Source organism: Tenebrionibacter intestinalis, from assembly GCF_016632365.1.
Classification (GTDB): domain Bacteria; phylum Pseudomonadota; class Gammaproteobacteria; order Enterobacterales; family Enterobacteriaceae; genus Tenebrionibacter; species Tenebrionibacter intestinalis.
Genome location: NZ_JAEPBH010000004.1, coordinates 1 through 56,631, shown reverse-complemented (window position 1 = coordinate 56,631; position 56,631 = coordinate 1). Strand labels below are relative to the sequence as shown.

The following is a 56,631-nucleotide window of genomic DNA, read 5'->3' as shown; positions in this document are numbered from 1 at the left end:
CAACAGGGAGAATATACAGCGGGAATATTTGTAAAAAAATCGAGTGACGCGGCACCACCACGCGCGTTTCCAGCGCCGCGCGTGACAAACCTTCTTCGCCCTTCGCCTTCTCCAGAATCAGTTGATCTTCTACGCCTTCGCGCAGAAACCTTGCCTGGCGCGCCATACGCGCGCCGCTGGCCTGAAGCGCCAGCCCCACGAAAATCAAAATGTAAATCACCCAGAAACCGACATTCAGGCTGCTGTGGAAATTCGGCTGCGGCGAGTTTTGCCAGAATACATTGAGAAAAGGTGTATTAAAGCGCACCATCTCTATCATTACGTGAACAAAATCCATCATCACCGCGTCAATACCCGGCTGCTTTTCACTGCGCTCATACATAAATTTCAGCAATGAAATAATGGTGGAAATCACCGCCGGAAGAAAAATTATCCATCCGGCAATACGTTTAAGCAGCGCAATGCGTCCAGCCTGTTGATATGTCATTCTTTCCTCTTATTCGACAAACGCCCTCTCGAACGGATAAGTTTACCTTCTCCGCCGCCTTTTCGCCTGATTTTTACCGCGACAACCGGCGTTTACGTTGGTCAGCGGCGCGGATTTACGTTATTGATATATTCTTTTAACTCATTTATTGAACAGGAGCCGTCACTGATGTCGGAGCAGCGCCAGATACTTGCCGCAATATTTGATATGGATGGATTACTCATTGATTCCGAACCGCTCTGGGACCGGGCGGAACTGGAAGTTCTGGCTTCTGTCGGCGTGGATATTACGCGCCGCAATGAACTGCCGGACCCGCTGGGCCTGCGCATCGATCTGGTCGTGGATATGTGGTTTGCCCGCCAGCCCTGGAACGGCCCGTCGAAAGATGAGGTTACCCAACGCATTATCACCCGCGCGATAACGCTGGTGGAAGAAGAACGCCCGCTGCTGCCGGGTGTAAAGGACGCCGTCGCATTATGCAAATCACGCGGCCTGAAAATTGGGCTGGCCTCGGCCTCGCCGCTGCGCATGCTCGAACGTGTGCTGACCCTGTTTGAATTGCGCGATCATTTCGACACGCTCGCTTCAGCGGAAAACCTGCCCTACAGCAAACCCCATCCGCAGGTTTACCTCAACGCCGCCGCTCAGCTTGGCGTCGATCCGCTGTGCTGCGTGGCGTTTGAAGACTCGGTTAACGGAATGATTGCCGTCAAAGCGGCGCGAATGCGCGCTGTCGTGGTTCCGGCTATCGAAAACCGCAGCGACCCCCGCTGGGCGCTGGCAGATGAAAAGCTGGCAAGTCTTAGCGAACTCACCCCGCGCCACCTGGGGCTGTAATCTCTCTTAATCGTCGGGCGCAAAAAATGCGACCCGACGAATAATTTTCTAAAACAGCATTTCATTTTAATTGTAATTTGTTTTCCTGCCGCCTATTCTGGCCATAAAAGTATACGGCGCGGTATTTTCCGCACAAAGAACAGGTGCAATTATGATACTGGATAAATTCTCACTTCACGGCAAAGTTGCCATCGTTACGGGTTGTGACACGGGTCTGGGCCAGGGTATGGCGCTGGGGCTGGCGCAGGCAGGGTGCGATATTGTTGGCGTAAGCCGCAAAACGCCGCACGAAACGGCAGAAAAAGTCACCGCGCTTGGCCGACGCATGACGGCTGTTCAGGCCGATCTCAGCAGCCAACAGGCTATACCGCGCATTGTTTCTCATGCCATAGAAACGCTGGGGCGCATTGATATTCTGGTCAACAATGCCGGTACTATTCGCCGCGCCGATGCGCTGGATTTCACCGAACAGGACTGGGATGACGTACTTAATCTCAACCTGAAAACCCTCTTTTTCCTTTCTCAGGCAGTCGCAAAGCAGTTCATCCGTCAGTACAGCGGCGGTAAAATCATCAATATTGCCTCCATGCTTTCTTTCCAGGGCGGCATTCGGGTGCCGTCATATACGGCTGCCAAAAGCGGCGTCATGGGGTTAACGCGCCTTTTGGCCAACGAATGGGCGCAGCATGGCATCAACGTTAACGCTATCGCGCCTGGCTATATGGCAACCAACAACACGCAGGCGCTGCGCGATAACGAAAGCCGCAACAGTGAAATTTTGGGCCGCATTCCCGCCGGACGCTGGGGCGAACCGGACGATCTCAGCGGGCCGGTCGTTTTTCTCGCTTCGGATGCATCAGCCTATGTTAACGGTTACACGCTCGCCGTAGACGGCGGCTGGCTGGCGCGCTAACGCGGTTGGGTGGCGTTAAAAAGAGTTACAACGTCACCCTTTCTTCCCCTGTATAAAAACCCTATACTGGATGCATTGACAGTTATCTCGGGTTGCATCATGACGGCGGAAGGCCACCTGCTCTTTTCCATCGCCTGTGCGGTATTTGCTAAAAACGCTGAACTGACGCCTGTGCTGGTTCAGGGCGACTGGTGGCGCATCGTTGCCGGCGCCGTGCTAACCTGCCTTTTACCAGACATCGATCATCCTAAATCTTTTCTCGGGCAGCGCATCCCCTGGGTTTCTCGCCCGGTGGCGCGCATGTTCGGCCACCGTGGCTTCACTCACAGTCTGCTGGCCGTATTCGCGGCCCTGGCGCTCTTTTATTTAAAAATACCCGATAGCTCGCTGGTGCCGGCAGATGCCGTACAGGGCATGGTTTTGGGTTATCTGAGCCATATTCTTGCCGATATGCTAACGCCTGCGGGCGTACCGTTACTGTGGCCCTGCCGCTGGCGCTTTCGTCTGCCGGTTGTGACAACGCAAAAAGGCAATCCGCTGGAGCGCATTTTGTGCGTGGCGTTGTTTATTTTTGCGCTGTGGATGCCGCAAAATGTGCAGAAAAATGAAGCGGTACGCTGGACCAGCGAGATAATTACAGCGGTACAACAGCGGTTTAATCACTTTATTAATAACCAGCACTAGCAACCGACCATTTTTTATATCAAAAATGGCATAAGCAATTCCTTTTGAATATAAACCTCCGCTTTCCAGTTCTGATAACCTTGCGCACCTTAAACGGCTGCTGAAACGTGCAGGCCAGAAAAAACTCAGGAGAAACGGGGATGAATTTTCCACTTATTGCGAACATCATTGTGTTCGCCATTCTGCTGTCAGGCCTGGCGCAAATGCGTCGCCGGCAGTGGAGTCTGGCCAGAAAAGTGCTGGTCGGCCTTGGCGTCGGCGTCGTCTTTGGCCTTGCGCTACAGCTAATTTATGGCGCGAACAGCCCGACTCTGAAAGAATCTATCACGTGGTTTAACATTGTGGGCAACGGCTATGTACAGCTATTGCAGATGATTGTTATGCCGCTGGTATTCGCCTGCATCCTTAACGCCGTAGCGCGCCTGCATAATGCTTCTTCGCTCGGTAAAATCAGCGTGCTGACCATTGGTACTTTGCTGTTTACGACGCTAATCGCTGCGCTGGTTGGCATATTGGTAACCAATTTGTTTGGTCTGACGGCCGAAGGTCTGGTACAGGGCAGTGCGGAAACCGCGCGACTTAACGCTATTGAGTCCAGCTACGCGGGTAAAGTGGCCGACCTGACGGCGCCGCAGTTGATTTTGTCTTTTGTACCGAAAAACCCGTTTGCCGACCTGACCGGCGCTAATCCAACGTCCATCATCAGCGTCGTTATCTTCGCCGCGTTCCTTGGCGTGGCTGCGCTGAAGCTGCTTAAAGAAGACGCGCCGAAAGGCGAACGCGTGCTGATTGCCATTGACACCCTGCAAAGCTGGGTGATGAAGCTGGTACGCCTGGTTATGCTGCTTACCCCCTACGGCGTACTGGCGCTGATGACCAAAGTCGTTGCCAGTTCGAACCTGCACGAAATTATTAAACTCGGCAGCTTCGTGGTGGCGTCTTATCTGGGGCTGGCCATTATGTTTGCGGTACACGCGCTGCTGCTGACGCTGTCCGGCGTCAGCCCGATGAAATATTTCCGTAAAGTCTGGCCGGTACTGACCTTTGCTTTTACCAGCCGTTCCAGCGCAGCCAGCATTCCGCTGAACGTTGAAGCTCAGACTCGCCGGCTTGGCATACCGGAATCTATCGCCAGTTTTTCCGCCTCTTTTGGCGCGACTATCGGCCAGAACGGCTGCGCTGGCCTGTATCCGGCCATGCTGGCGGTAATGGTCGCGCCGACTGTGGGCATTAATCCGCTCGATCCGGTCTGGATCGCAACGCTTGTCGGTATTGTTACTATTAGTTCCGCAGGCGTCGCAGGCGTTGGCGGCGGCGCCACTTTCGCCGCGCTGATCGTGCTGCCTGCTATGGGGCTGCCGGTTACGCTTGTAGCGCTGCTTATTTCCGTCGAACCGCTTATCGATATGGGACGTACGGCGCTTAACGTCAGCGGCTCCATGACCGCCGGGACAATCACAAGCCAGCTTTTGCGCCAGACCGACAAACAAATAATGAACAGCGAAGACGAGGCCGAGCTGGCCCATCGCTAAGCCATACGGTAATACTATCGCCGCAGCCGCGCAGGCGCTTTATTCCGTAAACCAAAAAGCCGCATACGTAATGTTGATTAGCGTGTGCAGGCTTACCGCGGTTCGCTGATTTCAGCGAACCGCAGGCGAAAACAAGCTAAGGCCGACGGTGAGCGCGCCGCGAAGCGGTAATATCTTTGCTGTGTCGCAGGCGTTTACAAAGCGGGCCGCTTTGCCCGTTCGCCTGAAGTCCGGCCTCCGGTGAACGCCCCCACTTAACCTTCTCTGACCAGCTTTACGCCGCAGGGTACTCTGTAGCGTTTTTTGCCCCCCTCGCCAGCGGATTTATACCTCGTCATCCTGGCGCATCTGGTCGGCCCAGCGCTGCGCGGCCTGCGGCATCTCAAAGGCTGGAGAGCGGCAAAATGTATCGCCTGCCAGCACAAACGCCACGAATTTACCGCGCAATAACCAGACATCCCGATAGTCGTCAAGCCGCTGCGCGTGGGTCGGCGGCGCAGGCTCCACGCGGGGGGTATAGCTGATTATCTCTCGATTCGGTTGGCGTAATTGTTTCATAAGCGGCGGATATCGTTTCACTTCTGACAAACAAAGATAAATGATAACGGATTTGCACCTCCCCCGTCGCGCGTCACGTGCGCTGTCAACACGGTTTCCGGTTGGTAAAAACCATTTTTCCTCACGTGTTCTATAGTTAGAGAGATTTTTTATCACACAGTTGAGATAAAAAATCCCGATTTCAGTACTGAAAAGGAGACGTGTACAATGTCGAAACAGAATAAACCACCGCAAACCGCCCCAATTCATGATGACCGGGAATCAAAACCTGGCCTCGACTCGCTGGCGCCGGAGGATGACTCTCATCGCCCGCAACCGGCGCCCAGCGCCCCCGGTGAGCAGCCCACCGCGCCCGGCAGCCTGAAAGCGCCGCAAACCACCTCCGAAAAGCTGCAAGCGCTGGAGCCCTTTCGCAAAGGCAGCGAAGATTTCCCGCTGACGACCAACCAGGGCGTGCGTATTGCCGACGATCAAAACTCCCTGCGTGCGGGTACACGCGGCCCTACGCTGCTGGAAGATTTTATCCTGCGGGAAAAAATCACCCATTTTGACCACGAACGCATTCCCGAACGCATCGTTCACGCTCGCGGTTCAGCGGCGCACGGCGTTTTTCGCGCCTATAAAAGCCTTGCCGATATAACTAAGGCCTCCTTCCTGGCCGAGGCAGATAAAGAGACGCCGGTGTTCGTTCGTTTTTCGACCGTCCAGGGCGGCGCAGGCTCTGCCGATACGGTGCGTGACATCCGCGGTTTCGCCACTAAATTTTATACCGATGAAGGTATCTTCGACCTGGTAGGCAATAACACGCCCATCTTCTTTTTACAGGATGCGATGAAGTTCCCCGATTTCGTCCACGCGGTAAAGCCAGAGCCGCACTGGGCTATTCCGCAGGGCGCCAGCGCACACGACACCTTCTGGGATTACGTCTCGCTTCAGCCTGAAACGCTGCATAACGTGATATGGGCCATGTCCGATCGCGGTCTGCCGCGCAGCTACCGCACAATGGAAGGCTTCGGTATTCACACGTTTCGCCTGATTAACGCCGAAGGCAAAGCCACTTTTGTGCGTTTTCACTGGAAACCGCTTGCAGGTAAAGCCTCGCTATTATGGGATGAGTCCCAGAAACTCATCGGTCGCGACCCCGATTTTCATCGCCGCGATCTCTGGGAAGCCATTGAAGCGGGCGACTACCCGGAATATGAGCTGGGATTACAGCTTATCCCGCAAGAGGATGAATTCAAATTTGACTTTGACCTGCTCGACCCAACCAAGCTCATCCCTGAGGCGCTGGTGCCGGTACATCGGGTAGGTAAAATGACTCTCAATCGCAACCCGGACAATTTCTTTGCAGAAAACGAACAGGCGGCGTTTCACCCGGGCCACATCGTACCAGGAGTGGATTTTAGCAACGATCCGCTGTTACAGGGTCGGCTCTTCTCCTACACCGATACCCAGATAAGCCGTCTTGGCGGTCCCAACTTCCATGAAATTCCGATTAATCGCCCGGTCTGCCCGTATCACAATTTCCAGCGCGATGGCATGCACCGCATGGATATCGACACTAACCCAGCCAACTATGAACCCAACTCAATTAACGACAACTGGCCGCGCGAAACGCCGCCGGGGCCGCACCGCGGCGGGTTTGAATCTTATCAGGAACGCGTTGACGGCACTAAAATTCGCGAGCGTAGCCCGTCATTTTCCGAATATTACGCCCACCCGCGTCTGTTCTGGCTTAGCCAGACGCCGGCAGAGCAACAGCATATTATTGATGCCTTCAGCTTTGAACTGAGCAAAGTAGGACGCGCCTATATTCGCGAGCGTGTGGTTGACCATCTCGCGCATATCGACAGCCAACTGGCTCAGGCTGTAGCGCAAAATCTCGGTATTGAACTCACCGGCGAGCAGTTAAATCTCACGCCGCCAAAAGACGTCAACGGCGTGAAAAAAGATCCAACCCTGAGTCTGTACGCCGTACCGGACGGCACTGTGAAAGGCCGTGTGGTGGCGGTGCTGTTGAACGATAAAGTCCGTTCAGCCGATCTGCTGGCCGTGCTGAAGGGGCTTAAAGCCGCAGGCGTACACGCGAAGCTGCTTTACAGCCGTATGGGAGAAGCCCTGGCCGACGACGGATCGCAGATCCCCGTGGCGGGTACGTTCACCAATACGCCATCGGTGACCGTTGATGCGGTGATTGTTCCCTGCGGAGATATCGACGCCATAAGGGATAACGGCGATGCGATATACTATCTGCTCGAAGCCTGGAAACATCTGAAAGTCGTCGGCCTGCTGGGCGATGCCCGCCAGTTGCGCAAAAAGCTGGCGGTGGACAGCGCCGCAGAAGATGGGCTGGTGGAAGCCGATGACGCCAGCGGCAGCTTTATTGACGATTTTCTGCAGCAGTTGGCCGCGCATCGCGTCTGGTCACGCGAGAGCAAAATCGCCAGCGTACCGGCCTGACAAACGCAAGCCTCTTTTAAACCGGGCCGGACAGTGTCGGCCCGATATCGCTGGAAGTTAACCCCGGAAAAGCATCCTGTATTCTGGATGCTTGGCGCAACGCGGGCAAAAAACCGTTTTTTATCCCCGGTGTTATCTAACCAGCGCTGGCCTGCCCGGCCGGTTTTTTCCTTAAACGGCGCAGGTCTGAGCAGGGCTGCATCGTGATAATCCCCACGTATGGGCCTGCCTTGCAAATTGCTAATTCACCGGCGCTTAGCGTGAAGGCATTTCGGACAGGAAGGACGGCTTCTACGCATAAGCGCCCGCCCGTCAGGGCCGGCGCGGCAAATATGCGCGGGCCGCAATACGGCAGTAAGAATATCTGTTATGGATAATGCGAAGGAGAGCGTGAAGGAGCAGGCAGTATTTTGTAATAGTTTTATGAAATAAAATACCCTGCCAGCGTACCGCTCGCAGGGCAGGAGAAGCCACTGTCATTAAGCTGCCGGTTATTTAACCTGCCTTCCGGCCTGTCAGCGGAACGCTTTCTTCTGCGGCGACTGCGGATCGGTATCGTAATCAGCGCAGCTCTGATAGCCTGAATTCATCACGCGACCGGTCTCATCCAGCGCAACAAAATAGGTTTCAAGATGATTACCACGCTGGCCCAGTATGTAAGTCTGGCACGTACCGCGCGCGTGTACCATTGAGACTTCTGAAGAAGGCTGTCCGGCAATCTGGCGTACCTGCTCCCGGGTCATCCCTTTTTTGACGTCTTTAACAACCGGCTGCGTAAACTGATCTTTAGTGCGATCGTAGGCCGTACACCCCGCCAGTAACGCGAAAACTGCCGCTGCGCTCAGAACTCCTGCAAATTTGTTCATTTTTCTTCCTCTTTTGTTTCAGCATGTCCGGTAAGCCTGGAATATAAATCAATTTTTTTCAACTTGTTAACGATCTGACGCACAGATAATGAACAGGGGGCCGCCCTTTCGTCCGCCCGGGGCTAATCATCGCCCCTGCGGCAGGGGAAAACCTGGCGCCGACTTGTCGTTTTCACTGCGGCAGGTTAGTTTAAAATAACGTTTCGCCCCCTGTGGGCGCGTTATTTTACGGAGGGATTATGGGCCTACAGCAAGAGATTATCCGGGCGCTGGGCGTCCAGCCAACGATAGACGCCGAATATGAAGTGCGCCGCAGTATCGACTTCCTCAAGCACTACCTGATGCGCTATCCGTTTCTCAAAACGCTGGTGCTTGGCATCAGCGGCGGCCAGGACTCCACACTTGCCGGTAAACTAAGTCAGTTAGCCATCCGCGAATTGCGTGACGAAACCGGCAACAGCGAGTATCAGTTTATTGCCGTGCGCCTGCCCTACGGCGTCCAGGCCGACGAGAAGGACTGCCAGGATGCGCTGGCCTTCATTGAGCCGGACAGGGTACTGACTGTGAATATCAAAAGCGCCGTGCTCGCCAGCGAGCAGGCGTTGCTTGATGCCGGTATCACGCTGAGCGATTTTGTGCGCGGCAATGAAAAAGCGCGCGAGCGCATGAAAGCACAGTACAGCATTGCGGGCATGACAGGCGGCGTGGTCGTGGGTACCGATCACGCCGCCGAAGCACTGACCGGTTTTTACACCAAATACGGCGACGGCGGCACAGATATTAACCCGCTGTTTCGCCTTAATAAGCGCCAGGGCAAACAGTTGCTTAAACATCTCGGCTGCCCACCGCACCTCTACAATAAAACGCCAACGGCGGATTTGGAAGACGAACGCCCCGCTCTGGCGGACGAAGCGGCCCTGGGCGTGACCTACGAGGATATTGATAACTATCTGGAAGGTAAAACACTGGATGCCCGAGTTACCGCCCTTATCGAAGGTTGGTATCTGAAAACCGAGCACAAGCGTCATCTGCCGATTACGGTCTTCGACGACTTCTGGAAATAACGCTTTTCACAGCAACCACATCTGCCAGGCTGCGACAGCTTTGCGCTACCGCAGGCGTTGGCAAAGCGGGCCGCTGCGGCCCGCTTTGCCCGTTCGCCTGACGTTCCCTTTTCCATCGAACTTCAGGTGAACAAAACGCGCCCTTAACCTTTTAAGCGGCCAGTATGACCATTCACGGTATTACGCGAGCAGCCTGGATTATTCTGCGGGCCTGTGACTGGCGGAAAATTATTCGTCGGCAGCCGGTTTTTTCATATGCGGGCCGCGCGGCTCTTTAGGCATTTTATCGAAATTGGCGACAAACTGCTTTTTCTGCTCCGGCGTCAAAATATTATAAATTTTATTCTGCGTTTCGAGCATAGAGAGCATACGTTCTTTGTGCCCGGCGGTACGGCTGTCAATAAGCGCTTGCGCTTTCGACCGATCGAAGCTGTCGCTGGCGACCACATCACGCATCGCTTTACGGTCATTTTGAACATGGCGCGTCATTTTCTCACGCTCGGCTTTCATAATTTCGCGTACCTGCTGCTTTTGCGCATCGCTCAGATTCAGGCCGTTGAACATCATCATATGCGGACCGCGCGGCCCTTTATGCGCCTGCATTTTTGCAGCGTCTTCTTTCACAACCGTGCTGCTGTCGGCCGCGTGCGCCAGGTTAGCTGCGCCCAGGGCCAGAGCAGAGGTTACAATAATCGCCGTTAATTTACGCATAGTATCTTTATCCTTTTTCAGTTAATCCGCGACAGGTTCATCGCGTTGACGAAAATAAGTTTACGATGCCTCAGGTCAAGTAATCACAGGCGGCGTAAAACAGTGAAAGTATAGAAAACAAAAAAACGTCAATTATGATGAAAATAAGGAGAGTTAAAGAATATTTGCAAAATATAATATCAACAGATTGATTTTAAAAAGTTTATTCAAAAACTCTATCGTATTACAGAAATAAAATAAAGTTGCATAACTGGATTAATCTGAATATTTCCCGCTTACATTAGTGTGGTATTTTCGCGGTGATACAGCGGAAATTTACAACCTCGCCCGCGTTAATCCTGCCTGCAGCCCTGAGGCTGGCGCCGGGTCAGGTAACACCCCAGACTCCCGCTCATGCTCATCGGCTTCCCGCTAACCCGCTGCGTCACGGGCATTTCCCCTCAGGAATCAGGCGCACCAGCCGCAGCGGCTCACCCACACGCCAGTTCAGCGCATCCGCCGCCGCCGCGCTGAGGGTGAGCGTTGCCGCGCACGGATCGCCTGCCAGTAAAATAGCGCGGAAGTCAGTGTAATGTTCATTTGCGACCAGACACAGGGGCCACTCGCCAGGGGGCGGCTCGCCGACGCGGGCGGCAATCCGTCTACTTTCGCAGACCGCACGCACCCGGTCCGTCTCACCTTCCAGCGTCGGGCCGCCGTCAACTATATCAATGTAATGACGATAGCGCAGCCCTTCCGCTTCCAGCACCGCCCGCGCAGGCGCCGTCTGCGGATGTACTACACCTATCGCGGCCTGCGCCTGCGGGGTAAGGAAGGCGATATAAACAGGGTGCCCTGGCATCAGCCCGGCAATAAAGGCTTTTTTACCGGTTGCGCACAGACGATCGGCGCGGCTGAAGTCCATAGAAAAAAAATGGTAGCCCAGACTGTCCCAGAACGGCGAATGTCCCTGAGGATCGCTCACGCCACGCATCTGCGCTACCAGCCTGTCGCTAAAGCGCTCGCGAAACGCCGCGATGAACAAAAAACGCGATTTAGATAGCAGGTAGCCGTTGCCCTCCTTGCGCCAGGCGGGGTCGAGAAACAGCGTGCATAGCTCGCTACAGCCGACGTGGTCGTTGCTGAGCGACAACGCCGGCAGCGCGTTATACACACCCAGCGCTTTCGACGCATGCACCAGCGAGCCAACTCGATAGGTATACCAAGGCTCAGCCAGCCCTACCGCAACATCAATAGCGCAAACCCCAACCACGCGCCCGACTGCCGCGTCCTCCATCACAAAGGTATATCCCCGCTCGCCCGGGGGCAATTCACCATTCCAGGTACGCAGCGAACGTTCAATACGTGCCGCAAGCGCCGCCTCATCGGCGGGCAGCGACGTCAGGCCGCCGCCGGTTTTGGCCGCCAGCGCCATCAGCGCGCGGAGATCGGCGCGGGCCACAGGGCGAATAAATGTCATACGGACCTCTCCAGTACGAAGCGCGCCATACCTTTATCAGGATCCCGTTCAACGATAATCAACGACGGCGTAAACCGCACCACCTCAGCGCCTGCAATAAGCGCCACTTCCCCTTCATCTGCCGCCGTGCAACAGCGTTTTCGCTTTTCCCGCATACCCCGGCGCCAGCAGGCGGTCAAAACCTTTACGGATAACGGAGGGTGACATTACCGTCTCATGCAGTTAACCCGCAGTAATAAAAAAATTACCTTTCGGATTAACTTCAATTCTGACTGTAGATCGCGCGCTTCACGCCGGCCAGCCGGGAAAACGCATATATCAACGTCATTAACGCAATATCAACAGGTTAAATGCAGCGGATACGCATAAAATCTGCATATAAAAATGTATAACTGTCCACAACCGGCCTGCGCGGTACAAAAATAAGAAAAATTATGCAAGGGCGAAGAACTTTCCAGAAATGTGATCGCGGCAAAAATTTCTGCGTTTTTTCACACCGTTACGTACAGCCAGCTCCCCACAGCGGCGCGGGCTGTACGCCGCCATCACGACAAAAGCGCAGCACACTATTTTCTGATACCATCGCTGCCACTATTCAACCTGCACATTGGCGTGACTATGAAATTCGTCTCATTTAATATCAACGGCCTGCGTGCCCGCCCCCATCAACTGGCAGCCATCATCGCACAGCATCAGCCCGACGTTATCGGCTTACAGGAAACCAAAGTTCACGATGATATGTTCCCACTCGAAGACGTCGCAAAGCTTGGCTATAACGTGTTCTATCACGGTCAGAAAGGCCATTACGGCGTGGCGCTGTTGACTAAAGCCACACCGGTTTCAGTACGACGCGGCTTTCCCGGGGACGGCGAAGACGCCCAGCGCCGTATCATCATGGCTGAGATCCCATCGCCGTTGGGCAACATAACGGTCATCAACGGCTACTTTCCCCAGGGCGAAAGCCGCGACCATCCCCTGAAATTTCCGGCGAAAGCGATGTTTTACCAGAACCTTCAGTCCTATCTGGAAACCGAATTAAAGCGCGACCAGCCTGTGTTGATTATGGGTGATATGAATATCAGTCCGACCGATCGGGATATCGGCATCGGCGATGAGAACCGTAAACGCTGGCTGCGCACCGGTAAATGTTCGTTCCTGCCGGAAGAGCGTGAATGGATGGGGCGCCTGCTTGACTGGGGACTGGTTGATACCTTCCGTACTGCAAACCCGCAAACGCAGGATCGCTTCTCATGGTTTGACTATCGTTCGAAAGGTTTTGACGACAACCGCGGCCTGCGTATCGATCTACTGTTGGCAAGCCAGCCGCTGGCGGAGCGCTGCGTTGAAACGGGAATCGATTACGCTATCCGCAGCATGGAAAAACCGTCCGATCATGCGCCGGTCTGGGCAACCTTCAGGCTGTAACGTCACGTGAAAATCCCTAAAATTATGCTACTGTGCGCTCTGCCGGGCGCATTTTTCATTATCGTTGTTTTACTTCCTTCCGGCTGGCTGACAATGCAGACGCTCAGCGCGCAGCAGCAGGCGCTGGCGGCGCACGTCAGCCAGATGCCGACCCGAAGCGCCGCGCTTTATTTCATGCTTTACGCGGCGATCGCAATGCTGTCAATTCCGGGCGCGGCAATCCTGACTCTTCTTGGCGGCGCGCTGTTCGGCTTCTGGCAGGGGCTGTTGCTGGTTTCATTTGCATCAACGCTCGGCGCGACGCTGGCGATGCTTGCCAGTCGCTATCTGCTGCGCGACTGGGTCGCGCGCCGCTTCGCAAAACAAATGACCTACTTTAATCGCGGCCTCGCCCGCGACGGCGCCTTCTATCTTTTCGCTCTGCGGCTAATGCCGTTTTTTCCCTTTTTTCTGGTCAACCTTCTGGCAGGCCTGACCTCGCTTGATATACGTCGCTACTGGTGGGTTAGCCAGGCAGCGATGCTGCCCATGACGGCTCTGGTACTTAACGCCGGGCGCGAACTCGGGCGGTTGACCTCCCTGCGCGATATCCTGTCGCCGGGTATACTGTTTGCGTTTACGCTACTGGGGTTATTGCCGCTGATAACCCGCTGGCTGCTGACTCGCTATTTTCGTTCATCACACTAACAGGTAAACATTATGCGCCGTGCGCGTTTATGTCTATTTCTTTCCGGCCTGCTGCTGTCTGGCCCGCTGCTTGCTAACCCGGACTGGCAGGCCGTGCAGCAGGAGGCAAAAGGTCAAACCGTCTGGTTCAACGCCTGGGGCGGCGATGAGGCGGTAAATCGTTATCTGGACTGGGTTAGCGGCGAGGTAAAAACCTATTACGCCATCAACCTTAAAATCGTCCATCTGGCGGACGCCGCCGATGCCGTTAAGCGCATCCAGACCGAGGCCGCCGCCGGGCGCCGCACAAACGGCTCGGTCGACCTGTTGTGGATAAACGGTGAAAATTTCCACACGTTAAAACAGGCGAATCTGCTGCAAACCGGCTGGGCGCAAACCCTGCCAAACTGGCGCTACGTTGATACAACAAAGCCCGTGACAAAAGATTTCGCCCTCCCCACCGACGGCGCAGAGTCGCCCTGGGGCAGCGCGCAGTTAACCTTTATTGGCCGTAAACAGAGCATGCCGGTCGCACCGCGCAGCCCCAACGCGCTGCTTGAATACGCACGCCAGCATCCGGGGAAAGTCACTTACCCGCGTCCACCCGATTTTACCGGCACTGCCTTTCTGGAACAGCTTCTACTGGCGCTGAGCGCAACTCCCGAAGCGCTAAACGCACCGCCGCAAAGTGCTACTTTCGCGGCGGTCACCGCCCCGCTGTGGCGCTACCTCGACGCGCTGCATCCTTACTTATGGCGTGAGGGAAAAGATTTCCCCCCTTCACCTGCGCGTATGGATACACTGCTCGCCGCGGGCCGTTTGAACCTGTCGATAACCTTTAATCCAGCCCACGCGCAACAAAAGGCGGCCTGCGGTGAACTGCCCGCAGACAGTTTCAGCTTTGGCTTCAACGCAATGATCGGCAACGTGCACTTTGTGGCAATACCGGCCAACAGCGCCGCCAGCGCAGGGGCAAAGATTGTCGCTAATTTCCTCCTTTCCCCGCAGGCGCAGATACGTAAGGCCAACCCCAACGTCTGGGGCGATCCAGGCGTGCTGGACGGGCAAAAACTGACTGGCGACCAGGCCCGGGCGCTTCGCCAGTTTACCCCCCCGGATTTGCCGGACGTGCTGGCGGAACCTCACGCCGCATGGATTAACGCACTGGAGCAGGAATGGCTTCGACGCTACGCCACCCGCAAGGCTGGCTAATCCGAATAGCGATGGCGGTTATCTATTTGCCGCTCATCCCGGCTGGCGCAATACTTATCGCGCCGGCGCTTTCCAAAACCGCATGGCGGGAAATGGTACGCGATCCGCAGCTCCTACCGGCGCTGGCCGCCACACTAGTTTCAACGCTGATAGCCACCCTCGGCGCGCTGGCTATCGCGCTTTGCATTGTCGCTGCGCTGTGGCCCGGCGCACGCTGGCGGCGGCTGAGCACGCGCCTGCCCTGGCTGCTGGCTATTCCCCACGTCGCCTTTGCCACCGCCGCCCTGCTAATTTTTGCCGAAGGCGGCGCGTTTTACAGACTCTGTAGCGCCTGCTCCGCGCTGTCCGATCCCTATGGCGTGGGGCTTGGCCTGACGCTGGCGGTAAAGGAGAGCGCGTTTGTTTTGTGGGCTATCTACGCCGCTCTGCCGGAAAAAGCGCTGGCGCAAAAAATGGTAATACTGAAGACGTTCGGTTACGGGCGTCTTCAGGGTTTATGCTGGCTGGTGCTGCCCGCAATCGCTCCGGCGCTTGGCGCAGTCATGCTGGCGGTAGCGGCATGGTCAATTTCGGTAGTTGACGTGGCCATCATTCTTGGCCCCGGCAACCCGCCTACGCTCGCAGTGCTGGCTTGGCAGTGGCTCAGCCAGGGCGATGCGCAACAGCAGGCTAAAGGCACGCTGCTGTGCCTGGTTTTACTTTTGTTACTTGCGCTCATGTCCATCGCCGGGTTCTACGCCTGGCAGGCCTGGCGGCGTACTCTTCCTGCGACAACCGGCATTCGCTATCGCTCCCGCGCGCCGGTTATCGGCAACGCGCTCGGCTGGCTGCTGCCGTTAACCGGCCTGCTCTGCGCGCTTGTCCTGCTGCTGTTGGCGCGCTATGGCGGTATAACTCTCGCCCCGCTCAACGCCAGCCTTTCGTTTGGCCTCTTTTCAGCCATTATCGCGCTGGCGCTGGCTATGCTCTGGCTGGAATGGGGGCCGCGGCGCGGCGCGCGCTGGGTGTGGCTGCCGCTGGCGCTGCCTGCATTGCCGCTGGTCACAGGCCAGTATGCTATTGCGCTACATCTGAGGCTTGACGGCGAATATATCGCAGTACTGTGGGGGCATTTGCTGTGGGTACTGCCGTGGACGCTGTTGGTGCTACAGCCCGCCTGGCGCAGGCTTGATCCGCGTCTTATGCTCATCGCCAGTACACAGGGCTGGCAGCGCGGCAAAATTTTCTGGCTGGTAAAATGTCCGCTGCTGCTTCGCCCAATGCTACTTGCCTTCGCGACCGGCTTTTCCGTCAGCGTAGCGCAGTACATGCCTACCCAGTGGCTTGGCGCAGGACGTTACGCTACGTTGACTACCGAGGCGGTAGCGTTAAGCAGCGGCGGCAGTGCGCCGATACTGGCCGGGCAAGCGCTGTGGCTTTTGTTATTAAACGCGGCGATATTTAGCGCCGCCGCGCTTTTATCCCGTCTGGCAGGCCGCTATCGGCAAGGGTTACGATAATGTTGACGGTAAAAAATCTGGTCATTGAAACATTGCTGGAACAGGTTAATTTCAGCGTACAACGCGGGGAAATTTTGACCCTGATGGGGCCATCCGGCAGCGGAAAGTCCACCCTTTTCGCCTGGATGGTCGGCGCGCTGCCTGCGGCTTTTCGCGCACGCGGCGAACTGTGGCTTAACGAACGCCGCTGCGACGCATTGCCGACAGCACAGCGCGGGCTGGGGATCCTCTTTCAGGATGCGCTGTTGTTTGACGCGTTCAGCGTCGGGCAAAATTTGCTTCTGGCGCTGCCCGCAACCACTACGGGCCAGGCGCGTCGGCAAAAGGTCGAACAGGTTTTAGCGGCCGCCGGGCTTGCCGGCTTTTTTAGCAGCGATCCGGCGACGCTTTCCGGAGGCGAGCGCGCCAGAATAAGCCTGCTGCGCGCCCTGCTGGCGCAACCTCAGGCGCTGCTGCTGGACGAACCCTTCAGCCGCCTGGATAACGTACGGCGCAGCGGTTTTCGGGAATGGGTTTTTGCACAGATTCAGGCGCTCAATATTCCTGCGGTGCTGGTTACGCACAATGAGGAAGATATTCCTCCCGGTGGACGGGTTATTCAGCTATCCCGCTGGCAATAACGCGCTAGCTCCTGTGCTGGCACAATGTTTTTCGCGACAGCGCAGTTAAAATAGCGCTCCTTTTCTAAAAAGTCGGGATTGTCGATGAAACGTGTTTCTCAACTAACCGCGCTGACCATGGCCTTTGGTCTCGCCGCCTTTTCCACCTTCGCTGCGGCTATACCGCACTCCTTCACATTAACACAACTGCGACAGCAGCATGGCGTGGTCATTGATACCCGTCCCAGCGCATTTTATAACGGCTGGCCGCAGGCGCCAGGCGGCGCTTTCGGGCATGAACCTGCCGCGCTCAATCTCTCTGCGTCGTGGCTGAGTCTGATGAGCGACACGCAGCTCGCCGACTGGGCGAAACGACATCATCTCATGCCAGACTCGGCCATCGCGCTTTACGGTAGCGATAGCGACAACCAGGCGGTCAGAGCGAGGTTGAACAAGGCAGGCTACTTACACATTTCGCTATTACGCGACGCGCTGCAAGCGCCGGATCGCCTGCAGCGACTGCCCCACTTCGAGCAACTGGTTTACCCTCAGTGGCTTTACCAGTTACAACAGCATAAACCGGTCGTCGCCACGCCTGCAGGAGACTGGAAAGTGTTCGAAGCCGGATGGGGCGCGCCCAAATATTACCTGTTAAGCCACATTCCCGGCGCAGGCTACATCGACACCAATGACGTAGAAAGCGAGCCGCTGTGGAATAAAGTCTCCGATGATAAACTCAAAGCGATGTTGTTAAAACACGGCATTCGCCATGACACCACCGTGATTTTATACGGGCGCGACGTTTACGCCGCCGCGCGCGTGGCGCATATCATGCTGTATGCGGGCGTTAAAGATGTACGCCTGCTGGACGGCGGCTGGAAAACATGGTCAGACGCAGGGCTGCCCGTTGAGCGAGGCATGCCCCCCACCGTGACGCCAGCCAGCGATTTTGGCGCGCCAGTGCCGGGCCAGCCTCAGCTTATGGTAGATATGGAACAGGCACGCGGCATGCTGCGCCGCCAGGATGCCTCGCTGGTCAGCATCCGCTCCTGGCCTGAATTCATCGGTGAGACCAGCGGCTATAGCTATATTAAACCCAAAGGCGATATCGCCGGCGCGCGCTGGGGTCACGCCGGTAGCGATGCCACCCATATGGAAGACTTTCATAATCCGGACGGCACCATGCGCAGCAGCGACGATATCGCTGCAATGTGGAAACAGTGGGGTATCCGGCCGAACCAGCACGTCGCCTTTTACTGCGGCACCGGCTGGCGCGCATCCGAAACGTTTATGTACGCGCGCGCAATGGGCTGGAAGAACATCGCAGTTTATGATGGCGGCTGGTATGAATGGAGCAGTCACCCGCAAAATCCAGTCGCCACGGGGGAACGCGGGCCGGAAAGTTCACGTTAGCATAAGCGAGCGCAGGGTAAGATAGCCGTTCCAGATGCGCGTTGTGGTGGTCAGCCAACACAGCGCGCCAAATATCCAGGCAAACCATGGGAAATACGCCGGAAAAATACAGCACAACACAAACAGTAAAATCGTCTCCGTTCCTTCCGTCAGCCCCCCCAGGTAGTAAAACGATTTGTGCGCATAGCCTGGGTTATCAAGATTGTGCTTTACCGCCAGCGCGGCAAAGGCAAGAAAACTACTGCCGGTGCCGATAAACGCAAAGAGTAGCCACCCGCCCGCCAGCGCATTTTCCGCAGGCGCGGCCAGCACAAAGCCAAACGGCACCAGCGCATAAAACAAAAAGTCACAAACAATATCGAGAAAGCCGCCGGCATCGGTTAAGCCGCGCCGGCGCGCCAGCGCGCCGTCCAGCCCGTCGAGCAGACGGTTGACCACAATGGCCGCCAGCGCTGGCGCATACCAACCAAGCGCCAGAAAAGGCAGCGTCAGCACACCTGTGAGAAATCCGCACAGCGTAAGGCCGTCAGGCGTAACATAAGGCTTATCAAGCATGCCCGCCAGCCGGTTTAACACGGGTTTAAGCCGAGGGTGCAGATAACTATCAAGCATCATTTTTTCCTTTAAATGCGGCGCACAGCCCCTGTGCCGGGATGGCCAGCGCGGCGTTAAAGCGGGCGGACAAATTTTGAAAAGCAATAAGCGCCGTCATCTCCGTTATCGCCGCATCGCTGAAGTATCGCCGCATTTGCGCTTTTATCTCTTCAGTCACCTGCGGCGGCGTCGCGGTCACCGCCTCGGCATAAGCCAGCGCGGCACGTTCTTCATCGCAAAAAAGCGGCGACTCGCGCCACTCGCTTACCGCCTGCGCTTTATCCAGCGCGCCACTGCGTTCGGCCAGACGCAGGCTGTTGGCGTCGATACAAAACGCGCAGTGGCACAACTGGGAAATGCGGGTCATCAGAAGCGAACGCAGCGCCGGCGACAAACGCGCGCGCCGCCGCTCCAGAAAGCCGACAAACAGCGCCACCAGCCAGAACAGGCGCGGCATTCTCCCCCACCAGCGCGTGGGGTTCAGTACGGCGCCAAAGTGTTTTTTCTGCATGACTATAAGAGGTTTTAAACTAACGGGTAGGGTTTGAATCGGCTCCACCCACTCTTCGCGCTTTTTCACCGGCCGCTCCTGATTCGGGACTCGTCAAAAGCTCACGATAATATGTCGGTTTTTACCAGAAAGTATTGACGAACGTGCTAAAAACCGCTGATAACGTGGCCTCAATTATTGAAAAAGACGGCAAAAGATTGATGCAGCGCTCGCCGCGCGCCTTCAGAAAAGCGAAAGCAGGCGCTGGCGCGCGAACGCCCTGAGGCGCAGGGTTTGCAGCTCGCCCGCTACGTCGCCAGCCATCAGCGGGTAATATCGCAGCGTCTTATCTGCCTGCACGCCTGACACGTAACCACTTTTAGCGGCGAGCGACGCCATGCCGCCACATCAGATTTGCGTGGCGTAGGCCGGGCGTTTCGTCTCGCGTCTGCGGTTATGCCGCTGCCGTTGGCATTTATTCTCTTATGCGACGCCAGAGCAGCGGGTTTGTACCGACCGTTTTCTCATCACGCTGGCACTGCAACAGCACGCTCCCAACCCTGATGACCGCGCCCTGTGAATAATTTTGATCCTGATAAACGCAGCACCGGTTACAGGGCTGCGCACGCTGCCCCCTGTGGTTGAAGAGCTCAGGCGCGACGTTCAGCTCTATACCCGGTCGGGGTTGTCTGTCGGCCTGTACGCCTGCTGACCACAGCGCCAACAACCCTGCAATAACGAAACGGCTCATCTTTTTTATCCTCTTTGCTAACGAGTTTATTAACGGCTGAACCACGCCGGAACTTTAATTTCTTATTTTATTTTTAGTTACTCATTGGTTTTATTAATGTTAAAAATGTTTTTAGCCTCATTTTTTACTTGCTTTACAAAGCGGCACGGGTGGTATAGTCGAAAAAAACGACACCTTACACCAATCAACAACATACTTATCTCACCCAAAAGAGGAACTTATATCTATGGATCAGACAGGCTCTCTTGAAACATTCTTAACCCATATTCAACAGCGCGACCCGCATCAGAGCGAATTCGCGCAGGCCGTTCGCGAAGTGATGACTACCCTGTGGCCGTTTCTCGAGCAAAATCCCCGTTACCGTGAAATGTCCCTGCTTGAGCGGCTGGTGGAGCCTGAGCGCGTTATTCAGTTTCGCGTAGCATGGGTGGACGATCGCAACCAGGTGCAGGTTAACCGCGCCTGGCGCGTGCAGTTCAGCTCGGCGATTGGCCCTTATAAAGGCGGAATGCGTTTCCATCCTTCCGTGAACCTGTCGATTCTTAAATTCCTCGGTTTTGAACAAACCTTTAAAAACGCGCTCACCACTCTGCCAATGGGCGGCGGAAAAGGCGGCAGCGATTTTGATCCAAAAGGCAAGAGCGAAGGCGAAGTCATGCGCTTTTGCCAGGCCCTGATGACCGAGCTTTATCGTCATCTGGGGCCAGATACCGACGTACCGGCGGGCGATATCGGCGTGGGGGGACGCGAGGTCGGCTATATGGCTGGGATGATGAAAAAGCTTTCCAACGACAGCGCCTGCGTGTTTACGGGCAAAGGGCTTTCGTTTGGCGGCAGCCTGATTCGCCCTGAAGCCACGGGTTATGGCCTTATTTACTTCACCGATGCAATGCTCAAACGACACGGCCTGGGCCTTGAAGGTATGCGCGTGGCGGTATCCGGTTCCGGCAACGTGGCGCAATATGCCATTGAAAAAGCCATGCAGTTTGGCGCACGGGTGATTACCGCATCCGACTCCAGCGGCACCGTGGTTGACGAAGCGGGCTTTACGGCAGAAAAACTGGCGCGCCTGTGCGAAATTAAAGCCAGCCGCGATGGGCGCGTATCCGACTATGCCCGCGAGTTTGGCCTGACCTATATGGAAGGTAAACAGCCGTGGTCCGTACCGGTGGACATCGCCCTGCCCTGCGCCACGCAAAACGAACTGCATGCCGACGCAGCGCGCCTGTTGATTGCAAACGGCGTCAAAGCCGTCGCCGAAGGGGCCAATATGCCCACCACTATCGATGCGACCGACCTGTTCCTTGAGGCGGGCGTGCTGTTTGCGCCGGGGAAAGCAGCGAACGCAGGCGGCGTGGCCACATCAGGGCTGGAGATGGCGCAAAACGCGGCACGCCTGGGCTGGAAGGCGGAGAAGGTGGATGCCCGTTTACACCACATTATGCTCGATATTCACCATGCCTGCGTGGCATACGGCGGTGAAGCAAAACAGACCAACTACGTGCGCGGCGCAAATATCGCCGGGTTTGTGAAAGTTGCTGACGCCATGCTGGGACAAGGGGTTATCTGAGCCGATACCGGGCGGGGCGGCGCCCGGTCAGGCGGAACATGGGAGAAGCCTGACTGGGTGCGAAAAGCGCCCGGTCTTATGCTCCCCGCCGCCGCGGGAGCGTTTAAACGGGCGAACTGAGCCTGAACGTTTACCCGCCATGCCCCTCTGTTTTGATTAACCGGCGCATGCTGAGCAGGGATAAGCGCCGCTGCCTGGCGACATATCACGGCAGCCAGCGCCGCTCAGGCCGGTTTCTTTTTCCTGAATTTTTTCTTTTTGTCGCTGCTCGCCGGCGCAACGATTCCTCTGAATTGTTTTACCGGCGTATTGCGCGCCTGCTGAATCAGCTCAAAAAGCGTATTCACCAGCGGTTGCATAAAGTCCTGATAGCGACACTGCTTTTCACTAATTTGCGTCAGCACCGATTCCCAGTGCGCGGTCATATCCGGCCTTGCCGCCATCTCCGGCAGCGCGTGGATAAGCGCTCTCCCGGCCTCGGTGGCGTGGATAAAACGGCCTTTTTTGATAAGAAAAGCGCGCTTAAACAGCAGTTCGATGATGCCCGCGCGCGTGGCCTCTGTGCCAAGGCCATCGGTGGCGCGCAGCACTTTTTTCAGCGCCTTATCCTGAACAAAACGGGCGATACCGGTCATCGCAGAAAGCAGCGTGGCATCGGTAAAGTGGCGCGGCGGCTGAGTTTGCCTTTCAATCACCTCGCCTTTTTCACACAATAGTTCATCGCCTTTCGCCACCACCGGCAGCGGCGCGCCGTCGTTATCTTCATCACGCTCCTTCGCCCCAGGCAGCGTACGCCAGCCCGCTTCAGTCAGAAAGCGCGCTTTGGCAATAAATTTACCGCTGGCGATATCCAGCTCAATAACGCATTTGCGGTACACCGCATCCGGACAGAACTGCATCAGATACTGGCGACTTATCAGCGCATAAATATTGCTTTCATTTTCACTCAGCTTCACCGCACTGCTGCGCGCCGTAGGGATTATTGCATGGTGGGCGTCCACCTTTTTATCGTCCCAGCAGCGGTTACGGCGATCGACATCGACCACAGGCTGCGGCAGTTGCGTTGGCGCATGCACGCTAATGGCATTGATAACAGCGTGTCGCCCGGCGAAATGCTCTTCGGGAAGATAACGGCTGTCAGAACGTGGATAGGTAATCAGCTTATGGGTTTCATAAAGCTTCTGGCAAACGTCAAGCACCGTCTGAGCGCTGAGGCCATAACGCTTCGCCGCTTCAATTTGCAGGCTGGAGAGTGAAAACGGCAGCGGGGCGGCCTCGGTCTCACGCTTGTCGCTGTATGCCGTCACCCACGCAGGCTGCCCGGTAATACGCCTGACTACGTGCTCCGCCAGCGGACGGTGCAGCAGACGTCCCTCTTCGTCCTGCCAGGGTTCGCACGATTCGCTGGGCTGCCAGGTGGCAACAAAACGCTCGCCGGCAGGGGTGACGATATGCGCTTTGACCTCGAAGTAATCTTTGGGAATAAAGTTTTCAATCTCTTCATCGCGGCGCACGACCAGGCCGAGCACCGGCGTCTGCACGCGGCCAACCGACAGCACGCCCTGATAGCCCGCGTTGCGTCCAAGCAGCGTCCAGGCGCGAGTCATATTAATGCCGTAAAGCCAGTCGGCGCGGGCGCGGGCCAGCGCCGATACGCACAGCGGTACAAATTCACTGTTGGCGCGCAGCCGTGAAATAGCGCGCTCCACCGCCTGCGGGTTGAGATCGTTAATCAGGCAACGCTGCACCCGCTGGCGCTTTTCCGGCGCCAGCGCCAGGTAGTCGAGCACTTCATCCACCAACAACTGGCCTTCGCGATCCGGGTCGCCGGCGTGTACTACTTCGCTGGCCTCCTGCAGCAGCTTTTTGATGACGTTAAGCTGTTTGGCGACCGACGGGCGCGGCTGCAGCCGCCACTTTTCAGGCACGATAGGCAAATCTGCCAGGTTCCAGCGCGCAAAGCGGCTGTCATAGGCATCCGGCTGCGCCTGCTCCAGCAGGTGGCCGACGCACCAGGTGACTATCTGGCCGTCGCCGCATGCAATGAAGCCATCGCCGCGACGATGCGGCTTTGGCAACACATCGGCAATGGCACGCCCAAGGCTCGGCTTTTCCGCGATAAATAACCGCATGTAATCAGCGGATCTCAATCATCGGACGCCCCGCCTGGGCCTGTCTTAATTCGCCAATGGCAGCAAGCGTCAGGCCCTGCGCCTGCGCCAGCGCCAGCGTCTGGGCCTGCGCGTCTGGCGCAACAGCCAGCAGCAGCCCGCCAGACGTCTGGGGATCGCAAAGCAGATCGCGCCAGGCCTGCGGCATTTCGCCAAGAAAATGGCCATAGCTGGCAATGTTGCGTCCGGTGCCGCCCGGTACGCAGCCCAGCGCGATATACTCTTCCACACCCGGCAGTTTCGGCACGCTGTCATAACGAATTTCCGCCTGCACGCCCGCGCCTTCGCACATTTCCCCTAAATGACCCAACAAACCAAAACCGGTAACGTCGGTCATAGCCTTCACACCGTCCAGCCCGGCAAAGGCGGCGCCCGCGCAATTCATGCGGCACATAACCTCCGTCGCCAGCCCCCGATGTTCCGGTTTAAGCAGCGATTTTTTTTCAGCCGTGGTCAATACGCCAATGCCAAGCGGCTTGGTGAGATAAAGTTTGCAGCCTGCCTGCGCCGTGCTGTTTTTCTTCACCCGCTCGGTAGGGACAATGCCGGTCACAGCAAGGCCGAAAATCGGCTCCGGCGCATCAATAGAGTGGCCGCCTGCCAACACAATACCCGCCTGGCGACAGGCGTGGCGCCCTCCTTCGGTTACTTCGCGGGCAATTTCAGGCGCCAGTTTATCCAGCGGCCAGCCAAGAATGGCTATCGCCATAATGGGCTTGCCTCCCATAGCATAGATATCGCTGATGGCGTTTGTGGCGGCAATACGGCCAAAGTCGAACGGGGAATCGACAATCGGCATAAAGAAGTCAGTCGTGCTGATAACGCTGGTACCGTTGCCAAGATCGTAAACGGCGGCGTCGTCGCGGGTTTCATTTCCCACCAGCAACTGCGGATCGGTGAACTTCGCCTGCGCGCTTTGCAGGATTGTTTCAAGCACTTTCGGGGAAATTTTGCAGCCGCAGCCGGCGCCGTGGCTGTATTGCGTCAAACGAATAGGCTCGTTCATGGATCTCTCCTGTTATTAGCAACGTGGCCTATGGTAGCGCCAGAACGCCGGGCTGATAAGTACGGCTAACTGAATTGCCTTGCAACCGCTCACAATCCGCGCAGCCCCACGCGCGTCATTCAGAAGCGGCGTACAAAAGGCGTGGTATCCGGCACGCTGATAGTGGTGGAAGCCTTAAGCTGGGGGGTGCCAAGATAGAGAAAGCCGACTATGCTATCCTGCTCGCGGCAACCGAACGCAGAGCGCACGCTGGGGCTATCGATCCAGGGGCCGCTGCGCCAGATGCCGTTATAGCCCTGAGCGACCGCCGCCATCTGCATTGCCGCCACCGCGCAGCCGGCAGAAACCACCTGCTCCCAGCGCGGTACTTTATGATGTTCGGTGCAGTGCGCCACTACGGTGATAATAAGCGGCGCGCGAAACGGCGAACTGCGCGCTTTTTCACGCGCCTTATCGTCCAGCCCGATCTCCAGCGCAGCGGCCTCAAGCAACTGGCTGAAACGCTCGCGCCCCTCGCCTTCAATCAGGAAAAAACGCCAGGGTTGCAGCGTGCCGTGATCCGGCGCACGCATTGCGGCACGCAAAATGTTTTCCAGCGCTTCATCGGCCGGGGCCGGTTCAGCCAGGCGCGACGCGCTGCGCCGGTTAACGAGCAGTTCTAATGCATCCATCTGGTAGCTCCTGTTGGTAATATGGCAAAGAAGCTAGCACAGCGACCCCAATTGTGTCAGCACAGGCGATTCATGCTGACATTTCGGCGGCGGATATTTAGGATGTTCATCATTCTGGCTGCGGTGCGGCCATTCATGCTGCAATGGAGAAAATATGCATACACTATGGCGAGCTGTCGCCGTTTTTTTCAAAGGGAGCTGGCGGCTGCTCAACTTTGTCAGAAACCTGGTATTAAATCTGTTTTTTATTCTCTTTGTCCTGATTTGCCTGGGCATCTGGATGCAGTTTCACACCGGGGCCTCCCAGCCGGTGCGTGAGGGCGCGCTGTTGCTCGATATTTCCGGTGTGGTGGTGGATAAACCTGGCGTCAGTAACAAACTGGGCGTGATTGGCCGCCAGTTGTTCGGCGCAAGTTCCGACCGCCTCCAGGAAAATTCGCTATTCGATATTGTAGACGCCATACGCCAGGCGCAGGGTGACAGGCATATCACCGGCATGGTGCTGGATCTGAGCAACTTCGCCGGCGGCGATCAGCCCTCATTACGCTATATCGGTAAAGCGCTCCAGGCGTTTCGCGACAGCGGCAAACCCATCTACGCCTATGGTGATAACTACTCCCAGAGCCAGTATTACCTGGCAAGCTTCGCCAACACCATCTGGATGTCCGCGCAGGGTGAAGTCGATCTGCATGGCTTCGCCACTAACGGCCTGTATTACAAGTCACTGCTCGATCAGTTGAAAGTCACCACACACGTTTTCCGCGTCGGCACCTATAAATCGGCGGTAGAGCCCTATTTACGCGACAATATGTCCGATGCGGCGCGCGAAGCGGACAGCCGCTGGCTGGGCCAGTTATGGAACGGCTACCTTGAAACCGTCGCGGCAAATCGAAAAATACCGGCGCAGCAGGTGTTTCCAGGCGCCCAGCCGATCATTGATGCGCTGAAGAAAAACGGCGGCGATACCGCCCGGTACGCACTCGATCATAAGCTGGTCGATAAGCTCGGCACGGCGGCGCAGTTCAGCGCCACGCTGGCCAAACAGTTTACGCTGAATTCGAAAACGCCGAAGGCGTCAAAGGAGAAAATTTATCAGGGCATCAGCTACTACGACTATCCTGTGAAAAAAGCGCCGGAGCGCGGCGGCGCTATCGCTGTAATTTATGCCAGCGGCGCCATTATGGACGGCGAGGAAACGCCGGGCAACGTCGGCGGCGACACCACGGCGTCACAGATTCGCGACGCACGTCTGGATGCAAACGTGAAAGCAATTGTGCTGCGTGTAAACAGCCCCGGCGGCAGCGTTACCGCCTCCGAAACGATTCGTGAAGAACTGGCGGCGGCGAAGGCGGCTAACAAGCCGGTGGTCGTCTCAATGGGCGGCATGGCCGCGTCGGGCGGCTACTGGATCTCCACGCCTGCCGATTACATCATCGCAAGCCCCACCACACTCACCGGCTCAATTGGCATCTTCGGCATTATTAATACATTAGAGAACAGTCTCGACAGCATTGGCATCCATACCGATGGCGTGGCGACATCGCCGCTGGCCGACGTGACCGTGACCAAGGCTCTGCCGGACGAAGTGCGCCAGATGATGCAGTTGAGTATTGAGAACGGCTACCTGCGCTTTATTAACCTCGTAGCGGCCTCCCGTAAGAAAACGGTCGAACAGGTCAATGAGATTGCCAAAGGCCGCGTCTGGACCGGGCTTGATGCGAAAAACAACGGGCTGGTGGACAGCCTCGGCGATTTTGACGACGCGGTGAAAAAAGCAGCCGAACTGGCGAAACTGAAAAGCTGGCATCTGCGCTACATTCAGGATGACCCCGCTCTGTTGGATATCCTCATCAGCGGCTTTAGCGGCTCGGTGCGCGCAATGCTGCCTCAAACGCTACAGGCGCTGTTGCCCGCGCCGCTGGCGCAGACTGCCGAAGCGCTGAGGGCCGGAAGCGAGAAGTTGTCAATACTGAATGATCCACGCAACCGCTACGCGATTTGTCTGCGCTGCGGCCAGGTGCGTTAATCCATAAAAAGCCCGCGCTGCGGGCTGAAACTGCTGACAAACCCCATCCTGTCGCGGACAGGATGGGTGAAACGCAATAAAAAATAAGGAAAATCAATGCATTGATTTTCGCCTGCTTATCACAAAGAAGGTAAAACCCCGTTTTTTCCTTCTTTGTCAACAACCTGAGCCCGCGCTGCGGGCTGTTTTTTTCCGTCTACCCCACTATACTCTGCCCCTGTTTCTTCGCGGCCCGGGTTATTTCATGAAAAAAAAATCTATTTATGTCGCCTATACCGGCGGGACTATTGGTATGCAGCGTTCTGAGCAGGGATATATTCCGGTCTCCGGCCATTTACAGCGCCAGCTTGCGCTAATGCCGGAATTCCACCGCCCCGAAATGCCGGCCTTCACCATTCATGAATACCAGCCGCTGATGGACTCATCGGATATGACGCCGGACGACTGGCAGCATATTGCCGAGGATATACGCGACCATTACGACGAATACGACGGCTTTGTTATCCTGCACGGAACCGATACGATGGCGTTCACCGCCTCGGCGCTCTCTTTCATGCTCGAAAACCTCGCAAAGCCCGTTATTGTGACCGGCTCTCAAATCCCACTCGCACAGTTGCGCTCCGACGGCCAAACCAATTTGCTTAATGCGCTGTTTGTTGCCGCCAACTACCCGATTAACGAAGTTACGCTGTTTTTCAACAACCGGCTTTATCGCGGCAACCGAACCACTAAAGCGCACGCTGACGGCTTTGACGCTTTTGCCTCGCCGAATCTGCCGCCGCTGCTGGAAGCCGGTATCCATATTCGCCGCCTGAATACGCCGCCTGCCCCCGGCGCAAGCGGCCCGCTGGTCGTCCATAATATTACGCCGCAGCCGATTGGCGTGGTGACCATTTATCCGGGCATTTGCGCCGATATGGTGAGAAATTTCCTGCGCCAGCCGGTGAAAGCGCTGATCCTGCGCTCCTACGGAGTGGGCAACGCGCCGCAAAACAGCGATTTTCTTCATGAACTCAGGCAGGCCAGCGCACGCGGCATCGTCGTGGTCAACCTCACCCAGTGCATGTCCGGCAAGGTAAACATGGGCGGCTATGCCACCGGCAACGCGCTGGCGCAGGCAGGCGTAGTGGGCGGCGCCGATATGACAGTGGAAGCCACGCTAACCAAACTACACTGGCTGTTGAGCAAAAAGCTGGCCGCAGACGACATTCGCAGCGCCATGACGCAGAACCTGCGCGGCGAGCTCACCACTGATGAATAAGGAGAACGCTATGACGCAACGCGCGCTTTTGATTATCGACCTGCAAAATGATTTTTGTGCCGGCGGCGCGCTGGCCGTGGCGGATGCCGACAGCACGCCTGACGTCGCCAACGCACTTATAGCCTGGTGTAAAACGCGCGGCGATGCGGTACTGGCAAGCCAGGACTGGCACCCGGCCAACCACGGCAGCTTTGCCAGCCAGCAGCAGACGCAGCCTTTTACCCAGGGCGAACTGGACGGCCTGCCCCAGACCTGGTGGCCGGATCACTGCATACAGCATACTGACGGTGCGGCGCTGCATCCGCAGCTTAAGCAACAGGCGATTGACGCCGTATTCTACAAAGGGGAAAACCCGGCCATTGACAGCTACAGCGCGTTTTTTGACAATGGCCGGCGCCAGCAAACGCAGCTTAACGGCTGGCTGGCGCATCACGGCATTCACGAGTTGATTGTCATGGGGCTTGCCACTGACTACTGCGTAAAATTTACGGTGCTCGACGCGCTGCGGCTCGGTTACCGGGTCAACGTCATTACCGACGGATGCCGCGGCGTCAACATCGGCGCACAGGACAGCGCTCTGGCGCTGCGGGAGATGGCGGCGGCAGGCGCCAGGCTGTATACGCTTGCTGACTGGCTGGAACAAGACCCTCGCGGGCATTAAAAAACGACGCTGCGCCCTGTAGGGCAGGCTAAAACAATAGCGTGAAAAACCGCAGGCGGCGCAGCCTGCCGCCTGCGCTGTTTTTATGGCGTGGCGTTAACCCTTCACCGCCTTTTCGCCGCTCCGGAGCGCCTCGCGCGCCGGATTTATTCCGGCTTAAGCGTGGCAATCGCCTCAGGCCCAATGCCAAACAGCGCTTTTAGCTGTTGTTTACTTTTCATTACGATCTGGCCATCGGTGCCAACCGTCATATGCTGTGGCTCGCTGTTATGGCGCGCCTGCCACAGCAACACCAGTTGAAGCGCGTTTTCCTTTTGCTCTGGCGTCAGCGCTACCCCGTCCGGCCATTTCCCCAGCGCCACGGCCGTGGACAGCCGCTCATACACCTGCGGCGTAACAGCGCTAATCAGTTCATCAATATTCACGGTGTCCGTCTCCTGTTGGAATAGTGAGCTGAAACGTTTCTTTATCCCTTTACCTGTTCGCCGTCGTCGTCTGAAAAACTCAGCGACGCAGAGTTCACACAATAACGCTCGCCGGTAGGCTGCGGTCCATCAGAAAAAACGTGGCCAAGATGCGCCCCGCACTTGCCGCAGCGAATTTCAATACGCTGCATACCGTGTGAATTGTCTTCGATATACTCAATAGCCCCTTCACTCACCGGCTCATAAAAACTCGGCCATCCGCAGCCTGAATCAAATTTACTTTGTGAACTGAACAACGGCGCGTCGCATACCAGACAATGGTATACGCCATCGCGCTGATTGTGCAGCAAGCGTCCGGTAAACGGCGGTTCCGTGCCGCGCTGCTGCGTGACCCAAAACTGCATTTCAGAGAGGCGCTTTTTTAATGTTTCAGAGGTTTTGCTGTCGGACATAATACACCTGCTTAACACGACGTTTCGCTCTCAAGGATAGCCGGGATTATAACAAAACATTAACAGCAAGGTGGCAACTTTTGTTCTACACTCCTCCAACGGGTACAGCCCAGGGCGTATTTGTGACCCTGCTCACACATTTACCGCTCTTCCCCTTTAAAATCCTGCGTATTGCCCCCATGTGGGTTGCAGCCGACAGGAAGAGTGAAGGCAAATCGGACGCAAATCGGTGATTCAGCGGATTGATTTGTCGCAATGATTGACACGATTCCGCTTGACGCTGCGTAAGGTTTTTGTAATTTTACAGGCAACCTTTTATTCACTAACAAATAGCTGGTGGAATATATGACTATCAAAGTAGGTATCAACGGTTTTGGCCGTATCGGTCGCATTGTTTTCCGTGCCGCTCAGAAACGTTCTGACATTGAGATCGTTGCTATCAACGACCTGCTGGACGCAGACTACATGGCTTACATGCTGAAGTACGACTCTACTCACGGTCGTTTCGACGGCACTGTTGAAGTGAAAGACGGACATCTGATCGTTAACGGTAAAAAAATCCGTGTTACCGCTGAAAAAGACCCGGCTAATCTGAAGTGGAATGAAGTGGGCGTTGACGTTGTCGCTGAAGCAACCGGTATCTTCCTGACCGACGAAACCGCGCGTAAACACATCACCGCCGGCGCGAAAAAAGTTGTGCTGACCGGCCCGTCTAAAGACGACACCCCGATGTTCGTTCGCGGCGCTAACTTCGACAAATATGCCGGCCAGGACATCGTGTCCAACGCTTCCTGCACCACCAACTGCCTGGCGCCGCTGGCGAAAGTTATCAACGACAACTTCGGCATTATCGAAGGCCTGATGACTACCGTTCACGCGACTACCGCAACGCAGAAAACCGTTGACGGCCCGTCTCACAAAGACTGGCGCGGCGGCCGTGGCGCGGCTCAGAACATCATCCCGTCTTCTACCGGCGCTGCAAAAGCGGTAGGCAAAGTTCTGCCGGAACTGAACGGCAAACTGACCGGTATGGCTTTCCGCGTTCCGACGCCGAACGTTTCTGTTGTTGACCTGACCGTGCGTCTGGAAAAAGCGGCAACCTACGAGCAGATTAAAGCTGCGGTTAAAGCCGCCGCCGAAGGCGACATGAAAGGCGTTCTGGGCTACACCGAAGACGACGTGGTTTCCACCGATTTCAACGGCGAAGTTTGCACTTCTGTATTCGATGCTAAAGCCGGTATCGCGCTGAACGACAACTTCGTGAAGCTGGTTTCCTGGTATGACAACGAAACCGGTTATTCTAACAAAGTTCTGGACCTGATCGCTCATATCTCCAAATAAGACGAGATGAGGCAGTGATTGATAAAGGGCGACTTCGGTCGCCCTTTTCTGTTTCTGCCGCAGCCTGCGCTTACGGATCAATGACAGAGGATGCGCTGATGATTGCCACCATTTTTACCCTGCCGGAGCAGGAAATACTGACACCGTCGCTGACCCGCCGCCAGATGGGCGAACTGGACATTCTGGTCGTCAACCACCCCGCCGTACGCGCCGCCGTGGCGCTACAGGGCGCTCACCTGCTGGCCTGGAAGCCGCAGGAGCAAGAGGAGGTGCTGTGGTTGAGCGATAAAACCGCCTTCGCACGCGGCAAAGCCATTCGCGGCGGCGTGCCGCTGTGCTGGCCGTGGTTCGGCCCGGCGGCGCAGGAAGGCCTGCCCGCACACGGTTTTGTCCGTAACCTGCCGTGGAAGCTGGACGCTTATCAGGAAACCGACGAAGGCGTGGAGCTAACGCTTACGCTAAAATCCAGCGACGATACGCTTCGCCAGTGGCCGCACGCGTTCACGCTTTACGCCCGTTTTTCCCTCGCAAAGACCTGCAATATTGCGCTGGAGGCGCACGGGGATTTTGAAACCACCTGCGCGTTGCACAGCTACTTTAATGTAGGGAATATCAATGATGTGAAGGTGAGCGGGCTTGGCAAGCGGTATGTGGATAAAGTCGCCGGCGGCGAAGGCGAGCTGGCGGACGGCGTACAGACATTCCCGGACCGTACCGACCGCATCTACCTCGCGCCTGAGGCCCGCAGCCTGATCCACGATGCCCGCCTGCATCGCGTGATTGAAGTCGCGCACCGCCACCATAGCAACGTTGTGGGCTGGAATCCCGGCCCGGCGCTATCTGCCAGCATGGGAGACATGCCGGACGATGGCTATCAAACCTTCGTTTGTGTGGAGACGGCCGCCATCAATACGCCGCAAAGGGCGCGCCCGCAGGCGCCTTCCTGCCTTAGCGTCACGCTGCGCGTGGTGGAATAAACCTGGACTGCTGCCGGTTGGCTAAGCTAACCGGCATCTATTCGCCTGAAAACAGATGCGGCTTTTATACCCTGCTTACGCAATCGACAATGAATAGCGTTAAGCCCGGGCCGTTGTTTTATCCGGTTTTGCAGCGACCCTTTATTCAGCGTGGGGAAAACAACACTGCCCCGCCGCAGCGTGGCGGCATTCAATATCAGTTTTCAGCCGCTCGCAATCTCGCAATAAAGAGAATAAAGAGGGCAAAAACGTGTTTTTGCCCTCTTTAGCATTAAACTCACCGGGTTTGCGCAGATGGCCTCGTCATTATCAGAAGCTGTAAGTTACGCCCGTCAGCACAATGCCATTCCAGGACGTATCCACCATCGGGCTGTCTTTGATTTCGCTGCCCAGATGAATATAGCGGCCCATGCCGTATACGCTCCAGCTATCGTTAAGACGATAATTGACCGTTAGCTCAACATAAGGATTCCAGTCGCTATCGGCATCATAGCGCCCCACCCCGGTGCGGGTAGATTCATGGCGGCTTACGCCATAATAGTAATCATTCTGGTTTTTGCTGTTCCAGGTTGCGCCAATCCCCGGCGTCAAAGTCAGGCCGCCGCTGCTGTAGCGATAAAGCCAGGCCAGATCCCAGACAATGCCGTTACTCTCGCCCAGCACATCGCCGCCAAGCACGGTGCGCAGGAAGCCATAAGGGGTATAGTGGGCGTAAGACAGCCCGGCCATCATCGTGGATTTGCGGTAATCAAGGCGGCGCAGGCCAGCATCATCACTATCTTTTGGGCGGAAATGCAGCGGGTTATACCACGCCGTTACCGATAGCTTGTCCGTTTCATCATTCCACAGGTAGTACCCGGCGTTAAAACCACGGAAATAAAAGCGCTCCCCTTCATAACCAATAATCGGCGCAGGATAGACTTTGGTATCCACGTCTTTATACGGGTAACTCTGGACTAAGGCCGCTGCGCCAAGCGACCACTTGCCTTCTGCGTACGCCGAATTCATTGAACCTGCAACAAGCGCAGACAGTAGCAGAAATTTGAATCTGGTCACAATGTGTTCAATCCTTTAATCAAATAATCAGCGAGCGAAGTGTAGCATTCTCCTTCGCTCTCCTGGCATTTTACTTCCTCTCAATACCTGAAAACACAGTAAGTTCTCCGATTCGCGCGCGCAGCATATTCACAACCGCGCTCGCATGCTGTGTTTCACAGCCTGTTTTTTGTAAGCAGATACGTTGCCGGCAGATGAGTTATTGATATGTCATTGGAAATTATTCCGGGCTGGATGCAAGTTTCTTAAATACATCTACGCTTATGTGAAGTAGGTGCTAAACCCTGAGCCAGCGCCCCGCCTGGGCTGCGGTGTCAGTGTACAACTTTCGGGAGCCTCCACTATTCTTATGAACGGCTCTTATCACCTGTGCTAAAAAATGAAAGGACGGCATGCCATGAATATATTCGATCACTATCGCCAGCGTTATGAAGCGGCCAAGGACGAAGAGTTCACACTACAGGAGTTTCTTACTGTCTGCCGCCAGGACCGCAGCGCCTATGCCAATGCGGCCGAACGGCTGTTAATGGCTATCGGTGAACCTGTCATGGTCGACACAGCCCTGGAACCGCGGCTGTCCCGTCTCTTTTCAAACCGCGTGATCGCCCGCTACCCGGCGTTTGAAGAGTTTTATGGCATGGAAGAAGCCATCGAGCAGATTGTCTCTTATCTTAAACACGCCGCTCAGGGGCTGGAAGAGAAGAAACAAATCCTTTATCTGCTTGGCCCCGTGGGCGGCGGTAAATCGTCGCTGGCCGAGCGCCTGAAGGCGCTGATGCAGCGTGTACCTATTTACGTACTGAGCGCAAACGGCGAACGCAGCCCCGTCAATGACCATCCCCTGTGCCTGTTTAACCCACAGGAAGACGCGCAGATCCTGGAAAAAGAGTACAACATCCCCACCCGCTACCTCGGCACAATTATGTCCCCGTGGGCGGCCAAGCGCCTGCACGAGTTCGGCGGCGATATCACCCGGTTTCGCGTTGTGAAGGTGTGGCCGTCAATACTTGAACAGATAGCTATCGCCAAAACCGAACCCGGCGATGAGAATAACCAGGACATCTCGGCGCTGGTGGGGAAAGTGGATATCCGCAAGCTGGAAAATCACGCCCAGAACGACCCGGACGCCTATGGTTATTCCGGCGCCCTGTGCCGCGCCAACCAGGGGATTATGGAATTTGTCGAGATGTTTAAAGCGCCGATTAAAGTGCTGCACCCTCTGCTGACGGCCACCCAGGAAGGCAACTACAACGGTACCGAGGGCATCTCCGCGCTGCCGTTTAACGGCATTATTCTTGCCCACTCTAACGAATCGGAATGGGTGCAGTTTCGCAATAATAAAAACAACGAGGCGTTCCTTGACCGCGTTTATATCGTCAAAGTGCCTTATTGCCTGCGTATTTCAGAAGAGATGAAGATCTACGAGAAGCTGCTTAACCACAGCGAACTCACCCACGCGCCTTGCGCGCCGGGCACGCTGGAAACCCTGGCGCGCTTCTCTATTCTTTCTCGCCTGAAAGAGCCGGAAAACTCCAGCCTGTATTCTAAAATGCGGGTCTATGACGGTGAAACGCTAAAAGATACCGATCCGAAAGCCAAATCGTATCAGGAGTATCGCGATTATGCGGGCGTGGACGAAGGCATGAACGGCCTGTCTACGCGCTTTGCGTTTAAGATCCTCTCGCGCGTGTTCAACTTTGACCATGCAGAGGTGGCGGCCAACCCGGTACACCTGTTCTTTGTTCTGGAGCAGCAAATTGAGCGCGAGCAATTCCCTCAGGAGCAGGCTGAACGTTACCTGGAACACCTGAAAGGCTATCTTATCCCCAAATACGCCGAGTTTATCGGCAAAGAGATCCAGACTGCCTATCTGGAATCCTATTCGGAGTACGGCCAGAATATTTTTGACCGCTACGTTACCTATGCCGATTTCTGGATTCAGGACCAGGAATACCGCGACCCTGACACAGGGCAGCTTTTTGATCGCGAATCCCTGAACGCCGAGCTGGAGAAAATCGAGAAACCGGCGGGCATCAGTAATCCGAAAGATTTCCGTAATGAAATTGTAAACTTCGTACTGCGCGCCAGAGCGCAAAACAACGGCCGCAACCCGAACTGGACGAGTTACGAAAAGCTGCGCACGGTGATTGAGAAGAAAATGTTCTCTAATACCGAGGAGTTGCTGCCGGTCATTTCATTCAACGCCAAAACCTCCACTGACGAGCAGAAAAAGCACGACGATTTTGTCGACCGTATGATGGAGAAAGGCTACACCCGCAAACAGGTGCGCCTGCTGTGTGAATGGTATCTGCGCGTGCGTAAATCGTCATAAAGCGAAATGCGTCGCCGTGCAATAAATTACGCACGGCATAGCAGAGGAAAAAGGCTGCGGGCATCCGCAGCGCCTTTGTGCACCGGACAGAAGCTGTTGGGGGAACTATGTCCTATTTCATTGACCGACGTCTTAACGGCAAAAATAAAAGCGCAGTGAATCGCCAGCGCTTTCTGCGCCGTTACAAGACGCAAATTAAACAGTCGATCTCCGGGGCCATTAATAAACGTTCCGTCACCGATGTAGACAGCGGCGAGTCGGTATCCATTGCCAACGGCGATATCAGCGAACCGGTATTCCGCCAGGGACGCGGCGGCCAACGCCATCGCGTTCATCCCGGAAACGATCACTTCGTACAAAACGATCGTATCGAACGCCCGCAGAGCGGCGCCAGCGGCTCCGGCGGCGGCCAGGGTCAGGCCAGCCCTGACGGCGAAGGGCAGGATGAATTTGTCTTCCAGATTTCCAAAGATGAGTATCTTGATCTGCTGTTTGAGGATTTGGCGCTGCCAAACCTGAGAAAAAATCAGCAACGTCAGCTAACGGAATACAAAACCCACCGCGCGGGATTCACGGCAAACGGCGTGCCGGCCAATATCAGCGTTGTGCGTTCGCTGCAAAACTCACTGGCGCGCCGCACGGCGATGACTGCGGCCCGCCGTCGTGAATTACGCGAGCTGGAAGGCGCGCTTGAACAGGTAGCCAAAAGCGAACCGGCGCAACTGCTGGAAGAAGAGCGGCTGCGTAAAGAAATTACCGAACTGCGCGAACGTATCGCAAAAGTGCCGTTCATCGACACATTCGACCTGCGCTACAAAAATTACGAAAAACGCCCGGAGCCTTCCAGCCAGGCGGTGATGTTCTGCCTGATGGACGTATCCGGCTCAATGGATCAGGTTACGAAAGATATGGCCAAACGGTTTTATATCCTGCTTTACCTGTTCCTCAGCCGCACCTATAAAAACGTCGAAGTGGTCTATATCCGCCATCATACCCAGGCAAAAGAGGTGGATGAACATGAATTTTTCTATTCGCAGGAAACCGGCGGCACCATTGTTTCAAGCGCCCTGAAGCTTATGGATGAAGTGGTAAAGGCGCGCTACAACCCGGCGCAGTGGAATATTTACGCAGCCCAGGCCTCAGACGGCGACAACTGGGCCGATGACTCGCCGCTGTGCCATGAAATCCTGGCGCATAAGCTCCTGCCGGCCGTGCGTTATTACAGCTACATTGAAATCACCCGTCGCGCGCACCAAACCCTGTGGCGTGAATACGAACATCTGCAGGCGCAGTATGAAAACTTCGCCATGCAGCATATTCGCGATCAGGAAGATATTTACCCGGTATTCAGAGAACTGTTTCAAAAACAATCCAGCGAAGCCTCGGGTTAACCTGCCGGCGACCGCCCCTTCGGCGGCCGCCTTACGGCTGGCAAAGAGCGCTTCTGTGATAGTTTGCGCATCAGTACACAACGCGAACCGCGTCTTTGAGCTACGCCTGCATTACGCAATAAAAAACGGGTAATACAGGGCCGTGGCGGCGCGTTTACCCCCTGCGCGCCGCCGAATCGCGTCAATTCCGGGGCTGCGATCGCAGCGATAGACTCTCTTCCAACCTGGTATAACGTTTAATCTACTGAAAGCGCATAAAAACACTCGCCGCACGCCGCATATCGTGCGTAAATCAAAACTCGCGCCATCCTTCGCGGCGTAACAAATACAGCACATATCTATTTTTTGGCAGGGATACAGGATACGCACTATGTTTGACAGCACGCTGCTGATACTGCTGGCGCTGGCCGCACTGGGTTTTATTAGCCATAACACAACGGTGGCCATCTCTATTCTGGTTTTGATTATTATCCGGCTCACGCCGCTTAGCCACCTCTTCCCGTGGATTGAAAAACAGGGGCTGTCGGTTGGCATTATCATTCTGACTATCGGCGTCATGGCCCCGATCGCCAGCGGCAACCTTCCCCCCTCCACGCTTTACGGCGCCTTTTTGAACTGGAAATCACTGGTGGCGATAGCGGTAGGGATTATCGTGTCCTGGCTTGGCGGGCGCGGAGTTACGCTGATGAGCAGTCAGCCGACGCTGGTCGCCGGGTTGCTGGCAGGAACGATTCTGGGCGTAGCGCTGTTTCGCGGCGTACCGGTCGGCCCGCTTATTGCCGCCGGGCTGGTTTCGCTAATTATTGGTAAACAGTGATTGTCGCGCATATCCCGCAGACGGTTCCTGACGGGAAAACGTCACGGACGGGGCAAACTCATAACAAAGAGGAAAAACAAGGCGTTGTCTTCTATGGTTAACGCCGAAAATCTACGCGTTAGCGTCCAGATTTCTCTAACGGCCATTTCGGGTCGAAGCCGACGAGCTGCGCTGAACGCCGTTATAACGCCGCGCCATAACGGTGCTCAGCCGCCTGCATCGTTGCCAGCCAGCGCCCGGGCGTTTGGCCGAGCGCGTTTCTGAACAGTGTGATAAACGCCGTGGTGGATTCATAGCCCAGCGCCTGCGCCACCTGCTGCACCGTCTGGCCTTCAATCAGCCCGCGCACCGCGATAATAAGCTGTAATTGCTGGCGCCAGCGGCGAAAGCTCAACCCGGTTTCGCGAACAACCAACCGCAGCAGACTGCGTTCGCTCATCGCCAGCCGCGCCGCCCACTCGGCCTGCGTGCATCGCTTGTGCGGTTCAGCCGCGATAGCCGCGACGATTGTACGTATTTTTGGATGGTCGGACACGGGAAGATGCAGCCCTGCTACCGGCAACCCCGGCAGCTCGTCGAATAACACCTGCACCAGCCGCTCTGAAGGGGCCTCCTGCAGCTGTGAAACGTCGCGCGCCGCCAGCGCCAGAATCAGCTCACGCACCAGAGGCGAGATTTTTAACGAGCAGCACCGCGTGGGCATATCCACCGCCCCCGGTTCAATAAACAAAAAACACAGCCGCGCGCCGGCGGTAACCCGATTAATATGCGGCATCAGACCCGGGATCCACACCGCGTGCTGCGAAGGCACCATCCACATAGCGTTATCCACCTCACAGGTCACGCCGCCGTGCAGCGCCAGGATCAGTTGCCCTTTACGATGCCGGTGGCGCGCCACTTCACGATCGCGTTCGTGTACCTGAATATGAAAAGCTATCGCCGGTACCGTACTGCTGTCCGGATCATACCCCTCAAGATCTAAATCCCGCGCCATAAGTTGTCCGAATTTAGCGATAAATTGTCAATATAGCTTATTTTGTCTTTCTTGCTCAGGTATTACCCTGTAGGCACCGTTTTGTAAATGAGCAAATCATGAATAATTCCGCTTTACCCAAAGCCAGTGAACGCTGGCTTAGCCTGTTTGGCATTTTCGCCATCGCCACCTCGCTGCGCGCAACGTTTACCGGCATCGCGCCGCTGCTTGGCGATATTCGTTCCGTATTTGGCCTTACCACCGCTGAAACCGGCCTGCTGACCACCCTGCCGCTGCTGGCTTTCGCCCTTGCCTCGCCGCTGGCGGCCAGGCTTGTGCGCCATATCGGTATGGAGCGCAGCCTCTGCGCTGCGCTGGTATTAATATGTATCGGCATTACGCTGCGCTCTGCGGGTAGGGAAAGTCAACTCTGGGCAGGTACGTTTATCATCGGCTGCGGCATCGCGCTCGGCAACGTGCTGCTGCCCGCTATCATTAAGCGCGATTTTCCCGGACATGTGGCGCGTCTTACCGGCGCATACTCGCTGACGATGGGGGTTGCCGCCGCCGTCGGTTCAGCGCTGATGGTGCCAATAGCCAGCGCCGGTTTTGGCTGGCGCGGCGCGCTGCTGGCGCTGTCTTTTTTCCCGCTGCTGGCGCTGCTACTGTGGCTGGGGCGACTGCGCAGCCGTAGCGCGACCGGCCTTGCCGCCGCGTCAGTCGCTCAGGGGCGTACGCTGTGGCGTTCGCCCCTCGCCTGGCAAGTCACGCTGTTTCTCGGGCTGAACTCACTTATCTATTACGTGGTGGTTGGCTGGCTGCCGGCAATTCTGGTCAGCCACGGTATGAACGCCGCCCAGGCGGGCTCACTGCACGGCCTGATGCAACTGGCGACTGCTGCGCCGGGATTATTTATCGGTCTGCTACTGGCGCGGCTGAAAGATCAGCGCGGCATTGCAGCCCTGGTCGCGCTGCTGTGCGGCGTGAGCGTTATCGGATTATGGTTGCTTCCCGGCCTTGCGGCGCTGTGGGTAACGCTGTTTGGCTTTGGCTCCGGTGCGACAATGATCCTCGGGCTGACGTTTATCGGGCTGCGGGCCGGAACGGCGCACCAGGTCGCCGCGCTATCGGGCATGGCGCAAAGCGTTGGCTACCTGCTGGCAGCCTGCGGGCCGCCGGCTATCGGTAAACTGCACGACGCAAGCCACGGCTGGGGGCTGGCGCTGGCGCTTATCGCACTCATTACTCTGGTCATGGCCTGGGCCGGCGCCTGTGCCGGGCGCAACCGCGAGCTGACGCCAGAACCACATACAACTTAAGTTTAGCGAACGCGGCCCGGTCATGATGAATGGCCGGCCCGTGCGGCGAAAGCAGCGCAGTAAAAACCGTCGCTAAAGCCCCCCGGCCGCAGGTGCCGGACACAGGTTCAGGCCCCGGATAGAAAATGCCGCGCCATCGCCACCCAACCCGCACGGCTTTCCGGTGCCTCAACGTATCGAAATCGCCAGTAAACAGGGAGAGGGTTATACTCAGTCACAACAGCAATATGGGCGGGCTAATACAGGCAAACGTCGAAAGAAGATCGCCGGTTAATCATATCACTTTTATTCTGTCGCCTGAGCGCGACCCATTTTGGGAGGAGGCATGATTCAGTGTAAACGCGTCTGTGAACGCGCCGTCGCAGAAGACGGCTATCGTGTACTGGTGGACAGGCTGTGGCCGCGCGGCGTGAAAAAAAGCGATCTGGCGTATGACGAATGGTGCAAAGATATTGCGCCTTCCACCGAATTACGCAAAGCGTTTCACAGCGATCGGCTTGATTTCGCCCATTTCAGCGCACGCTACCGTGGCGAGCTGGATGAACGGCCTGAAGTGGTAAAACGACTGGCGCAGCTTGGCCATCAGCAAACGCTCACGCTGCTCTACGCTGCCCGGGACACCCGGCAAAATCACGCTCTGGTATTAGCCGAATATCTACGCAAAACCGCCCCCTGATATAAGCTCACGCTGAACTTATTGCGCGTTTAGCGCATTACGCGGGCCGCGCGCTTTATCCAACGGGCAAGCCGCACGTTCACAGCCGACAAGACTGCATATTTTTCTTCACGCCGCGTCGGCCGCGCCCGATAACCATGCCCGTTCCTGCGTTCAGGCCATGCCGGCAGCACGGCCCCAAACAGCATCAGCTCCCTTTACCCGATTGAGGATGATCGCGGCGCCACAGCGTCCACTCCTCCACCACTTCGCCACTGGGTAATTTACAGTTGGCGATAACGCCCCGTGGCGTCTGTACCGGCACCAGCGTCCCCCCCTTTTGCTTACACCAGACAGAGGCAGGGTTAGGCATGCCAATGCGCGGCGCAGGCGGCGCGCTTCTCTCGTGCTGCGCGCACCCGCTTACTAACAGCCCCGCCAGTGCGATAGCGTAATGTTTCATTGTCCTCTCCTGTCATTTTTCATTTATCGATTTTCTGTTAACGCCCTATTGCATACGTATGTCGGCCCCTTTGTTTTTCTCATCCCTGCGAAAAAGCAGACGCGGCATAACGCCGGCTGACCATATCATGCAAGCGACGCCCTTTCCTTATGCGCAAGCAGGCTTTCTCCCCGTTACGGGACAGAGCCTCATCAGAAATGCCGCCGACCCGGCGCGACCGCCAGCCTTAATAACGTATCGCGAAGCAGCGAAACATATTGCCAGAGCGGATATTTCATTACCAGGCCATGCATACTGTAAACCGGCAGCGTATGCGCGCCGATACGTGCAAAGGTACATACGCCATGGTCATAAATGCAGACCACAACCAGAAGATAATAGCTCAAACGCCCGCCTCCGCCGTCACCGCGTGCTTAAAGCGGCGTACTACTAAAACGCCGCTACAGACAAAGCGTCACAGCCGTATTTTGCTGCTGATTAAGGCCCCATGCAAAAGCGATACGCGCATAAAAACCAGGGACGTCTTATCCACTACGCAGCCTCCCGGTAGAAAAAACACCCACATTAACCGGAGCGCCAGCGCGCTATTTTTATGCGTTGTTTTAATTGATTACGCTGAGGCGTTCGTCATACGGAACACTGTCGCTCTGAAGGGATTATTAAATTAGTTTACTATCCGTTAAATACTAATAAAAAAAGCGTTTAAGTCCATTAAGTTATACACAAATATCGACGTGCCTTGCTCGCGACAATTGCCCCTTTCCTGCATTTAATCATCCGTTCGACAGCGTCAACCACTCCGTGTGGCGCAAACAATAGATTAGCAAAAACAATTAACCCGGTGATTTTTATAATCATCGTCGCAAATGGGATTTAAACACGCCAAATCAACAAAATTTAGCTATTTAAATCAAATAAATAGTTTTGTTTTTTAACTGCTTGCAGCGTTATCTATACTTAAAATTTCGTGGAGGTAAATATGTGTGGACGCTTCGCCCAGGCTCAAACCCGCGAGACATACCTGACCTGTCTGGGAGACGGCGTCGATCGCGATATCGCCTATGACCCGCAGCCAATTGGCCGCTACAACGTCGCGCCAGGGACAAACGTTCTACTGCTCAGCGAGCGCGCCGGGCAGCTCCATCTCGATCCGGTTTTCTGGGGTTATGCTCCCGGCTGGTGGAAGAAGCAACCATTGATAAATGCGCGCGTTGAAACGGCGGCCGCCAGCAGGATGTTTAAACCGCTATGGCAGCATGGCCGCGCTATATGCTTCGCTGATGGCTGGTTTGAGTGGAAAAAGGAAAGCGATAAGAAACAACCTTATTTTATTCATCGCGCAGACGGGCAACCGATATTCATGGCCGCGATAGGCAGCACGCCATTTGAGCGCGGCGACAACGCACAAGGATTTCTGATTGTGACTGCGGCGGCTGATGCAGGCCTGGTTGATATCCATGACCGGCGACCTCTGGTTTTATCGCCAGAGGCCGCTTGCGCATGGATGAGGCAGGACACTGGCGGCAAAGAGGCGCAAGATATTGCTCATTGCGGGGCAGTTCCGGCGGGAGAATTTACGTGGCGCCCGGTTAACCGTGCCGTGGGGAATATACACAATCAGGGTCCGGAGATAATAGCGCCTGTTACCTGACTACAGGCAAAAAACGATTTACTCAACAACTGGACGGGATAAGGACAAGGTGATAATTGCCGCCTTTCCTGCGTTATTTCTGAGCAGTTCTGGAGGGACCTGTTATAAAAAATAAAAGGCCAACTTAAGGCAATAGCCGAAATGGGGTTTTGATAACTTATTTTGATAAAATTTTGATAACCGTTAGCAAGCTATTCAAAAACAACGGGAGTGTTAAGCTCCCGTTAATAGATTTAACAATGATCGATATTACATATTCGCGATAATCGCGTCGCCAAACTCTGAACATTTCAGAAGCTTAGCGCCATCCATCAAACGCTCGAAGTCATAGGTCACGGTTTTAGCGGCAATGGCCCCTTCCATACCTTTAACAATCAGGTCGGCCGCTTCGAACCACTCCATATGACGCAGCATCATTTCAGCAGACAGAATCACCGACCCCGGATTTACCTTATCCTGCCCGGCATACTTCGGCGCCGTACCGTGGGTGGCCTCAAATAGCGCGCATTCATCGCCAATGTTCGCTCCCGGCGCAATGCCGATACCGCCGACCTGCGCTGCCAGCGCATCGGAAATATAGTCTCCGTTAAGGTTCATACAGGCGATAACGTCATACTCCGCCGGGCGCAACAGGATCTGCTGGAGGAAAGCGTCGGCAATAACGTCTTTCACCACAATATCTTTACCGGTTTTCGGATTTTTAATGGTCAGCCACGGGCCGCCGTCGATAGGCTCACCGCCAAACTCATCGCGCGCCAGTTGGTAACCCCAGTCTTTAAACGCGCCCTCGGTAAACTTCATGATGTTGCCTTTATGCACAAGCGTCACAGAATCGCGATCGTTTGCGATGGCATAGTCAATAGCCGCGCGCACCAGGCGTTTAGTGCCTTCTTCCGAGCACGGTTTAACGCCGATACCGCAGTGTTCAGGGAAGCGAATTTTCTTCACGCCCATCTCATCGCGCAGGAATTTAATCACTTTGTTAGCTTCTGCGCTGTCGGCTTTCCATTCAATACCGGCGTAGATGTCTTCGGCATTCTCGCGAAAGATAACCATATCCGTCAGCTCAGGGTGTTTAACCGGGCTTGGCGTGCCCTGATAGTAACGCACCGGACGCAGACAGACATAAAGGTCGAGCTCCTGGCGCAGCGCCACGTTCAGTGAGCGAATGCCGCCGCCGACTGGCGTTGTCAGCGGGCCTTTAATCGCAACGCGGTACTCGCGGATAAGATCCAGCGTTTCCGGCGGCAGCCAGACGTCCTGACCATAAACCTGCGTTGATTTTTCGCCGGTAAAAATTTCCATCCAGGAAATTTTACGCTCGCCGTTGTAGGCTTTTTTTACTGCGGCATCAACAACTTTCAGCATCGTGGGAGTAACATCAACGCCAATGCCATCACCTTCGATATAGGGAATGACAGGGTTGTTCGGCACATTCAGTTTGCCGTTTTGCAGGGTGATTTTCTGACCTTCCGCCGGAACAACTACTTTGCTTTCCATTCACCTCTCCTTCGAGCGCTTCTGATTTGCGACTGTTTTTGTTAATGAATTGTAATAAACCCGTCAATACTACCTGACTTTGGGTTCTCATGAAAGGCAGTTGTGATTGGGCTATAATGCGTTAATTACTTAAGCCTGAAAACACTATGCGTAAAATTTCCTCAAAAAATCACAAGGTTGAACGTTTCAGCCGTCATAAACCTTCGCGCAATCGCCCGTTCGCCCCGCTGAGGGTGGTCCTGTTTAACAAACCGTTTGACGTACTAACGCAGTTCACCGATGAAGCCGGACGCCGCACGCTAAAAGATTATATTCCCGTAGCGGATATTTATGCCGCCGGGCGGCTCGATCGCGACAGCGAAGGCCTGCTGGTGCTGACCAACAGCGGGGCGCTACAGGCAAGGTTAACCCAGCCGGGGAAACGTACCGGCAAAACTTATTTTGCGCAGGTTGAGGGAGAACCTGGCGAAGAAGCGCTTTCGCAACTGCGCGCCGGCGTAACGCTAAACGACGGCCCAACGTTGCCCGCAGGCGTTGAGCGCGTGCAAGAGCCTCTCTGGCTGTGGCCCCGGGTACCGCCGATTCGCGAGCGTAAATCCATTCCCACCACATGGCTTAAAATAACGCTTTACGAAGGACGTAATCGCCAGGTACGGCGCATGACCGCGCATGTCGGTTTCCCTACGCTGCGCCTGATTCGCTACGCAATGGGCGCCTATACCCTGGACGGCCTGGCCTGCGGTGAATGGCGTGAGGTTGTTCCGGCGGAGAATATCAAATGATAAAACGCACACTTTTCCTGATGCTGCTCGGCGCCGTTAATGCGCAGGCCGCAAGCTTTGACTGCGCAAAAGCCAAAACCGCAGACGAAAAAGCCATCTGCGCGCACCTCTCCCTTAACGACAAAGATGTAGAGATGGCTACGAAATACCGTTTTCTGACAGGGCTTTTCGCTATGGGCGGACGCGGCGCCATGCAGGACGAACAGCAGGCATGGCTTGAGAAACGCCGCGCCTGCGGCGGCAATATCCGCTGTCTGGGCGCACGCTATGACGAACGCCTGCGGCAGTTGAACGCCATCTATAGCCGCATTGATAAACCGCTATAAAGGAGCATGTCGTGTTCAAACCTCACATTACCGTCGCCTGCATTGTGCAGGCGCAGGGCCGCTTCTTAATCGTTGAAGAAACAATCAATGGCAAAGCGCTGTGGAATCAACCGGCGGGCCACCTTGAAGCGGACGAAACGTTAGTACAGGCGGCCCGTCGCGAACTCTGGGAAGAAACCGGTATCCGCGCCGAACCACAATATTTTATCCGCCTTCACCACTGGATCGCGCCAGATAAAACACCCTTTCTGCGTTTTTTATTTACAATTGACCTGCCAAAAGCGCTCCCCACCACGCCGCACGACAGCGACATTGACGGCTGTCTCTGGTTAAGCGCGCAGGAAATTCTACAGGCCCCTAACCTGCGCTCGCCGCTGGTGGCGGAGAGCGTGCGCTGCTATCAGAGCGCGGAGCGTTACCCGCTTACGCTTCTGGGCGCGTTTAACTGGCCGTTTGCGGGGGATGCCTGAGGCGGCATCGCATGCTAGAATACGCCGCTTCTGAAATTCAATGCGTGAGTCATTCCATGTCTGCCAGTACCCAAAAAGTTATCGTCGGTATGTCCGGCGGCGTCGATTCCTCTGTTTCCGCGTATCTGCTGCAGCAGCAGGGTTACCACGTGGAAGGCCTGTTCATGAAGAACTGGGAAGAGGACGATGGCGAAGAGTACTGCACTGCGGCCGCCGATCTGGCCGATGCGCAGGCGGTTTGCGACAAACTCGGCATTGAACTGCACACGGTAAACTTTGCCGCAGAGTACTGGGATAACGTATTTGAGCACTTCCTGGCAGAATATAAAGCCGGACGCACGCCGAACCCCGATATTTTGTGCAACAAAGAGATCAAATTTAAAGCCTTTCTGGAGTTCGCCGCCGAAGACCTGGGGGCTGACTATATCGCCACCGGCCACTACGTGCGCCGCCAGGATGTGGACGGCAAAAGCCGCCTGCTGCGCGGCCTCGACAGTAACAAAGACCAGAGTTATTTTCTTTATACCCTCGGCCATAAGCAAATTGCCCGAAGCCTGTTTCCCGTGGGTGAACTGGAAAAATCGGAAGTACGCCGCATCGCCGGGCAGCTCAATCTTATTACCGCGAAGAAAAAAGATTCCACCGGGATCTGCTTTATCGGCGAGCGTAAGTTCCGCGAATTTCTGGGCCGCTATCTGCCTGCGCAGCCGGGAAGAATCGTAACCGTTGACGGCGAAGAGATCGGCGAACATCAGGGCCTGATGTACCACACCCTGGGCCAGCGCAAAGGCCTTGGCATCGGCGGCACGAAAGAAGGCAGCGACGAACCGTGGTATGTGGTGGATAAAGACGTCGGTAACAATATTCTGATAGTCGCCCAGGGGCACGATCACCCACGGCTGATGTCCGCCGGACTGGTTGCCCGCCAGCTACACTGGGTCAACCGCGAAGTGCTGGCGGCGCCGCTGCGCTGTTCGGTGAAAACCCGCTACCGCCAGACCGATATCGCCTGCACCGTAACGCCTGTGAGCGATGACTGTATCAACGTTCGTTTTGATGAGCCGGTTGCCGCCGTTACGCCCGGACAGTCCGCCGTTTTTTATCTCAACGAGATTTGCCTTGGCGGCGGTATCATTGAACAGCGCGTAGCGTTATCAGATTATTGATTTTCCGGATTTATTTTTCAGTCATTTCGGGCCGAAGCCGTTCGACCCGGCGTTTGACAACAGGCTAACAGCGCGTGGCGCTGTCATTCGCACACAGGAAGGAGTTTGCGTGGCTAAAAATTACTATGACATTACGCTGGCGCTGGCGGGCATTTGCCAGTCAGCGCGTCTGGTGCAGCAACTGGCGCACCAGGGGCACTGCGATACAGATGCACTGCATGTTTCGTTAAACAGCGTTATCGATCTTAGCCCGGACTCCACGCTGGCCGTATTTGGCGGCAGCGTCGCTAACCTGAAGCTGGGCCTTGAAACGCTGCTGAGCGTGCTTAACGCCAGCCAGCGCCAGGGGCTGAGCGCCGAACTGACGCGCTATACGCTTAGCTTAATGGTGCTGGAGCGCAAACTCTCCGCCAGCAAAGGCGCGCTGGATACCCTGGGCGGGCGCATCGCCGGGCTACAGCGACAGCTTGAGCATTTCGAGCTGGAATCCGATACGCTTATGAACGCGATGGCGGCTATTTATATCGACGTTATCAGCCCGCTGGGGCCGCGCATTCAGGTTACCGGCTCTCCTGCCGTGCTACAAAGCTCGCAGGTACAGGCGAAAGTTCGCGCCACGCTGCTTGCCGGCATTCGCGCCGCGGTGCTGTGGCACCAGGTCGGCGGCGGCCGTTTTCAGCTTATGTTTTCCCGTCATCGCCTGTGTACGCAGGCCAAACAAATTCTGACGCATTGTTAACCCCTCAGGAGTAACCGATGGAATTATCCTCACTGACCGCCGTTTCCCCCATTGATGGACGCTACGGCGACAAAGTCAGCGCGCTTCGCGCCATTTTCAGCGAATTCGGCCTGCTTAAATTCCGTGTCCAGGTTGAAGTTCGCTGGTTGCAGAAGTTGGCAGCGCACGCGGCTGTCAGGGAAGTTCCTGCTTTTGACGCGCACGCAAACGATTTCCTTGACGCTATTGTCAAAAATTTCAGTGAAGACGACGCTGCACGTATTAAAACCATTGAGCGCACCACTAATCATGACGTCAAGGCCGTCGAATATTTCCTGAAAGAAAAAGTGGCGCAGGCGCCCGCGCTGCATGCCGTGTCCGAATTTATTCACTTTGCCTGCACGTCTGAAGATATCAACAACCTGTCTCATGCGCTGATGCTGAAAACGGCGCGTGAAGAGGCTATCCTGCCCGCCTGGCGGACGTTAATAGAGGCGGTAAAAGACCTGGCGCAGCAGTATCGCGATATTCCCTTACTCTCGCGCACGCACGGCCAGCCAGCCACGCCGACCACTATGGGTAAAGAGATGGCTAACGTGGCCTGGCGCATGGAGCGCCAGTTTCGCCAGCTTGCGCAGATAGACATTCTCGGCAAAATCAACGGCGCGGTGGGCAACTACAATGCCCACATGGCCGCCTATCCGGAAGTGGACTGGCACCAGTTTAGCGAAGAGTTTGTTACCTCGCTCGGCATTCAGTGGAACCCCTATACCACCCAGATAGAACCACACGACTATATCGCTGAGCTGTTCGACTGTATTGCGCGTTTTAATACCATCCTGATTGATTTCGATCGCGACGTATGGGGCTATATTGCCCTCAATCATTTCAAACAGAAAACCATTGCCGGCGAAATCGGCTCTTCCACCATGCCGCATAAAGTCAACCCTATTGATTTTGAAAACTCCGAAGGCAATCTGGGCCTCGCCAACGCCGTATTGCAGCATCTGGCAAACAAGCTGCCGCTCTCCCGCTGGCAGCGCGATCTCACCGATTCCACCGTGCTGCGTAACCTGGGCGTTGGCATCGGCTATGCGCTGATTGCCTACCAGTCAACGCTAAAAGGGGTGAGCAAGCTCGAAGTGAACCGCCAACGCCTGCTCGATGAGCTGGAAAATAACTGGGAAGTGCTGGCCGAACCTATCCAGACCGTCATGCGCCGCTACGGCATTGAAAAACCTTACGAGAAACTCAAAGAGCTGACCCGCGGCAAACGCGTGGATGCCGAAGGCATGAAGCAGTTCATTGACGGCCTTGCGTTACCAGAAGAAGAGAAAAACCGCCTGAAGGCCATGACGCCTGCGAACTACATTGGGCGCGCCATACAGATGGTCGATGATCTGAAATAAGCAAGCGAGAACGATCGGGCCGGTCATTGACCGGCCTCAGATTGTTGACAAAGAAGGAAAAAACGGGGTTTTTCCTTCTTTGTGGTAAGCAGGCGAAAATCAATACTTTGATTTTCCTTATTTTTTATTGTATTTCGTCCATCCTGTCTGCGGCAGGATGGGGTTTGTCAGCAGTTTCAGGCAGGTCTTGACCGGCCTGATCATCTCTGCCCGGAATAACAGGGAGGTAAAACAGAAAACGCAACTTATTGTTTCCCAACCGCTTACAGACTTCATGCGAGTATGAGATTAATATCGCCTTACTCTGAAACAATCTCACCCGGTATATATCCCCGCTATTATTCCTGCCCGTTACCGTACATTTTTACCCGCCCTCCCCCCTTCTATGCAGGCTGAGCGCATAAAACGTATAAAAAACGTTACAGACAGTTAGCGCAGCCATACAGGCTGATAATTTTATAATTTTCTCCGCATTCAATACCGCGCCTTTAATACATTTTTACTTACTCATGGCCTGTCAGAAAAATGCCTGAAATTTAACGTAAGTTAATAAACTTCAGGCAAAGCCGCGCAGCGCCTGCATTTACCGCTGCGTTTATTCAGGCCATCATTGCAGGAAATACAGGCCTTTCTGCCAATGTTTCCTGTCGAAGCGATTAATACGCCTTATTAGCAGACAATTAATAAAACTCAACAGCAAGAACATTCTTAATGCATCTGGAAAAACAGTAAAGTTGTTCTATTATCATAACGATTATGCATGTATGCCGGTTTATTATTTATTGCATATTAGCCCAGTTTAACGGAGTTATTTTATGACGATAAAGACGCTTGAAGATTTATTTATTCATGAATTATCTGATGTTTACAGCGCCGAAAAACAGATTACTCGCGCTTTGCCTAAAATGGCCCGCGCCGCAACGGATGAAAAACTCAAGGCCGCTTTTCAGCAACACCTGGAAGAGACACAGGGCCAAATCGAGCGCCTGGATGAACTGGTCGATAAAACCGAAGGCGTACGCATCAAACGTATGAAATGCCACGCGCTCGAAGGGCTGGTGGAAGAAGCGCAGGAAATTATTGAATCTGTTGATGCCGGGCCGGTACGCGATGCAGGGCTTATCGGCGCGGCTCAGAAAGTCGAGCACTATGAAATTGCCGCCTATGGCACGCTGCACGCGCTTGCCACGCAGCTTGGCTATCAACATGCCGCCCAGCTACTGGCGCAAACGCTTCAGGAAGAAAAAGAAACCGACAAAAAGCTAACGGGCATCGCCACTAAAAGCGCGTAAATGCATTTTCCCCCACCCGTTTAGCGCTGCCCGGGCAGCGCTGGCGTATCTAACTTCATGAGGTATGACTGTGACACACGAAGAAAACTATCTGGACTGGGTACGGGACGCGCACGCAATGGAAAAACAGGCGGAAAGCATGCTGGAAAAAATGGCCGACCGGCTTGAACATTATCCCGACCTGAAGGCCCGTATTGAACAGCACATTGAAGAAACGCGCCAGCAGCAGGCTATGGTGCAGTCGGTCATTGACCGCTACGACACCTCGCGCTCGGTATTTAAAGATACGATGGGTAAACTCACCGCTATGGGCCAGGGCATGGCTGGCATGATGGCCGAAGACGAAGTGGTTAAAGGCGCAATAAGCGGTTATGTCTTCGAAAATATTGAAATTGCCAGCTATACCTCCTTAATAGCCGCAGCCGGCGTGGTCGGCGATACCGAAGGGGCCAGGATCTTTACCGAGATTCGCGATCAGGAAATTGCAATGGCGCAATGGTGCCTGGAACATCTGCCGGAGGTAACCGAGCAGTTTATGTCACGCTCGGCAACAGAAGGCGTCGAAGCAAAAAAATAACCTCCTCTCTTGCGCCCGCTTACTTTTAGTGGGCGTTTAGCCCCTTCCCCCGCCGACACAAGTCTGGAAGCGTCAGCACAGCATCTTATATAACGCCTGTATCAGACGCATATTGTGAAAATAAAGTTAATATTAACGATAAAAACAGTTAAAAGCGGGTCGCTGCCGGCCCGCTATTTAACATATATAAATATAAGCACAAACTAATGAACGGGACTTTTGCGTAATCCATAAGGGCAGACGGAACAATAACATTTCCCCGAAAAAGTGCAGCTCTCTTTATTGGGATCGCTATTACACGGACAGGCCAGTTTCGACTGGAGTACCTGCCACCATTCCTTACTGTATGGGTTAATTTTATAAACACTGAATGGGTGATATTCCCGGTTAATGACAAAACCGTTCTTACAGGAATGCATAATATCGCCCGATCTTAGCAGCGGATTAGGGTTATACCAGATAACCAGCCTGAGATTTTTCAATGACTGTATACTGGAAAATGCGGTCCCCGTATAAGGACACACCAGAGTAGAATGAACCAACCAAATCATTACCAGCTTACCTCATCCAATTGCTCAGCAGTTCAAATTTAACCAGAGTCGCGGGCGAATCGAGACAGCAGGTTATATTAACTGTAGTACAGAGAATTAAGGCAAGCCAGCAGATACAGGCTGTTTTAATAAAAATTACTTATATTTATGCTGTTGCTGCTTCGTAACCACAAAACGGCAAACGCAAACGCCAGCTTAAACAATCAATGACATAGACGCTTGCAGACGGATGGCTTTAAAAAAACATCGGCAATCACTCCGTCCAACTTCTAAAGATAAGAACAATCTCATAAAATTAATTTATCCGACAAATCAGCAACTGGAAATATCTCAAAGCCCAGCCAAACAGAAACAGAAACAAACCAGCCCGAAAATTATTTAAGCGCCTTTCTGATACGCAAACCAGGTTATCCAGACGACAAAAATCCATTGTTTCCACAGAGAGATCTTTACGTAAACAATGACGATATTTACCGCCCCTGTGCGTGATAATGTAATTTCAACCCGGCGCTCCACCTGGTTTTATCAAAACGGCAGGTCGCGTAGCTTTTATATTATTACCATACTCATTTCATCAACCCGGCGTGAATAAACAATCAGGATGGATAAGCATAAACCGGGCGTGCGCAAATCATCAGATGTTAAAGCAACCAAAGTTACTGCCCCGTCGAGGCTGGTGACAAATTCCAGGCCGCGCGGTTTCGACACCCAAAGCCAGACGTTCAGACAGGCTAAGCCCGTTCATCGATTTCTGGCTAATAAACACAGAAAGGGCAAAACCACGTTTTGCCCTTCAGAGTGTTGACAAAGAAGGAAAAAATGGGATTTTCCTTCTTTGTGGTAAGCAGGCGAAAATCAATGCTTTGATTTTCATGTTTTTTTATTTCATCCATCCTGTCTGCGACAGGATGGGGGTTGTCAGCAGTCTCAAAGGGCAATTATAGCGCGCCGCAGCGCTGCCATTGTCAGCGCCCGGCTTATTTCTTCTGCGCCACCAGCACCAGCCCGCGCTCGCCCACCTCAATAACGCGCGCCTTATCCGGGTCCAGATCCTCGCGCGTCAGCACCAGTCGCCAGTTGTCCTTCTGCGTATCCGGGTCGCGAAACAGCGCCACCACCGCCACATATTCCGCCTGCGCCTCCATCGGCATACTCAGCGACGCCGCCGTACCCGGCTTCACCACCACCGCGCGGCTGGCCAGCAGCGCATCGCCCAGCAGCGCTTCTCCGCCGTCCACCAGTTGCTGATAAACGGCATCATCAAGCCCCCTGCGATCGCGCAACTGCAACACCCGCACCATCACCGGCTGCGACGGCGAACTGCTCTCCCGCCGGTCCATGTTCAGCGCCTCACGGCCCCAAAAATCCAGCCGCAGCGTCTTTATCTGTTTGTAAAAAATGGTCTGCGTGGCGCTCACGGCGGCATCCGTCACCGTCTGGCCCAGCCCGCAGCCCGCAAGCATCAGCGCCGCAGCGCAGAACGCCCCCGATTTAAAAGCGGTACGTAACACGTTTATTTCCTTTCTGTTCAGTGGCGGGCGCTAATCCCTGATAGCGACCCAGCGTCACGGTGTGGTATTGCGCCATCCCCGGCGGCGACCGGTCAGCCCGCAGCCCGAGAACGGCCGTTAACCCGGCGCGCAGGCGGTTGTCGCCAAGCCTGGCCGCAGGAAGCAGCCGCGCCGGCACGGTAAGCGTGATGCGCGCCCGGTAGCGCCAGCCCAGGTACACCCGCAGCATCACCTGAAAATCGGCGTAAAGTTCGCCGCCGGGCAGCCAGCGCTGCGCGTCCTGCTCACTGTCGGTGTGCAGCGCAATCAGCAACTGGCTGTTCACGTCCACCGCCGTGTCGCCCATGATGGCGCGCCCGTCCAGGCATGCCGGGTCCCTGCAGGAAAGCCGCGCCGGCCGCGCCACCGTTACCCGTCGCGGGCAGTGCGGCGTCACCACCGCGCGGGTGTGCTGCGTAAGCTGGCGCACCAGCGCCTGTACGCCTTCTGCGGTACGCCCCGGCTGGCGCATGATGCCCGACAGCGACAAAAAGCGCGACGCCGGCGTGGCAATATGTTTTTGCGTACCGGGAATGCCCATCCCCATCAGACCCAGCAGGCACTGCGAGGTCGGGTCCGTGCCGCCCGCCTCAAACGTCGCCGGGTACGAGTACTTGCGCCAGATACGGTAGAACTGGGTCATCACCCGGTGGTTAAAGATATCCAGAAAGTGCGTCAGCGCCTCATGGCCCTCGCGGCGCCGGGCGATATCGTCCGGATACCCCGAAGGCAGCGGCGAATCAACGCCGTACAGCCCCAGGAAGGTGGTGCGCACCGTCGGCGGGCCGCCGGCATTATCCTCATCGTGCTCAATGGCCCGCAGTTCGCTCGCCGGAAACCCCATGCCCGGCCACGGGCGAAAGCGCACCGGGTCGTGCGCCGGGCTGGCGGTACTGCCGAGTTTAAGGGGACGCCGGGCGGTAAGGCTGTCGGCGTCTGTCCCGTTATCCTCTGCCGCCACGCCGCCGTTTTTCTCCAGCAACTGGCAGAAGCGGTAAAAATTAATCCGCGTGATATTGCGCCGCATCCACGGCGTCAGCCGGGAATGCGGCGATGCTTCTCTTCCCATTCCAGGCGCTCTCCCGTCGGTTGCAGTATCAGAACCAGTTGATTAAACAGGTGGATGTCGGTGTAGAGCGCAAAAAAGCGGCTCAGCATTTCGCCAAACAGCGCGATATCGCCGCTGCCCGCGAAGCCCGCGCTGTCAAGCGTCACCTCAATACGCACCCCGCGCAGCAGATGGCCGCGCTCAAAGCGTTCGATTTCGCTGTGGCGCACGTCGGTAATGGCCGCAAGCCTGCGGCGGTTCATCTCATCGTCGGTCCAGTCGTAGAGCGCCAGCGTGCCGCGCAGCACCTCCGGGTTGTCCATCATCCACAGAAAGCTGCTGCCAAGGTGGCTTAGCACCCGCCAGTGGAAACGGTCGCGGTTGGGCGGGTAGCAGGGCAGCGTGGGGGCGGTGAGGTTACGCACCCGCACGCTTGCGGCGGTGGACTTCACCACCGTATCCAGCACCGTGCTCTGCAGCGCCCGGCGCGGCAACTGGCCGTTGGTGCCGGTCAGCGTCAGCGACAGGCTTTCCCCCTGCGCCACCCTGTCGCCTTCAAACGCGCCGCCGCCGAGAATCAGCCAGGTGTCGTGCAACCCGGACGGCCCGCGCCGCACGCGGGTATGCCAGTAATACTCCGGCGCATCGTGGCGCAGCATTCCGCCCTTATGCCGGAACGTCGTAAACGGCACATAGCTGTGCACGCCCGCAGGACCGGCAGCCTGCACCGAATCCACGGTATAAATTTCAGTATGCCCGTCCTGTATACGCATCGGGCGCAGCAGGTATTCGGTCTGCAGCCCGTCAAGCGTAATCGGGTCAGACTCCAGCGGAAACAGGTTAATCACCGGCACGCAGTGCGGGCGGATATGCTCTGCCGTGAAGCTGAAATCATGCTGCCAGCGCTTTTCCAGCACGGCCTCAATTTCAAATCCGCTCATCCCCTCCGGCAGGCGTACCTTTTCCAGCCCGCACAGCGCTACCGACATAAATTTCTCGCGAAAGGTGAAATACTCCAGCAGCAGTTGCCAGCCGCTAAAGCCCCCCTCGCCCTTCGGCCACAGGTTGTCGTCATCGCCAAATCCACAGGCGGCAAAGTGGCCGTCCAGCGCAATACGGTCGGTCACGCCCGGCAGGCGAAGCCACAACTGCGCCACGTTCAGCGTCAGCGCTTCATGCAGCGCGCAGGCCAGCGGCGCATCGGCGTTGAGGTACAGCGGCAGACGCGCCATATCAATACAGCGCCAGTCGGCAAGCTCGCTGCACGCAAAACGCAGGCGAATCACCGACCGCCCGTCCGGCGCGGTCGCCAGCGCCGCCTGCGCAAGCTCCAGCGGCAGCAGGTTCAGGTCGCGGGTCGTGGTGTAGCGACAGCGGGTGCGCTTTTCACCGAGCGGACGCGACAGCACTTCGCTGCCCCGCGCCATCACCAGCCGCTCCTTCATCCCGCGCCACTGCGGCGTAAACTCCACCATCGCCATTGAAGGGATGGTGCGCAGGTAGTGCGGCCACAGCAGGCTCACCAGCCCCTCTGTCAGTTCCGGCAGGTCATCGTCAAGTTTCTCCCGCAGTCGCCCCATCAGGAAGGCGAAGCCCTCAAACAGCCGCTCCACATACGGGTCGCAGGCGCCGGCCCTGTCCGGGTTGAGCAGCGCGGCCCGGTCCGGGTGGGCGCGGGCGAACTCCGCCCCCGCCTCGCGCAGGTAGCGCATTTCGGCATCGAAATAGCGCAGCGTTAAATCATCCATAGTGGTCACCTGTCCAGTCAGGGATAATCGGAGCGCCGGACTCAGCCGCGGCGCGC

Annotated in this window: 55 protein-coding genes (1 of these 55 only partly in view); 32 read left to right on the top strand and 23 right to left on the bottom strand. The window is 55.8% G+C overall.

The features are described 5' to 3' along the window. Nucleotides 1-487 carry the 5' portion of a YniB family protein gene (locus JJB97_RS02590; RefSeq protein ID WP_238712246.1) on the bottom strand. The gene continues 50 nt to the left of window position 1, outside the view, so 487 of the gene's 537 nt are visible here — the first part of the coding sequence; its start codon is at nt 485-487; its stop codon lies beyond the left edge, outside the window. A 168-nt stretch (nt 488-655) separates the two neighbouring features. Between JJB97_RS02590 and hxpB the strand changes: the two genes are divergently transcribed. From hxpB to JJB97_RS02570, 4 genes are all read left to right on the top strand, one after another. Then, entirely contained in the window at nt 656-1,324 is a 669-nt protein-coding gene (gene hxpB, locus JJB97_RS02585; RefSeq protein WP_238712245.1) for a hexitol phosphatase HxpB, read from the top strand. Between the two features lie 151 nt (nt 1,325-1,475). Beyond that, nucleotides 1,476-2,237, top strand: a complete 762-nt coding sequence (gene kduD, locus JJB97_RS02580) for a 2-dehydro-3-deoxy-D-gluconate 5-dehydrogenase KduD (RefSeq protein WP_238712244.1) — start codon at nt 1,476-1,478, stop codon at nt 2,235-2,237. A gap of 99 nt (nt 2,238-2,336) precedes the next feature. Next, nucleotides 2,337-2,921 carry a metal-dependent hydrolase gene (locus JJB97_RS02575; RefSeq protein ID WP_238712289.1) on the top strand — a complete coding sequence of 195 codons (585 nt, stop codon included), beginning with the start codon at nt 2,337-2,339 and terminating at the stop codon, nt 2,919-2,921. A 140-nt stretch (nt 2,922-3,061) separates the two neighbouring features. Beyond that, nucleotides 3,062-4,453 (top strand): L-cystine transporter, encoded by a 1,392-nt coding sequence (locus tag JJB97_RS02570; protein ID WP_238712243.1) that lies wholly within the window; start codon nt 3,062-3,064, stop codon nt 4,451-4,453. A gap of 324 nt (nt 4,454-4,777) precedes the next feature. On the opposite strand, the gene cedA is transcribed toward JJB97_RS02570, so the two are convergent. Then, complete coding sequence (cedA, locus tag JJB97_RS02565) at nt 4,778-5,011, bottom strand: cell division activator CedA (protein ID WP_238712242.1); 234 nt, start codon at nt 5,009-5,011, stop codon at nt 4,778-4,780. Nucleotides 5,012-5,218: 207 nt separating this feature from the next. Between cedA and katE the strand changes: the two genes are divergently transcribed. Then, complete coding sequence (gene katE / locus JJB97_RS02560) at nt 5,219-7,471, top strand: catalase HPII (protein ID WP_238712241.1); 2,253 nt, start codon at nt 5,219-5,221, stop codon at nt 7,469-7,471. 515 nt (nt 7,472-7,986) lie between these two features. On the opposite strand, the gene osmE is transcribed toward katE, so the two are convergent. Further along, on the bottom strand, nt 7,987-8,337 hold the full coding sequence (gene osmE, locus JJB97_RS02555; RefSeq protein ID WP_238712240.1) for an osmotically-inducible lipoprotein OsmE: 351 nt from the start codon (nt 8,335-8,337) through the stop codon (nt 7,987-7,989). A gap of 239 nt (nt 8,338-8,576) precedes the next feature. On the opposite strand from osmE, the gene nadE reads away from it, so the two are divergent. Next, nucleotides 8,577-9,401: an ammonia-dependent NAD(+) synthetase gene (nadE, locus tag JJB97_RS02550; protein ID WP_238712239.1), complete on the top strand. Its 825-nt coding sequence runs from the start codon at nt 8,577-8,579 to the stop codon at nt 9,399-9,401. A gap of 228 nt (nt 9,402-9,629) precedes the next feature. Here nadE and spy read toward each other — a convergent pair whose 3' ends face one another. From spy to JJB97_RS02535, 3 genes are all read right to left on the bottom strand, one after another. Further along, on the bottom strand, nt 9,630-10,112 hold the full coding sequence (spy, locus tag JJB97_RS02545) for an ATP-independent periplasmic protein-refolding chaperone Spy (RefSeq protein ID WP_238712238.1): 483 nt from the start codon (nt 10,110-10,112) through the stop codon (nt 9,630-9,632). 424 nt (nt 10,113-10,536) lie between these two features. Next, nucleotides 10,537-11,571 (bottom strand): arginine N-succinyltransferase, encoded by a 1,035-nt coding sequence (astA, locus tag JJB97_RS02540; RefSeq protein ID WP_238712237.1) that lies wholly within the window; start codon nt 11,569-11,571, stop codon nt 10,537-10,539. Further along, nucleotides 11,568-11,726, bottom strand: a complete 159-nt coding sequence (locus JJB97_RS02535) for a hypothetical protein (protein WP_238712236.1) — start codon at nt 11,724-11,726, stop codon at nt 11,568-11,570. The genes astA and JJB97_RS02535 overlap by 4 nt, the downstream gene beginning before the upstream one ends. Nucleotides 11,727-12,189: 463 nt before the next feature. Here JJB97_RS02535 and xthA point away from each other — a divergent pair, with 463 nt between their 5' ends. From xthA to JJB97_RS02505, 6 genes are all read left to right on the top strand, one after another. Next, nucleotides 12,190-12,996 (top strand): exodeoxyribonuclease III, encoded by an 807-nt coding sequence (gene xthA / locus JJB97_RS02530; RefSeq protein ID WP_238712235.1) that lies wholly within the window; start codon nt 12,190-12,192, stop codon nt 12,994-12,996. Nucleotides 12,997-13,002: 6 nt separating this feature from the next. After that, nucleotides 13,003-13,683, top strand: a complete 681-nt coding sequence (locus JJB97_RS02525) for a TVP38/TMEM64 family protein (protein WP_238712234.1) — start codon at nt 13,003-13,005, stop codon at nt 13,681-13,683. A gap of 12 nt (nt 13,684-13,695) precedes the next feature. Beyond that, entirely contained in the window at nt 13,696-14,874 is a 1,179-nt protein-coding gene (locus JJB97_RS02520; protein ID WP_238712233.1) for an ABC transporter substrate-binding protein, read from the top strand. Further along, nucleotides 14,838-16,373 (top strand): ABC transporter permease family protein, encoded by a 1,536-nt coding sequence (locus JJB97_RS02515; RefSeq protein ID WP_238712232.1) that lies wholly within the window; start codon nt 14,838-14,840, stop codon nt 16,371-16,373. The genes JJB97_RS02520 and JJB97_RS02515 overlap by 37 nt, the downstream gene beginning before the upstream one ends. After that, nucleotides 16,373-16,993 (top strand): ATP-binding cassette domain-containing protein, encoded by a 621-nt coding sequence (locus JJB97_RS02510; protein ID WP_238712231.1) that lies wholly within the window; start codon nt 16,373-16,375, stop codon nt 16,991-16,993. Before JJB97_RS02515 ends, JJB97_RS02510 begins: the two co-directional genes overlap by 1 nt. An 84-nt stretch (nt 16,994-17,077) precedes the next feature. After that, nucleotides 17,078-18,385 carry a sulfurtransferase gene (locus tag JJB97_RS02505; RefSeq protein ID WP_238712230.1) on the top strand — a complete coding sequence of 436 codons (1,308 nt, stop codon included), beginning with the start codon at nt 17,078-17,080 and terminating at the stop codon, nt 18,383-18,385. On the opposite strand, the gene JJB97_RS02500 is transcribed toward JJB97_RS02505, so the two are convergent. The 4 genes from JJB97_RS02500 to JJB97_RS02485 all read right to left on the bottom strand — a co-directional run bounded on the left by JJB97_RS02500 (nt 18,377) and on the right by JJB97_RS02485 (nt 20,220). Further along, a complete protein-coding gene (locus JJB97_RS02500; RefSeq protein WP_238712288.1) occupies nt 18,377-18,997 on the bottom strand; it encodes a CDP-alcohol phosphatidyltransferase family protein in 621 nt (206 codons plus the stop codon). The genes JJB97_RS02505 and JJB97_RS02500 overlap by 9 nt on opposite strands. Next, on the bottom strand, nt 18,990-19,490 hold the full coding sequence (locus tag JJB97_RS02495) for a carboxymuconolactone decarboxylase family protein (RefSeq protein WP_263457839.1): 501 nt from the start codon (nt 19,488-19,490) through the stop codon (nt 18,990-18,992). The genes JJB97_RS02500 and JJB97_RS02495 overlap by 8 nt, the downstream gene beginning before the upstream one ends. A gap of 222 nt (nt 19,491-19,712) precedes the next feature. Further along, a complete protein-coding gene (locus tag JJB97_RS18510; protein ID WP_263457836.1) occupies nt 19,713-19,868 on the bottom strand; it encodes a hypothetical protein in 156 nt (51 codons plus the stop codon). Nucleotides 19,869-19,944: 76 nt separating this feature from the next. After that, nucleotides 19,945-20,220 carry a DUF1496 domain-containing protein gene (locus JJB97_RS02485; RefSeq protein ID WP_238712228.1) on the bottom strand — a complete coding sequence of 92 codons (276 nt, stop codon included), beginning with the start codon at nt 20,218-20,220 and terminating at the stop codon, nt 19,945-19,947. Between the two features lie 226 nt (nt 20,221-20,446). On the opposite strand from JJB97_RS02485, the gene gdhA reads away from it, so the two are divergent. Beyond that, nucleotides 20,447-21,790: an NADP-specific glutamate dehydrogenase gene (gene gdhA, locus JJB97_RS02480; RefSeq protein ID WP_238712227.1), complete on the top strand. Its 1,344-nt coding sequence runs from the start codon at nt 20,447-20,449 to the stop codon at nt 21,788-21,790. Between the two features lie 224 nt (nt 21,791-22,014). On the opposite strand, the gene JJB97_RS02475 is transcribed toward gdhA, so the two are convergent. The 3 genes from JJB97_RS02475 to JJB97_RS02465 all read right to left on the bottom strand — a co-directional run bounded on the left by JJB97_RS02475 (nt 22,015) and on the right by JJB97_RS02465 (nt 25,638). Continuing rightward, the gene (locus tag JJB97_RS02475; RefSeq protein WP_238712226.1) at nt 22,015-23,922 is read right to left on the bottom strand and encodes a DNA topoisomerase III; all 1,908 of its coding nucleotides are present in this window, start codon (nt 23,920-23,922) and stop codon (nt 22,015-22,017) included. A 4-nt stretch (nt 23,923-23,926) separates the two neighbouring features. Beyond that, nucleotides 23,927-24,967, bottom strand: coding sequence for a selenide, water dikinase SelD (gene selD, locus JJB97_RS02470; RefSeq protein WP_238712225.1), 1,041 nt, complete (start codon nt 24,965-24,967; stop codon nt 23,927-23,929). Nucleotides 24,968-25,086: 119 nt separating this feature from the next. Then, entirely contained in the window at nt 25,087-25,638 is a 552-nt protein-coding gene (locus tag JJB97_RS02465) for an NAD(P)H nitroreductase (protein WP_238712224.1), read from the bottom strand. A gap of 154 nt (nt 25,639-25,792) precedes the next feature. On the opposite strand from JJB97_RS02465, the gene sppA reads away from it, so the two are divergent. The 3 genes from sppA (at nt 25,793) to pncA (ending at nt 29,586) form a co-directional block, all read left to right on the top strand. Beyond that, on the top strand, nt 25,793-27,664 hold the full coding sequence (gene sppA, locus JJB97_RS02460; protein ID WP_238712223.1) for a signal peptide peptidase SppA: 1,872 nt from the start codon (nt 25,793-25,795) through the stop codon (nt 27,662-27,664). 244 nt (nt 27,665-27,908) lie between these two features. Then, entirely contained in the window at nt 27,909-28,925 is a 1,017-nt protein-coding gene (gene ansA / locus JJB97_RS02455; RefSeq protein WP_238712222.1) for an asparaginase, read from the top strand. A gap of 10 nt (nt 28,926-28,935) precedes the next feature. After that, nucleotides 28,936-29,586, top strand: a complete 651-nt coding sequence (gene pncA / locus JJB97_RS02450) for a bifunctional nicotinamidase/pyrazinamidase (protein ID WP_238712221.1) — start codon at nt 28,936-28,938, stop codon at nt 29,584-29,586. A gap of 146 nt (nt 29,587-29,732) precedes the next feature. On the opposite strand, the gene JJB97_RS02445 is transcribed toward pncA, so the two are convergent. Further along, a complete protein-coding gene (locus JJB97_RS02445) occupies nt 29,733-30,011 on the bottom strand; it encodes a YeaC family protein (RefSeq protein ID WP_238712220.1) in 279 nt (92 codons plus the stop codon). A 41-nt stretch (nt 30,012-30,052) separates the two neighbouring features. Further along, a complete protein-coding gene (gene msrB, locus JJB97_RS02440; protein WP_238712219.1) occupies nt 30,053-30,463 on the bottom strand; it encodes a peptide-methionine (R)-S-oxide reductase MsrB in 411 nt (136 codons plus the stop codon). A 345-nt stretch (nt 30,464-30,808) separates the two neighbouring features. Here msrB and gapA point away from each other — a divergent pair, with 345 nt between their 5' ends. Together gapA and JJB97_RS02430 are read left to right on the top strand one after the other, a co-directional pair. After that, complete coding sequence (gene gapA / locus JJB97_RS02435) at nt 30,809-31,804, top strand: glyceraldehyde-3-phosphate dehydrogenase (RefSeq protein WP_238712218.1); 996 nt, start codon at nt 30,809-30,811, stop codon at nt 31,802-31,804. Between the two features lie 98 nt (nt 31,805-31,902). Beyond that, a complete protein-coding gene (locus JJB97_RS02430; RefSeq protein ID WP_238712217.1) occupies nt 31,903-32,781 on the top strand; it encodes a D-hexose-6-phosphate mutarotase in 879 nt (292 codons plus the stop codon). A gap of 309 nt (nt 32,782-33,090) precedes the next feature. Here JJB97_RS02430 and JJB97_RS02425 read toward each other — a convergent pair whose 3' ends face one another. After that, nucleotides 33,091-33,837, bottom strand: coding sequence for a MipA/OmpV family protein (locus JJB97_RS02425; protein WP_238712216.1), 747 nt, complete (start codon nt 33,835-33,837; stop codon nt 33,091-33,093). A 397-nt stretch (nt 33,838-34,234) separates the two neighbouring features. Between JJB97_RS02425 and yeaG the strand changes: the two genes are divergently transcribed. From yeaG to JJB97_RS02410, 3 genes are all read left to right on the top strand, one after another. Beyond that, on the top strand, nt 34,235-36,169 hold the full coding sequence (gene yeaG, locus JJB97_RS02420; RefSeq protein WP_238712215.1) for a protein kinase YeaG: 1,935 nt from the start codon (nt 34,235-34,237) through the stop codon (nt 36,167-36,169). A 107-nt stretch (nt 36,170-36,276) separates the two neighbouring features. Further along, nucleotides 36,277-37,560, top strand: a complete 1,284-nt coding sequence (locus JJB97_RS02415; RefSeq protein WP_238712214.1) for a YeaH/YhbH family protein — start codon at nt 36,277-36,279, stop codon at nt 37,558-37,560. Nucleotides 37,561-37,930: 370 nt separating this feature from the next. Then, complete coding sequence (locus JJB97_RS02410; RefSeq protein WP_238712213.1) at nt 37,931-38,377, top strand: DUF441 domain-containing protein; 447 nt, start codon at nt 37,931-37,933, stop codon at nt 38,375-38,377. Nucleotides 38,378-38,558: 181 nt separating this feature from the next. Here the strand turns inward: JJB97_RS02410 and JJB97_RS02405 are convergent, their stop codons facing one another. After that, entirely contained in the window at nt 38,559-39,371 is an 813-nt protein-coding gene (locus JJB97_RS02405) for an AraC family transcriptional regulator (protein ID WP_238712212.1), read from the bottom strand. Between the two features lie 98 nt (nt 39,372-39,469). Here JJB97_RS02405 and JJB97_RS02400 point away from each other — a divergent pair, with 98 nt between their 5' ends. Further along, on the top strand, nt 39,470-40,669 hold the full coding sequence (locus JJB97_RS02400; RefSeq protein ID WP_238712211.1) for an MFS transporter: 1,200 nt from the start codon (nt 39,470-39,472) through the stop codon (nt 40,667-40,669). Between the two features lie 325 nt (nt 40,670-40,994). Continuing rightward, nucleotides 40,995-41,345, top strand: coding sequence for a DUF488 domain-containing protein (locus tag JJB97_RS02395; protein ID WP_238712210.1), 351 nt, complete (start codon nt 40,995-40,997; stop codon nt 41,343-41,345). A gap of 187 nt (nt 41,346-41,532) precedes the next feature. Here JJB97_RS02395 and JJB97_RS02390 read toward each other — a convergent pair whose 3' ends face one another. Both JJB97_RS02390 and JJB97_RS02385 read right to left on the bottom strand, forming a co-directional pair. Beyond that, nucleotides 41,533-41,787: a putative hemolysin gene (locus tag JJB97_RS02390; protein WP_238712209.1), complete on the bottom strand. Its 255-nt coding sequence runs from the start codon at nt 41,785-41,787 to the stop codon at nt 41,533-41,535. A 191-nt stretch (nt 41,788-41,978) separates the two neighbouring features. After that, the gene (locus JJB97_RS02385; RefSeq protein WP_238712208.1) at nt 41,979-42,173 is read right to left on the bottom strand and encodes a hypothetical protein; all 195 of its coding nucleotides are present in this window, start codon (nt 42,171-42,173) and stop codon (nt 41,979-41,981) included. A gap of 593 nt (nt 42,174-42,766) precedes the next feature. On the opposite strand from JJB97_RS02385, the gene JJB97_RS02380 reads away from it, so the two are divergent. Next, nucleotides 42,767-43,438, top strand: a complete 672-nt coding sequence (locus JJB97_RS02380) for an SOS response-associated peptidase (RefSeq protein WP_238712207.1) — start codon at nt 42,767-42,769, stop codon at nt 43,436-43,438. A 249-nt stretch (nt 43,439-43,687) separates the two neighbouring features. Here the strand turns inward: JJB97_RS02380 and icd are convergent, their stop codons facing one another. Then, nucleotides 43,688-44,938 (bottom strand): NADP-dependent isocitrate dehydrogenase, encoded by a 1,251-nt coding sequence (icd, locus tag JJB97_RS02375; protein ID WP_238712206.1) that lies wholly within the window; start codon nt 44,936-44,938, stop codon nt 43,688-43,690. Nucleotides 44,939-45,084: 146 nt separating this feature from the next. On the opposite strand from icd, the gene rluE reads away from it, so the two are divergent. The 8 genes from rluE to JJB97_RS02335 all read left to right on the top strand — a co-directional run bounded on the left by rluE (nt 45,085) and on the right by JJB97_RS02335 (nt 51,678). Then, on the top strand, nt 45,085-45,720 hold the full coding sequence (gene rluE, locus JJB97_RS02370) for a 23S rRNA pseudouridine(2457) synthase RluE (protein ID WP_238712205.1): 636 nt from the start codon (nt 45,085-45,087) through the stop codon (nt 45,718-45,720). Then, complete coding sequence (locus tag JJB97_RS02365; protein WP_399197973.1) at nt 45,720-46,046, top strand: lysozyme inhibitor LprI family protein; 327 nt, start codon at nt 45,720-45,722, stop codon at nt 46,044-46,046. Before rluE ends, JJB97_RS02365 begins: the two co-directional genes overlap by 1 nt. Nucleotides 46,047-46,057: 11 nt before the next feature. Then, complete coding sequence (locus JJB97_RS02360; RefSeq protein WP_238712203.1) at nt 46,058-46,516, top strand: NUDIX hydrolase; 459 nt, start codon at nt 46,058-46,060, stop codon at nt 46,514-46,516. A 56-nt stretch (nt 46,517-46,572) separates the two neighbouring features. Continuing rightward, nucleotides 46,573-47,682: a tRNA 2-thiouridine(34) synthase MnmA gene (mnmA, locus tag JJB97_RS02355; protein ID WP_238712202.1), complete on the top strand. Its 1,110-nt coding sequence runs from the start codon at nt 46,573-46,575 to the stop codon at nt 47,680-47,682. A 109-nt stretch (nt 47,683-47,791) separates the two neighbouring features. Next, nucleotides 47,792-48,421 carry a high frequency lysogenization protein HflD gene (hflD, locus tag JJB97_RS02350; RefSeq protein ID WP_238712201.1) on the top strand — a complete coding sequence of 210 codons (630 nt, stop codon included), beginning with the start codon at nt 47,792-47,794 and terminating at the stop codon, nt 48,419-48,421. 17 nt (nt 48,422-48,438) lie between these two features. Further along, nucleotides 48,439-49,809 carry an adenylosuccinate lyase gene (gene purB / locus JJB97_RS02345; RefSeq protein ID WP_238712200.1) on the top strand — a complete coding sequence of 457 codons (1,371 nt, stop codon included), beginning with the start codon at nt 48,439-48,441 and terminating at the stop codon, nt 49,807-49,809. Nucleotides 49,810-50,624: 815 nt separating this feature from the next. Beyond that, on the top strand, nt 50,625-51,101 hold the full coding sequence (locus tag JJB97_RS02340; protein ID WP_238712199.1) for a YciE/YciF ferroxidase family protein: 477 nt from the start codon (nt 50,625-50,627) through the stop codon (nt 51,099-51,101). Between the two features lie 64 nt (nt 51,102-51,165). After that, nucleotides 51,166-51,678 (top strand): ferritin-like domain-containing protein, encoded by a 513-nt coding sequence (locus JJB97_RS02335; RefSeq protein WP_238712198.1) that lies wholly within the window; start codon nt 51,166-51,168, stop codon nt 51,676-51,678. Between the two features lie 1,528 nt (nt 51,679-53,206). On the opposite strand, the gene tssJ is transcribed toward JJB97_RS02335, so the two are convergent. From tssJ to tssF, 3 genes are read right to left on the bottom strand one after another with little or no spacing between them, the layout of a single operon-like run. Then, entirely contained in the window at nt 53,207-53,740 is a 534-nt protein-coding gene (gene tssJ / locus JJB97_RS02330) for a type VI secretion system lipoprotein TssJ (RefSeq protein ID WP_317978207.1), read from the bottom strand. Next, complete coding sequence (tssG, locus tag JJB97_RS02325) at nt 53,721-54,848, bottom strand: type VI secretion system baseplate subunit TssG (protein WP_238712197.1); 1,128 nt, start codon at nt 54,846-54,848, stop codon at nt 53,721-53,723. Before tssG ends, tssJ begins: the two co-directional genes overlap by 20 nt. Next, entirely contained in the window at nt 54,815-56,575 is a 1,761-nt protein-coding gene (gene tssF, locus JJB97_RS02320; RefSeq protein WP_238712286.1) for a type VI secretion system baseplate subunit TssF, read from the bottom strand. Before tssF ends, tssG begins: the two co-directional genes overlap by 34 nt. Between the last annotated feature and the right edge of the window lie 56 nt (nt 56,576-56,631).

What these genes read in the sequence shown, in the direction of transcription:
- hxpB (WP_238712245.1), top strand. Translation starts at nt 656, where the DNA reads ATGTCGGAGCAGCGCCAGATACTTGCCGCAATATTTGATATGGATGGA.
- kduD (WP_238712244.1), top strand. Translation starts at nt 1,476, where the DNA reads ATGATACTGGATAAATTCTCACTTCACGGCAAAGTTGCCATCGTTACG.
- JJB97_RS02575 (WP_238712289.1), top strand. Translation starts at nt 2,337, where the DNA reads ATGACGGCGGAAGGCCACCTGCTCTTTTCCATCGCCTGTGCGGTATTT.
- JJB97_RS02570 (WP_238712243.1), top strand. Translation starts at nt 3,062, where the DNA reads ATGAATTTTCCACTTATTGCGAACATCATTGTGTTCGCCATTCTGCTG.
- cedA (WP_238712242.1), bottom strand. Translation starts at nt 5,011, where the DNA reads ATGAAACAATTACGCCAACCGAATCGAGAGATAATCAGCTATACCCCC.
- katE (WP_238712241.1), top strand. Translation starts at nt 5,219, where the DNA reads ATGTCGAAACAGAATAAACCACCGCAAACCGCCCCAATTCATGATGAC.
- osmE (WP_238712240.1), bottom strand. Translation starts at nt 8,337, where the DNA reads ATGAACAAATTTGCAGGAGTTCTGAGCGCAGCGGCAGTTTTCGCGTTA.
- nadE (WP_238712239.1), top strand. Translation starts at nt 8,577, where the DNA reads ATGGGCCTACAGCAAGAGATTATCCGGGCGCTGGGCGTCCAGCCAACG.
- spy (WP_238712238.1), bottom strand. Translation starts at nt 10,112, where the DNA reads ATGCGTAAATTAACGGCGATTATTGTAACCTCTGCTCTGGCCCTGGGC.
- astA (WP_238712237.1), bottom strand. Translation starts at nt 11,571, where the DNA reads ATGACATTTATTCGCCCTGTGGCCCGCGCCGATCTCCGCGCGCTGATG.
- JJB97_RS02535 (WP_238712236.1), bottom strand. Translation starts at nt 11,726, where the DNA reads ATGCGGGAAAAGCGAAAACGCTGTTGCACGGCGGCAGATGAAGGGGAA.
- xthA (WP_238712235.1), top strand. Translation starts at nt 12,190, where the DNA reads ATGAAATTCGTCTCATTTAATATCAACGGCCTGCGTGCCCGCCCCCAT.
- JJB97_RS02520 (WP_238712233.1), top strand. Translation starts at nt 13,696, where the DNA reads ATGCGCCGTGCGCGTTTATGTCTATTTCTTTCCGGCCTGCTGCTGTCT.
- JJB97_RS02515 (WP_238712232.1), top strand. Translation starts at nt 14,838, where the DNA reads ATGGCTTCGACGCTACGCCACCCGCAAGGCTGGCTAATCCGAATAGCG.
- JJB97_RS02510 (WP_238712231.1), top strand. Translation starts at nt 16,373, where the DNA reads ATGTTGACGGTAAAAAATCTGGTCATTGAAACATTGCTGGAACAGGTT.
- JJB97_RS02505 (WP_238712230.1), top strand. Translation starts at nt 17,078, where the DNA reads ATGAAACGTGTTTCTCAACTAACCGCGCTGACCATGGCCTTTGGTCTC.
- JJB97_RS02500 (WP_238712288.1), bottom strand. Translation starts at nt 18,997, where the DNA reads ATGCTTGATAGTTATCTGCACCCTCGGCTTAAACCCGTGTTAAACCGG.
- JJB97_RS02495 (WP_263457839.1), bottom strand. Translation starts at nt 19,490, where the DNA reads ATGCAGAAAAAACACTTTGGCGCCGTACTGAACCCCACGCGCTGGTGG.
- JJB97_RS18510 (WP_263457836.1), bottom strand. Translation starts at nt 19,868, where the DNA reads ATGGCGTCGCTCGCCGCTAAAAGTGGTTACGTGTCAGGCGTGCAGGCA.
- JJB97_RS02485 (WP_238712228.1), bottom strand. Translation starts at nt 20,220, where the DNA reads ATGAGCCGTTTCGTTATTGCAGGGTTGTTGGCGCTGTGGTCAGCAGGC.
- gdhA (WP_238712227.1), top strand. Translation starts at nt 20,447, where the DNA reads ATGGATCAGACAGGCTCTCTTGAAACATTCTTAACCCATATTCAACAG.
- JJB97_RS02475 (WP_238712226.1), bottom strand. Translation starts at nt 23,922, where the DNA reads ATGCGGTTATTTATCGCGGAAAAGCCGAGCCTTGGGCGTGCCATTGCC.
- selD (WP_238712225.1), bottom strand. Translation starts at nt 24,967, where the DNA reads ATGAACGAGCCTATTCGTTTGACGCAATACAGCCACGGCGCCGGCTGC.
- JJB97_RS02465 (WP_238712224.1), bottom strand. Translation starts at nt 25,638, where the DNA reads ATGGATGCATTAGAACTGCTCGTTAACCGGCGCAGCGCGTCGCGCCTG.
- sppA (WP_238712223.1), top strand. Translation starts at nt 25,793, where the DNA reads ATGCATACACTATGGCGAGCTGTCGCCGTTTTTTTCAAAGGGAGCTGG.
- ansA (WP_238712222.1), top strand. Translation starts at nt 27,909, where the DNA reads ATGAAAAAAAAATCTATTTATGTCGCCTATACCGGCGGGACTATTGGT.
- pncA (WP_238712221.1), top strand. Translation starts at nt 28,936, where the DNA reads ATGACGCAACGCGCGCTTTTGATTATCGACCTGCAAAATGATTTTTGT.
- msrB (WP_238712219.1), bottom strand. Translation starts at nt 30,463, where the DNA reads ATGTCCGACAGCAAAACCTCTGAAACATTAAAAAAGCGCCTCTCTGAA.
- gapA (WP_238712218.1), top strand. Translation starts at nt 30,809, where the DNA reads ATGACTATCAAAGTAGGTATCAACGGTTTTGGCCGTATCGGTCGCATT.
- JJB97_RS02430 (WP_238712217.1), top strand. Translation starts at nt 31,903, where the DNA reads ATGATTGCCACCATTTTTACCCTGCCGGAGCAGGAAATACTGACACCG.
- yeaG (WP_238712215.1), top strand. Translation starts at nt 34,235, where the DNA reads ATGAATATATTCGATCACTATCGCCAGCGTTATGAAGCGGCCAAGGAC.
- JJB97_RS02415 (WP_238712214.1), top strand. Translation starts at nt 36,277, where the DNA reads ATGTCCTATTTCATTGACCGACGTCTTAACGGCAAAAATAAAAGCGCA.
- JJB97_RS02410 (WP_238712213.1), top strand. Translation starts at nt 37,931, where the DNA reads ATGTTTGACAGCACGCTGCTGATACTGCTGGCGCTGGCCGCACTGGGT.
- JJB97_RS02405 (WP_238712212.1), bottom strand. Translation starts at nt 39,371, where the DNA reads ATGGCGCGGGATTTAGATCTTGAGGGGTATGATCCGGACAGCAGTACG.
- JJB97_RS02400 (WP_238712211.1), top strand. Translation starts at nt 39,470, where the DNA reads ATGAATAATTCCGCTTTACCCAAAGCCAGTGAACGCTGGCTTAGCCTG.
- JJB97_RS02395 (WP_238712210.1), top strand. Translation starts at nt 40,995, where the DNA reads ATGATTCAGTGTAAACGCGTCTGTGAACGCGCCGTCGCAGAAGACGGC.
- JJB97_RS02390 (WP_238712209.1), bottom strand. Translation starts at nt 41,787, where the DNA reads ATGAAACATTACGCTATCGCACTGGCGGGGCTGTTAGTAAGCGGGTGC.
- JJB97_RS02380 (WP_238712207.1), top strand. Translation starts at nt 42,767, where the DNA reads ATGTGTGGACGCTTCGCCCAGGCTCAAACCCGCGAGACATACCTGACC.
- icd (WP_238712206.1), bottom strand. Translation starts at nt 44,938, where the DNA reads ATGGAAAGCAAAGTAGTTGTTCCGGCGGAAGGTCAGAAAATCACCCTG.
- rluE (WP_238712205.1), top strand. Translation starts at nt 45,085, where the DNA reads ATGCGTAAAATTTCCTCAAAAAATCACAAGGTTGAACGTTTCAGCCGT.
- mnmA (WP_238712202.1), top strand. Translation starts at nt 46,573, where the DNA reads ATGTCTGCCAGTACCCAAAAAGTTATCGTCGGTATGTCCGGCGGCGTC.
- purB (WP_238712200.1), top strand. Translation starts at nt 48,439, where the DNA reads ATGGAATTATCCTCACTGACCGCCGTTTCCCCCATTGATGGACGCTAC.
- JJB97_RS02340 (WP_238712199.1), top strand. Translation starts at nt 50,625, where the DNA reads ATGACGATAAAGACGCTTGAAGATTTATTTATTCATGAATTATCTGAT.
- JJB97_RS02335 (WP_238712198.1), top strand. Translation starts at nt 51,166, where the DNA reads ATGACTGTGACACACGAAGAAAACTATCTGGACTGGGTACGGGACGCG.
- tssG (WP_238712197.1), bottom strand. Translation starts at nt 54,848, where the DNA reads ATGGGAAGAGAAGCATCGCCGCATTCCCGGCTGACGCCGTGGATGCGG.
- tssF (WP_238712286.1), bottom strand. Translation starts at nt 56,575, where the DNA reads ATGGATGATTTAACGCTGCGCTATTTCGATGCCGAAATGCGCTACCTG.